The sequence below is a fragment of the Anabaena azotica SJ-1 genome, assembly GCF_047275885.1.
GTDB classification, from domain to species: domain Bacteria; phylum Cyanobacteriota; class Cyanobacteriia; order Cyanobacteriales; family Nostocaceae; genus Trichormus_B; species Trichormus_B azotica_A.
The window spans coordinates 1959661-2017331 of the sequence record NZ_CP178454.1 but is presented as its reverse complement, the minus strand read 5'-3'; the positions used below and the strand labels follow the sequence as shown (position 1 = coordinate 2017331).

The window sequence follows — 57671 nt, the reverse complement described above, 5'->3', positions numbered from 1 at the left end:
ACTATATATAGATATCAGCATTATCAGATTTATTTTTTAGAAAATATCTTGACAAGATTGGTAATTGTGCAACAATTTTTTCTGTAAGTGTAATATACTTGCCTATGCTGAGATAAAAAATAAAGGATTCTGTTCCTGTTAGCTCAGTATCAGTTAAAATAAAATCGATTCAACCACTTCAAACATTCATTTTCGACCTAAGTTGATGCCTAAACAGAAAAAAATTGACCCCCTTGTCGGTGAAGAACTGCTCAAAAAAGTCAAGGAGCTAGAGAACGAGAGCAAGGAAGACAAAGCTAAACAGTGTGGCTACTATACTGTTACCAAAAATGGTATAGAGCGCGTCAATATGATGAAATTCTTGAATGCCCTAATTGATGCTGAGGGCATTCAGTTGGATAGCACACCTAGTGCTAATGGTCGTGGTGGACGCAGTGCCAGCTATAGAATTAGTGTGCAGTCGAATAACAACTTATTGATAGGTTCAGCTTATACAAAACAGATGAATCTTAAACCTGGAGATGAATTTATTATCACTTTGGGTAAAAAGCACATTCGACTGCGGCAGGTAGACCCAGAAGACAGGGAAGAGGATGCTGAAGTAGAAGCTACAGCTTAATAATTTGTCATTTGTCATTTGTCAGTTGTTTATTTTTATCAATGACTAATGACCAATGACTAATGATTAATGACCAATCACTATATCTGTTATTGGTAAGACAGGTAGATATTGCTGTATAGCCTTGCGCGTGGCTGCTAAGTTACAAGTTAAAGCAATTTGCTCCTTTTCTAATAAACCTAAAATGCAATCGGGGTTGTCTCTTGCTACTACTGGTAATTGATGCAAACCACGCAACGCCATACGGTCTAAAGCTTCTGATAAGGGTTCATCCTTCCAAGCATAGAGAATATCAGTTGTACAAATGTCTATTACTGTTTGACTGGCAAAATTAGCCTGTATTTGAGTAGGAGAATTCTGGAAACTTTCCCAAAGGGAAAGGGTACGGTTGATATCGTCTAGAGAAAGAATACCTACTAATTTTTCTGCATTATCAATTACTAAAGCACTGCGTGTGCGATCGCGAATCATTTCCATAGCTGCTTCCAAAACTCCAAGGTTCGCAGGCATTTTTTTGGGGTAGGAGTGCATAGCATCTGCCACACAAATTTGCTGTACGATTTCCACCTGCTGATCTTTCAATTCCGCAAGCCCAATCTGTTGAAGATTGGAATTAGAGTTAACATTTGGCTTAATTCGTTCTACCAACCATACACTTAAACCCACTGCTGCCATCAAAGGTAAAACTATGCGATAGTCACGGGTTAATTCAAACAACATTAAAATAGCTGTTAATGGCGCTCTGACACTACCTGCTAAAACAGCAGCCATACCCACCATGGCATAAGCTGGAGGAGCAGCCATATATTGACCAATTATGGGCGCTATCAAAGCTAAAACTTTGGCATAAGCTGACCCAAAGGATGCACCTAAAAACATTGCCGGTGCAAACAGACCACCCACAAAACCACTAGCAGAACTAACCGCCGTCATTAGCAGTTTCAAGACTATAAGTTCAAGTAAAAGGTTTAAAGAAAATTCCTGATCTTGCAGCATTGCTTGCACAGTTCCATAACCAATACCTAAAATTTGTGGGTACTGTAAAGCCACAAGTCCAACCACTGCACCACCAATAATTGGTTGAATCGGCTGAGGAATCTTTGTGAAAACTTCAAACCCTTTCATCCGACCTTCAAAGAACGCTTTAGCCAAACGAATGGATTGAGTGTAGGTCAGTGCAACTAAACTTGCACCCAAACCCAAGCCCAGATAAAGCGGTAATTCCAATGGACTGCGGACTTGGTAAGCAGGTAAGGCAAAAGCAGGTTGGGATCCTAAACCAATTTGAGCTATCAATGCTGCTACTACTGCTGCTAGTAAAACAACACTCACAGCAGAAGTGGCAAAAGATGTAGTTCCCATCACCACTTCTAGAGCAAAAAATACTCCGGCAATGGGAGCATTAAATCCTGCTGCTAAACCAGCCGCAGCACCTGCACCCAAAAGTAACCGCTGTCTCTCTTGAGAAACTTGCAGTACATCTGACAACAACACCCCAAAATTAGTACCAATTTCAACACTTGGTCCTTCTGGCCCTAAAGATGCACCACTGCCTAAAGAGACGGCAGCCGCTATCATCTTAGTAACAGGTCGTAGTTGTTGCTTCACCTCTCTACCTTGAGAGACAGCGATTAGAGATGAAAGTCCAGGGCCAAAGTCTTGAGTACGCCAACGCATTAAACCTACAATCAAACCACCTAGTGTGGGAACACAAGCTAAAGTCCAAGCACCCCAGACTCCTATATGTCCCATGAAATTTTCCAGCAACAGGTCGTGAATCAGCTGGATTAAATAGTGAAAGGTAACTACACCCATACCAGTACCACCACCAATAAGCACGGCTAAAAACAGCACTACTGTTTCTGGAGATGGTTGAAAACGATTAATTAGATGAGTTAAACGGGCAGAAGCTGTAGGAAAGTCAGGTAGTGACCTTACCTTCCTCAGTTGAGTAGGAGGCAAGAGAGTCATGAAAAACCGGGGGAAATGTAGGAAAAAATTTAATGTTTTATTCGTTAATTCTCATTGTGAGCCATTATTTAGCAACTGGACAAGTATGCTTGATTGGCTTCAATTACAAAGCTTTGATAAACCCAAGTCAGCAGTTAGAATTTTTGTGAAAAGAAGCGTTTAAATAGGAGAGAATTAGTATTGACAGCAGGTGAGTAAATCAGTAAAAGGTTGTAGAGATTGGGGTGTAGGGAAAAATTAGCAATAGCTCTGTCCCTTATTGATTTTGGGACTGGGTGTAAACAAAAGCTATTCTCTCCTGTCCACACCCTGCATCATCAACCTTCTGGGTGGATGTAACTGCCGTAACTCTTGCGGTTGTCAAGGTTTGACTAGATCACTCAATTGTGATCAAAGTTCAATATAGCTATTTTTATAGAGTGAGTAAATGGACTAGGTGGACAAGCTAGATGAATATACACACCTTTGATAATAATTATGTTACTTGCCCAATTTGCCACAGAAATAACAGAACTAAACCTGTGAAGACCTATATTGGTTTATTTACTTGTCCATATTGTCAGGAAAGGCTTGTGGTTTGTAATAGTGGTCACTATGTCCGTGATCCGTTTATTTGGAAAAATATTGTCATTGCTTCGGCGTTACGTCGTCAAAGCCGTCCTTTAGCTAGGATGATTAGAGATTTAGTTCTTCTCCAGCACCCTTTTGTCGCTTTGGCTATGGGATGTGCGGTTTTATTAACTACAATTGCTGTAACCCAGGAAAATACAAGCTACAACAATCCATTGGTTCAAGAAAATGAGAAGATAATTCAACCAGGAAAGGGTTACATACCATAAATTACCACAAATAGGCTGTAAAATCTAGGTTTTGAAAAGAAGGTGCAGGGGAATGTATTTTCATCAGCCCCTGCACTCTGCCTGCTACCTTCTTTAATAGCGAGTGATCAATTGCCAACCTTGAGCTTGATCAACTACTTTAATCAATGGAAGTTTGAGATTTTCTAAAGCAGATGCATTCACAAGCAAATAAGGTGGTTGTACATCATACTGCCAATAATATTGCAAGTCGCCAAAAGAAGCAGGAATAATGGTGCGATCGCTATAAAAATTCAACGATGACCGCGGGTAGGGGAAAGATGTGTATATTTTCCTAACTGCTGGGTTGGCTCGTGCTATCATTGCCGCAACTGGTTTGACAGGATAAGCTTCTCCTGGTTCCCAGATCCAGTAATTAGATTTCATCAACAACAGTAGGGAAATATAGCTTCCCCAAACTAAAATCTTCAAAAATTGCCCATCGCCTCGTTCTGCTAAAATAGCGGCTAAAGTCATAGTCAAGGCCGCAGCGGCAAAAATCATCTGTAAGTCTGTTTTGCCTATACTCCCCCAACTAAAATAAATGCTACCCGCCGAAGCTACCACAGCTAAAATAGCAAAACTTGTCACCCAAGCGCGGGGATAGGAGGAGAATAAACGCAAATTCTCTATTTCTGTGAGTTGGAAACCAAAGGCCAAAGCCAAACCAGGATAAATGGGGAAGATATACCAAGGCTGTTTGACACTAACTAGAGAAATCAGCAGTAAGTAAACACCAGTCCAAACTATAATCAATCTTGCCCAGCTAAGATTACGATTTTCCCAGGTGAAGCGCAGAGTTTGCGGTAGAAATACTAACCACGGCCATGACCATTTGAGAATTTCTATGAGATAGAACCAAAATGGTTCAGGTTGACCATTTGCTACCAGATTAATTTGATGCAGGGGTTGATCGACTAAATCAATCTCAGTGAAGGGATAACCATAGTGCAGTAGTTGGGCAGCGTACCAACCCAGTACAGGTAAAATACCGATCAATATTCCTATCCACAGATAGTAACTAGTGAGTAATCTTGGTGTATCCCAAAAGAGAAAAACTACAGCCACAGCACCCAATAATATACCCAATACACCTTTAGTCAGGCAAATCAGCCCAAAACTAATCCCAATACCAAGGCAATAGCGTAAATCTCGGCGCGATCGCAACACACACAATATCATCACCATCAACAGAGTTACTACCACCCCATCCAACATTGCTAACCTGCCATGACGCACTACTGGTAGCATTGTTAAATAAATTAAGGCGCTATACACAGCCGCCCAACGCTGGCGAAATATCTCTCTACCAAGACAATACAGTAAAGGCACAGAAATAGCAGTCAACATTGCACCAGGTAGGCGAGTTGTCCATTCGTTTACACCACCTACAGAGTAAGACCAAGCAATTAGCCAATGCATCAAGGGTGGCTTGTGATAGTATGGTTCACCTCCCAAAGTAGGGTAAAGCCAGCGCATCGAACCTGCTGAATCCTGCCAAATTTCTTTAGCCACCTGTGCCACGGTGCCTTCATCCCAATCTCGTAGTGGTAGTCCCCCAAGATTGATACTGAACAGTAACACCGCCGCCAACAGTAACACTATTAACCATATCCAATCAATCCATTTGTCAACTGGGTGATGCTGTTTTTCTAGGTGAGTCCAAATATAGCTTCCTTCTTGCATATTTTATGCTAATCATTTTACTCGCTGGTTCAATTACGTAGAGCAGGTAATAGGGAAGAAGATGAGGAGATGGGGATAAGAATCTCACCCACTCAATGCCCAATGCTTCACTAAATTACAACTTCAAGGCTCAAAACCCAGAACAGTATTGCACCATTACCAATTATTTTCGCAAGCAATGGCTAGATCCAAAACTAGCTCAGTTTTCTCTCAATAATGATAATTTTTTGGAGAAAATTTTTCTTAGTCATTTTTTAAACAATTTAACAAGCATTTTCCAAGTTAAATGATATAAAGAATACAACCCTCAACTGGTCAATTGTCCTGAAGGAGTTTGTATAATGCGCCTACCTTTTATTTTAGATGTCGCCCTGGGTTTAATTTTTATTTACCTAATTTTGAGTTTATTAGCGTCAGAAATTCAAGAACTGATTGCTACAGTGCTGCAATGGCGGGCAGTACATCTAAGGAAATCAATTGAAATTCTCTTGGCTGGAGATTTGGAAAACTCAAAAGCCAAGGAGATCATCGAATTAACAAATAAAATTTATACTAATCCATTAATTAAAAGTACCAACCAAGAAGCAAAAGGATTTTTATCTACTTTTCCCAGAAAATTGACTTGGTTTATAGCTGCCAAAACTCGTTATATGGAAAAGTTAGTGTCTAAATCTTTACTAGGAACAACAACATTTGGTGATCAAAGCAGTGCGCCTTCCTATATTTCTGGAGATAATTTTGCCACAACTCTGATAGAGGAATTAAAAATACCTAAATTAATCTACAATTTAACAGTGCTGAGACTGGAAAAATTTAAAGAACAGCGTTTACAAGAAGTCAGAGATGTGCTGATAAGATTGCAAAAAAAAATAGAAAATAATCAATTATCAAGTCAAATTACTAAAGATATAGGAAATGATTTCAAAAATCTAACTAAAGAATATACAGACCTTGTTAATGATTTCAAAAACAACAAATATGATATAGATACCATTGTTGAGCGTATGAAAGATAGCTTGTATAAATATGTAGATAATTTTGAAGCCAACATTGATGATGAACATGAATTTTTAAAGGAAACATTAAAGAGGTTACAAGCTCTTCGTGACCACATATTTCAAAATGTCGATGAAGCCATAATTTTGGGAGGCTTGAAGCCAAATATTAATGAAATTGTTCAATTAATGAATAAAAGCAGTGCTATTTGTACAGAAATGGAAACAACTATACATGATGAAAATAGTGCCACATATCAAACCATTAGGGAATTGATTGATAGCTTACCACCTGTAATAGTAGAGAATATTAGCACCCTAGCCAAACGAGCGCAATACAGAGCTAAAAGCACAGAGGAAGGTATTAAAATTTTACGAGGAGAACTTGAAAGTTGTTTTGATAACTCTATGGAGCGAGCCGGTGGTGTTTACAAACGTAATGCTAAAGGAGTCGCAATTTTAATTGGTATTACTTTAGCTGTCGGTGCGAATGCAGATACATTTCACATAATTGATCGCTTATCAAAAGATACGGTACTGCGAGACACAATTGTTTATAAAGCTGTACAAACAATAGAAAAGTCTAATTCTACAAATTCTAATTCTGCAAAACCAGATATCAATACTCAAGAAATTTTAAATGAGATTAGTTTACCAATTGGTTGGACAAATGAAAACTTACAAACTCAACTAAACTTGCAAGCAATCAAGAACGGTGGTTGGCCTATTTTCGATATATTAAGTATGATTATTGGTTGGCTAATCAGCGGTATTGCTATTGCGATGGGAGCGCCTTTTTGGTTTGATTTACTCAGTAAAGTTATGAATGTCAGGAATGCAGGTAAATCACCAAAACCAGCAAAAAATCAAGATGATAATTAATTTGTAATGCTTCAGGAGTCAGAAGAAGGAGGCAGAAGGCAGGAGGCAGAAGGCAGGAGAAAGAAGAAAGAAGGAATTAATCTTTCCCCCCTACCCCTCTGCTCCCTGCTCCCTGCTATAACAAATTAAAAAATGAAACTTATCTGTAAATCCCACTCTTTATCATTGCGAATGATATCTATTTGACGAATGAATTCTCGTAAATAAAATCTTCGTTCTACTTCTGATAAATCTAACCAAAATTGGGGAATGGAAACAGCTTCAGCAACAGAACGCAAGTTTACAGGTGGGAGAGTTGCTAACTTGGCTTGGAGTTGAGAAATTTCTGTGCGGAGTTTGTAAGCTCTGATTTTGGCTGTTTCTACATCAAGAACTCCAGTTTCTATGAATGTAGGTAATTGCTGGAGGATTTCTTGTTGTCGTGCGATCGCATCATTTAAACTATTTTTAATAGCGTCAAGTTGAGGAAAATTCATCCCTGCTACTGCTAAAGGTAAGTCTCTACACACAATTGCAATTGTCTTTTCTAAAACTTCTGGGTAAGAAATAGCACGACATTTAGGGACTTGGGGACATTTTGTATTGCGTAAATACAAATACTCCTGATTTTGATACCGCTGAGTAACACGAGTGACTGTCATTTGCGCCTGACATTGGCTACAAACAACCAAACCAGCTAAAGAACGGGGCGCACTAGCAGTACGAGATGGTAAACGACTATTGCGGCGTAAAAGTCGATCAACTTGTGCTGCTTCTTCCCTAGAAATAATCCCTAAATGGGTATCAGAAATAATTTCTCCATTTTGATAAGCTGTATCACCACGGTACACGGGATTTGTTAACCAACGCCTTCCGGTGGTGACAGATATTCTTTTACCGTATTTTTTGGCTAAATGGCGAACTGAACCACGGAGAGAACCATAAAGTAAAAAGTTGTCAAAAAAATCTTTAACTATAGGTGATGTACTGCGATCAACAGTATATTTTCCTTTACCTCTGCGGTAGCCGTAGGGGACTTTACCCGGCGGTGGTGAGGCTTCAAGACGATTTCTAGCGTGTCCTTGACGGATGCGGCGACTGCGTTGTTGGCGTTGAATTGCTTGAAGTAAGCTCAATAATTCAATGCGGATGTTAGCAGATTCAGATGTATATTTTTGTTCTGTAGCAATGACTATTATCCCCATTGATTCTAATTGGTTGAGGCGATCGCTCACTTGTGCTAATGTATCCCCCAATTCTTCTAAACGACGAATCAGCAAATAATTTGCAGGTTCTGTTTCACAGTCAACTAATAATTGTTGTAATTGCGATCGCATCACCTGTCCAGAGGACTGTTGCTCACCCAAATCTTGATAAATTCGATCTATCTCCCAACCCCAACTAGCATCATCGGGAGTAGTTTCTAATAGAGGATCAGTGTAACTGTAAGCAATGATTTTCATCACGAATTCTTAATACACCCTTTGTCCTCGATAATTTCCTGGGGGACTGTAGCGACAAACTAAAATATCCTTACCACCACCACGCGCAACACCACAACCAACAGCAGCAGTATTTCGCCAAATTATTTGAGTATAATGACCTACATCATACCAGTTGCCTGTAGAACTGACATTAGGAAAAATCCCATTCACGAAATATTGCTTTTCCTGACCCCAACTATCAACCATTTGTGTGTAACTAAAATATCCCGCAGTACCAGCCCACAAATTTTCACCTTCACCAGTATTCTGACTGTGTTGCAAATTTCCACCACGAGAAGCAAGATTATTTGCCCATTGTTGAGCATTATTCGCTAAGGTATTAGACCATTTGAGAGGAGGAACGTTTACTTCCTGACGGTACTTATTATGAGCATTAAGAAGTTCAGTAATTCCTGTCCTATTTTGGGCTACAACTTGCGAAGTTTGAGGTAAAGAGGCTGTTATAGCAAAAGCGACTGTCGTTAATCCAGTACAAGTAATTTTGGTGAATAAGTGTGTCATTTTTGCCTAGTTAAACATTATCTATATATTGACTATGTGAACTATGCTCAATAATCTCCCCTATCTTCAGAAAGAACTTATTGCTGATTTAATTCGATAATATTTCCATCTGGATCTTTAGTAAAAATAGCAGGACGACCAGAAGCACTGGCTTGAATAGGATAATTTTGACTCAGTAGTTCTGTTTTTGCTGTTTCTAGGTCAGCCACTGAGAAAGCAACGTGCGGGTTACGTCCCCATTTTTCGTTTTGATTGTCGGTAGGGACACTAGATGCAACTATGAGGTGAATTTGATAATTGCCAATTTGATACCATGCACCAGGGTATTTTAGCGTGCGGTCTATTTTTGCTAATCCTAATACTTGTCCATAAAACTGTTCTGAGCGTTCTAAGTCAGTGACAAGTATGGCTGTGTGGAAACTTTGAGTAATTTGCATTTTTGGGTAATATTGGGAGTTGACTAGTACACCAAGTCATAAGTTAACCACCAATTAAAAAATACTGGATAGCTTGTGCAATCTACTTTTTTAAGTTTTAAGTTTTAAGTTTTAAGTTTTAATTGCGTCTTGCGGTACTGGATCTCCCGACAAGTATTGTTTTGGTATGTTGGTCATCGTTCTTAGGATTAAGCCCAAGAACAATGATAGCCTATGGATTTACAGCGTTCTGCACACAAAAAAAGTACAAAGTCTATTTGAAAAGTCAACTGTCAAGCTAGTTTGATAACTGACAGCTGACTAATAACTGCTGATCTATCTTACATTTGACCGCTAAAGGCAGGCTTTACTTTACGGTCAATCCGTTCCCCCAGGTCTTCAGCAATAGTCAAATCATAAGGTTTACAACGCTTGACATTAACTATAATTCCTTGCGCTCCTTCAATTTCCAGGTCTTCTATGTAGCCCTTACTTGCCAGTGTTGCTTCCGCTGAACTAAAAAATGGTCCAAAGTAGTATGTGCAACGAGGATTTTGGGTGACAATCTCTACCCACCAAGCCAAGCCGAGGCTGTTAGATATACTAATCAGCTGTTCTTTGAGGTTATGCCAAATGGTTTTCATGGTTTTCACCAGCTTATAAACGTGCTACAGGGTGTTAAACAATATCTTGGATTTATTTTGTTTTACATTTCTTTATACTCTTTTAGGATTATTTTTTCAAAGAAAATGTGCGTAATTTATCAAGATATAGGGTATTTAATGAGCGTTGACGATAAATTTCGTAAAGCGCCATGCCTGCTGCCACGGATGCATTGAGGCTAGGAGTCTTACCCTGTAAGGGAATTGAGACTAAAACATCACAAGATCGTTGTGTCAACATACTCAGACCATCGCCTTCAGCCCCAATGACTAAAACAGTGGAGCCGCTGAACTTCACCGTATGTATAGGTTCACTACCTGTAGCAGCAGTTCCATAAATCCAATAACCAGCTTCTTTGAGTTGTTCTAAAGCACGACTGAGATTGATCACTCTAGCTACAGGAAAGTTTTCTAAAGCACCTGCGGCTACTTTAACAACCGTTGAAGTGATCCCGGAAGCCCTTCTTTGGGGAATAACTAATCCTTGTGCGCCTATTGCTTCTGCTGTCCGAATAATTGCCCCCAAGTTATGAGGATCAGTGATCCCATCAGCAACTACAATTACGGGATCAGTGACTGATTTGGCTTGTGCAATCAGATCGTCTAATTCCATGTAGGCATAAGGAGCAATTTGTGCAGCTATGCCTTGGTGATTTGCTCCGTCGGTGATTTGGTCTAAACGCTTGGGTTCAACTTCGTCTATAACTGTGCCATTGTCCTTAGCTTGGAGAATTAAATGATGAAATCGAGGATCGTAGCGCAAACGAGCAGTAATCCAGAGACGGTTGAGTCCACGCTGATTTTCCAGCGCACTCAATACTGGATGACGACCGTAAATGAGATCGCTTTCTTCTGGTGATTTGATTGCTGGGGAGGGCAGGGAAATTTGGTGCGATGGGCGTGGTTTACTGGAGAATGGTTTACTTTCTCCCTTGGTTTGATGACGAGTAGGATTAGCTATAACGCGCTTACCTTTGATTTTTATGGGTTGCACACGCTTTGTTTCGCCAGTAGTATTGATTTTTCGTGGTTGATTAGTCATGGGATTATGATATTTAGCGGATGGGTGGGCATCACAATTAACTCAATTTAATGAACCGTGACGATTGATTTTCCTATCGGGAGATTGAGGTATTAACTATTTCTCTAGATGGATTTTTTGCAACAGTTCCATTAAACGGGGGTAATCGGTGAGATATAAATAGCCAACTAAAGTTTCTAGACTAGTTGCCTGTTGATAAATTTCGGGATTAAGTCGCTTAGGTCGGCCTGTGGCAGCATTGCGACCTCGGCGGACAATTTCTAATTCGTTACTCCTTAAATGCGGAGTCAGCGATCGCAAATGTAGGGCTTGTGTTTCTGCTCTTACCTGCGCCACTACCAAACGATGGTAACTTTCTGGCCGTTGCTGTGGCAACAGAAAGAACATTCTAACATATAGTTCATAAATTGCGTCCCCCAAGTAAGCTAAGGCAGAAGGAGAAATTTGTTGCACTTGTGCCTGGGATATTGGTTGGGGTAATTGCGCCGTGTTTACCAACAATGAGGGAATTTCCGATGAATCTGACTTTGCAACTCCATCTCCTTCATTTTTAGCTTCTTCCTCCTTGGGTTTCACCGATTAATCATTCCTTGACCTACTAAAATATCTGGGAGATTATTTTTGCGAACATTAATTTTTTATGCAGCAAACTATCTTAGCATACCTAGCATATTCAACACTAAAAAAATTACTGAAGCTGTATTTATTTTTTTAAGCTAAAAAACTTTTTAGCTTGATCAAAAAGAAGCCTCTCGCCTACCCGAAACGGGAGGCGATGAGATGAATTTTTGGGCGATGACGAGTTGACCTCCGACCATTATCAACCGTTAGGTTGATTAGGGAGTGGGGTCGAAGAGGAATCGCCCTTCGGGTTCGGCAGTTTCGACTCGACGGAAACCGCCAAGACTCGAACTGCCTCACCAGTTTTTTGGCTTGGCAGCCTATCGATCCAGTCTTCAATAAGTTGAGTAACCGTCTTTTCCTTGCTTTGTGCATAAAGTCGTAGCTTATTCAATCTGTTCTCAGAAAGCCTTAAATTTAATCTTCCAGTTTTCATGTAAAGACGTACAATGTATGTCTTTATATGTTAATATATAAATGGTCATTGACCCACTCACACGGCTGTAAACAAAATGAAGTAGCGGTACGACGCTTGCGGAGGTAACTAGCGTGAGTAAGGGGGAAGAGAATTTGCCACTGGAACGCATAGGCACACTCCACGTAGATTCTCGGATTAACAATTAAACTACCTGCGGAAGGCGGGTGGCTGCCTGGGTTCTGGCTTGTCCAGATAAAGGGGGAAACCCCAGAGATGCTACATCAGACTCGGAGCGTTTTTGGTAACGCACATTGTTCATCAATGTTCCTAACAGAGCAGTGGTAAATGAGACAGGAAGCCTACACTGTATACGAAGTATCAGTGTAGGTACTTCACATTTCTAGGTTTTGATTCTGGGTTTTTGAGCCTATTTTCTTATAAAAATTAAGCTATCCAATAAAAGCGTCTGGATAGCTTAATTTATTGTTTTTTGGTCAAGCAATCAAGACGACTTGATATTCTCTAGTGCCGCATCAACAGTTGTTTGCAGGGCTAGGAATTTTTCCAAGCGAACAAGCTTGACCGTTTGAGTTACACGAGCATTAGTAACAATTTGCAAAGTACCTGTGCTATTAGCTTGCTTGGCTAGTTGTACCAGCGCACCCAAGCCTGAGCTATCAACAAAGTCGATTTGTGAGAGATCCAGAATTATGTGCTTTGGACCTTCATCAATCTTACTGGACAGGATTTTGCGAAATGTCGGCTCAGAAAAAGCGTCTAACAAACCTGTGAGGCGGAATAGCTGACAGTTATCCCGGACTTCGCGAGTGCCTCTCAGGCTAACGGTTAGATTTAGTGGTTCAGCTATAATTCCCTCCTCGTCCTCTTAACTGAAAGTAAACGCTCAAGTATAGATAATTTTTGAGCAAGTTGTCTAGATTGGGTATTAGGGATTGGTTACTGGATACTGGGGATTGGTAAAGACTCTTACCCATTAACCATTAACTATTACCAATTACCCATCTTGCCATGTTTCTATTTTTAGCCTAAGCGATTGCGCTGGGCGCAGTGCTGGAAGCGATCGCTGCTTGACGTGCTGTTTGCATTTTTAGCACAAACTGCTCAAACAAGTAATCTGCATCGTGGGGACCGGGACTAGCCTCTGGGTGATACTGTACAGAAAATACAGGTAGAGACTTGTGACGTACCCCTGCAACGGTGCGATCGTTTAGGTTGAGGTGACTAACCTCTACAACTGCTGATGGTAATGAATCCGGATCAATAGCAAAACTGTGGTTTTGGCTGGTGATTTCTATTCGCTGTTGTAGACCTGCCGGCTGGTTTAAGCCACGATGCCCAAATTTAAGTTTAAAGGTTTCTGCCCCCAGTGCGTGACCCAATATTTGGTGTCCCATACAAATACCAAATATGGGTTTTTGGCTTTCCAGTAATGCTTTAGCAGTGCTAATGCCTTCTGTGACTGCGGCTGGATCACCTGGGCCGTTGGAGAGAAATATCCCATCTGGATTGTATTTGAGGATTTCTTCTGGTGGTGTATCGGCAGGAACAACTATCACCCGACAACCATAACTGGCTAAACGGCGTAAGATATTACGTTTTACACCAAAGTCAAGGGCAACAACGGTGAAAGTTTCGCCAATTTTAGCAACTCCCTCTGGGTTAAATTCCCAAGCAGCAGTGGTGGCTTGGGACCATTCATAAGCTGCTGGGGTGGTGACTTCCCTGACCAAATTTAATCCTGTCATGTTAGGAGCTGCTTGCACCAATTCTAATAATTCTGCTTCATCTGTGATGGAGGTAGAAATACCACCGTTCATGGCACCATACATCCGAATTTTGCGGGTAAGGGCGCGGGTGTCGATGCCGAAGATACCGGGGATTTGGTGTTGTTTGAGGTAGTCGGGTAGAGATTGTGTAGAGCGCCAGTTACTGGGTTTGTGACAGATGTTGCGAGCGATCGCACCTCTGACATGAGGTTTGTCTGATTCCTCGTCTTCGGGATTAACACCAGTATTCCCCAATTCAGGATAGGTAAAAATGACAATTTGACCGCTATAACTAGGATCAGTTAAAACTTCTTGATATCCAGTCATACCAGTGTTAAACACAACTTCCCCGATGGCGGTTCCCACAGCACCGAAAGACCAACCGTGATAAGTTGTTCCATCTGCTAAGACAAGTAAAGCTGGTATTGGTTCAGATAAAGACATAAATAATTAGGGAATAGGAGTTCAGGAGTTCAGGAGTCAGGAGTCAGGAGTCAGGAGTCAGGAGTCAGGAGTCAGGAGTCAGGAGGCAGGAGTCAGAAGGCAGAAGGATAAGAAGACAGAAGGCAGGAGGCAGAAGACAGAAGGATAAGAAGACAGAAGGATAAGAAGAAAATATTTCCCCCTGCTCCCCTGCTCCCCTGCTCCCCTGCTCCCCTGCTCCCCTGCTCCCCTGCTCCCCTGCTCCCCTGCTCCCCTGCTCCCCTGCTCCCCTGCTCCCCTGCCTCCTGCGACTGTTTATTATCCCATGAGTTCAGTGTTTTAGGCTTGGGCGGCAGTTAATTAAAAATTAAATAATCAACATTAAGCCTGGAGCATCTTTAATTCATTGGGGACGCTACACTTGGAAAGAGCAGCCAGGGCGGTTAAAACATTCACTATGCTTCAATCTTTTTTATCCCGTGCAGCCCTAATTTTTCTCTCTGGTAGTCTAGCAGTTTTGAGTGTTGCCTGTGGTGACAACAAACAGACTGCTGGTAATCATGAATCTGTGTCTGTTGGCAATTTGGCAGCGATACGGCCGCCGAATCAGAAGCTAGGGACACCATCTGCAAGCCTAAAACCGCAGCCACAAAAGGAGTCGGCTACTGAACCAAGTGCTTTGGAATTGGCGCTTGATAAAGCTCTTGGTGGTTCGAGTATCAGTCAATCTGCTCAATCTCCAGATGATTGGAATTTGGTGGTGAATAAGTTTCAGGATGCGATCGCTCTCATGCAACAGGTACAACCAGACAGCCCCAATTTTCCCTTTGCTCAAAGAAAAATTGCTGAATACCAGGATCAAATTAAATTAGCACGACAGAAAGCTGAACCCGGTAATTTGGCATCTCCAGTTACTAAACAGCCCCAGGTGGTTGTTGCTGTTCCCCAACCAAAACCGCCCAAATTACAACGTTATTCCACTCCCTACCCTAGTAGACAAACACAACCACTACCGCCACCAAAACCTGTTTTCCCTTCTTCGGAAGCTGTCGCTGATAATAATGTGGTCTTTATTGCCCCGATTAAGCGGCGAGTTGGTGGTACACCAATTGTGGAAGTTACTTTTAATGGTCGGCAACGATTTGAGATGATTGTGGATACGGGGGCTAGTGGGACGGTGATTACTCAAGAAATAGCCAGTGCTTTGGGTGTGGTGCCGGTGGGAAAAGCCAAAGCCAATACTGTTAGTTCCAAAGCTGTGGAATTCCCTGTGGGCTATCTGGAGTCGATGGAAGTTGGTGGAGTAATGGCGAATAAAGTTCCTGTGGCGATCGCAGGTGCAGAATTAGAAACAGGATTGTTAGGACATGACTTTTTTGGCAACTACGACGTTACCATCAAGCGCAATGTCGTAGAATTTCGTCCCCAACACCACTCAGAAACTAATCCCGCAGGAATTCAACTAACTGTTCCAACTTTCTCCAAGAGCTACCGCTTTGTAAAATTTCCCTAGCTAAACTCACGCCTTGAGCATGGTTAAATAAGGGAACTACACCCGCTACTTGCAACGCCAAAGCAGCATTTAGCGCCACTGCATCCTGTTGTGCCTGAGTTCCCTTACCTTGCAGCACGTTCTTGAGAATTTCGGCATTCTCCTGAACATCTCCACCCTTCAACGCTGTGATAGACGCTGGTGTTACACCTGCCTCTTGGGGATTAATGGTGGTTAACTGCACTTCACCATCAGCTAATACAGCCAAGTCTGTAATATCACCTAACCCCGCTTCATCTAATTTTTCTCTGCCATGTAAAACGATCGCCTTCTGTGTTCCCAATTGATTTAATGCTTGGGCAATTGTTTCTATCAAATTGGGATCAAACACTCCAATTACCTGGCCAGTGGGACGCAAAGGATTTACCAATGGACCAAGTAAATTAAATACTGTTCTTACCTTCAAATTTCTCCGTAATGGTGCAACTGCTTTCAGGGCTGGATGCCAGCCAGGAGCAAATAAAAACGTAATTCCCACTTCTTGAACTGCTGCTTGTACCTTGTCACTAGCAGCATTTAAGTTAACACCTAAAGCTTCTAAAACATCCGCACTTCCCGTTAAACTAGAGGCAGAACGACTACCATGTTTAGCTACGAGTACACCAGCAGCCGCAGTCACAAAAGCCACCGCTGTAGAAATATTAAACGTTGAAGCCCCATCTCCACCAGTACCACAGGTATCAACTAGGGGAATTTGGGATTGGGCTTGAGTTGTTTGTATGGAAAGAGATTTTAAAACTTCCGCCATACCTGTCAACTCTTGTGCAGAAACGCCTTTGAAGTTCAAGGCCATTAAAATTGCCCCTGATAATTCTGGGGGGACGGCTTCATTGATCCATCCTTGCATCAATTCTGCTGCTTGGGTTCGAGATAACGATTGACGGTCTAATAATTGTTGTAGCAGAATAGACCAATTAACAGTAGCTGGGGAAGTAGTCATAGCTTATACAATCTTGAATTTTAGATTTTGGATTTTGGCCGTTTGGCGAAGCCTCTGTCAAACAACTTTGGATTGTGAAACACTTACTGCATTAGCCATCCTACCGAAAAAGGGGAAACAATTTTCAGCAAAACTAACCACGAAGGCACTTTCGCGAAGAATTTCTTACAGATAGGATAGGAAGAAAAGAGGGTTTGAGAGAGTTTAGGTTTAAGTTCTGAATTACATAAGGAAATATTTATTTTTAAGGGGTAAAAGTGCGGAAAAATTCTGTTATAAAGTTAATATTATCAGCACGACAAATAAATTTATATAAAGCGTTTCAAGAACATTTTCAAAATTTGCCTGATGTCGAAATATTTAATGGCTATTTTCAAGATTTATCAGAATTTGATTGTATGGTTAGTGCTGCCAACTCTTTTGGTTTGATGGATGGTGGTGTTGATCTGGGAATTATTAACTTTTTTGGACAAGAGTTAATGCACAGAGTTCAACAACGCATTCTGAGTGAATATTTAGGAGAACAACCAGTTGGTACATCAATGATTGTAGAAACTAATCATCCTCAACACCCATTTATAGCCCATACACCAACAATGCGAATACCTATGAAAATAGCATCTACAGATAACGTTTATTTAGCTATGTGGGCAATGCTTTTGGCTGTGAGAAAGCATAATCAAAATAGTGAAAAACTTATCAAAATTGTAGTATGTCCTGGCTTGGGAACAGGAACAGGTAAAGTTCCCTATTTTGAAGCAGCAAGACAAATGTCTTTAGCGTATAAAAATTTTCTCAATCCTCCTCACCATATTACTTGGGATTGGGCTGGAGCTAGACAAGGAGAGATAATTTATGGTGGAGATATGGGATTTAAATTAAACTATGAAACAAATTCATAGGCAAAAGGTAAGAATTCAGATAGAGCAATAAGATCCCCGATTTCTGACATCAATTGATAATTTGTGGACACAATAAACAAAAGAAGTCGGGATCTGGGTATGAACGAGTTCTACAGATGAATACTTGCTGCACAAGTAATAAGTAATTGTTCTCTCCATCTCCCCATTTTTAATTATGATGCTAGATTTAGAACGATTTTATCAGGCTTGTAATCCGAGCAAACCGCTAATGCTAGAAAATGCTGCGGATCGTCTGTATTATATTGATTTTGCCTCGGTGCGTGGTGGTAAAATTATTGAGGCTTTGCTGCGAACTATTACCAAAATTTCACCGAATATTCCCACCTGTCAGTTATTTACAGGACACCTGGGTTGTGGTAAGTCTACGGAGTTGTTACGTCTGAAAGCAGAATTGGAGGAGCAACAATTTCAGGTAGTATATTTTGAGTCTACTCGTGTCTTAGAAATGGCTGATGTGGATGTGACTGATATTCTTTTGGCTATTGCTGGTCAAGTGAGTGAAAGTCTGGAAGCTATGAAAATCAGCCTCAAACCCCGCTATTTTGCGAAATTGTTTACTGAGGTGGTGGATTTTCTCCAAACACCGATAGATGTGGGGGTAGAAGCAGAATTATCGGTTGGTATTGCGAAAATTACGGCAAAAACCAAAGAAAGTCCTCAGTTACGACGACGGTTAAGGGACTATTTAGAACCACGGACAGAAAATATTTTACTTTCCATCAATCAAGAACTTTTAGAACGTGCTAATACTGAACTCAAGGCTAAGGGTAAAAAGGGATTAGTCGTTATTGTTGATAATTTAGATCGAGTGTCATCTTTTAGACCTATACCTTCGGGTAAGTCTCTGCCAGAATACTTGTTTATTGAACGAGGTGAGCAGTTACGGAAACTAAATTGTCATCTTGTTTACACTATTCCCTTGTCTTTAACTTTTTCTAATGATAGCGCCGAACTGCAACATCGTTTGGGTGGTGGAGTTGCACCAAAAGTATTACCCATGATACCTGTGTTACTGCGTTCTGGGGAAATTTACACAGAAGGATTGGAATTAATGCGGCAAATGGTCTTAGCTAGGGCTTTTCCTGACATTTTGCCGAGCGATCGCTTAAACTTAATTACAGAACTATTTGATCACCAAGAAACCTTAGACCGCTTATGTTTAATCAGTGGTGGTCACGTTCGTGATTTATTAGGATTACTATTTGATTGTTTGCGAGAACAAGATCCTCCCTTTGATAGAGAATGTTTAGAATTGGTAATTCAAAGACAAAGAGACTATCGTGCTAATGCTATTGAACCCCATGAATGGGAATTAATCTTTCAAGTAATGCGCGAACAAAGAGTAAAAGGAGATATTGAATACTATACATTATTACGCAGTTTGTTTATCTTTGAATATCGCGATCGCCTGGGAGCTTGGTTTGGTATTAACCCGGTCTTAGCAGAAACTCAAAACTTTAAATCATGGTTCAAAGAAACACACCAATAGATATTGATATTGCTAATGATCGTGCCTTACGCAGTTTAGTTAGGGCAATCTCTCTTTCTCATGGGGAATTTTCTGTGGTTTTGGTGTGTTGTAATTATGGAAGTTTGCGGGATTCAATCCTGCAAAAACTCATGGAAATTCTGGATGAATCTGACAAAATTCAAAAAGTATTATTGAAATCCAATTCTAATAGTCTTTATACAAGTATTCATGTACAAAAACAAATTCAGCAACCGACAGCATTAATGATTGTGGGTTTGGAATCGGTCGAAAGACTCGATGAACTGCTAATTTCTATTAATCAAATCCGTGATGAATTTCGCAAACGTCACCCATTTCCAATGGTAATCTGGGTAAATGAGGAAGTATTGCAAAAGGTAGTAAAATTAGCACCAGATTTTGCTAGTTGGGCAGCAACACCAATAAAATTTGCAATGAATTCTAGTGCATTGTTAAATTTTTTGCGTCAGGAAACAGACTCTTTATTTGCACTAGCTTTACATAACGAAAATCCTCAAAATCACCAAATTAAAACTGAATACTTTACCATAGAACAAGTATGGTTACGTAGTCATGAACTGCACTTCGCTATTAAAGATTTAGAAAATCGGGGTATTAATTTAGAACCGGAATTAAATGCTAGTTTACAATTTGTTTTTGGTCTAGATGATTATATTAGTGACCGCATTAATTTAGCTTTAAATCATTTTCGCCAAAGTTTACTATTTTGGTATCAGCATCAAGAAGGAAGAGAAGAAACACAAATTACTGGGGAATGGGATCGAGGCAGAATTTTAGAATGGGATAATCTGACTCCATCACCTCATATTCCCTCACTACTAACTCCTAACCTCCTCAAAAAAGGAGTTTTATTACTTTATATTGGTCTATGTTATTGTCGTCTCACTGAACAAAATCAAACAGCAAGTTATTTACATTGGCAGTCTGCTAACAATTATTTTCAACAATGTTTATATACTTTTCACATAGCTGGAAGAACAGATTTAGTTGCTGAATTTATTGGACAACTAGCAGATGTTTTGCAAAGTTTGGAAGCATGGTCAGAATTACAAATTGTTGCAGAAAAAGCTTTGGAATTGCATCAAAGTTATGGTAGTCAAATTCAACTAGCTTGTGATTATGGTTTTTTGGCACAGGTAGCTGTACAACAATCCAGATGGATACAAGCAAGCATTTTGGCACATATCGCATTACTAAAATTAGGGGAAGCACAAAAACAAAGTGATCCTTATAAATGTTTATTTCCTTTATTATTAGGGCAAATTTATTATTTAACTTTAGCTAAAGCCCAAAAACAATTAAGTGAAAAAAAAGTATCCCAGGAATATTTAGAAAAAGCCAAAACAGAACTACTAGCATCTTTAGAAAACAGTGAACATCAATATGATGCCCATCGTTATATTCGCTTATTAAGAACTTTGCGATCGCTCTATTTTGAAGCGGGGTGTTATCTGGAAGCTTATCTAATTAAACAAAAACGTTGTTCTGTGGAACAGCAGTATGGTTTCCGTGCTTTTATCGGTGCTGGACGCTTACAACCCCAGAGAAAAGTTACCAATCCTGCTGTCATGTCTGCATCGGGAAATAGTAGTATTGCTTTAGAAATTGCCGCTTCCGGTCGGGAAGGTGATATTAATAATTTAATTGACAGAATTAGCCGTGCTAACTATAAATTGATCGTCATTCATGGGCCATCTGGTGTGGGTAAAAGTTCTACCGTCACCGCTGGCTTAATACCAGCATTACAAAACCGCACCATAGGTGATCAAATTGCTTTACCTGTAATCTTACAAGTTTATACTGATTGGGTGCGGGAATTAGGAAAATCTTTAACAGAAGCCATATTCCAACATCAAGCTGCTGCTGTGACACCAGAAACTCTTCCTTGTCTAGAGATACCAATTACTATTGAGGACATTCTGCAAAAATTACGCGAAAATGCAAACCATCACTTGATTACCGTTTTAATTTTTGATCAATTTGAAGAATTTTTCTTTGGACACACAGACCGTAATCAGAAACAAGCCTTTGATAGCTTTATTAGTGATTGTCTGAATATATCCTTTGTGAAAATTATTTTATCTCTGCGTGAAGATTATTTACATCGTTTACTAGATTTCAAACATCTTTCTTCACTAGAAGCAATTAATCATAATATCCTTGATAAAAATATTCGCTATCAATTAAATAATTTTTCTCCTGAATATACAAAAGCCATTATCCACAAATTAACCGAACGTTCCCAACTGCACTTAGAACCAGCTTTGATTGATGCTTTAGTCCAAGATTTATCAGCAGAGTTGGGAGAAGTGCGTCCCATAGAATTACAAGTAGTTGGCGCACAATTGCAAGATGAACGTATTACAAGTTTATCCCAATATCAACCCCATAGACCTAATAAACTAATTGAAAGATATATCAAAGAATTAATTAAGGAATGTGGTAAAGAAAATGAACGTGCTGCTTTAATTATTTTGTATTTATTGACAGATGAAAGTAATCAAAGACCCTTTAAGACCAAAGCAGAATTATCAGCGGAATTAGCAGAATTAGAAGATTCTAATCAATTAGAATTAATTTTAAATATTTTAGTCAGTTCTGGTTTAGTTGTATTATTCCCAGATGTTCCCGAACGCTATCAACTTATTCATGATTATTTAGTCAACCTAATTCGTTATCTACAACAACAAGAATCCAGTTTACAAGCCCAACTAGATCAATTACGTGATAAAGTCGAAAATAGTCAACAAGAAATTGAACGTCTGCAAAGTGAATTGAGGCAAAAAAAACAGCAAGCTACATTAGTCGATACTCAACGTCAGCAGGGAGTAGACTTACTCACCGAATTACGAGAATTACGCAAGCGAGAAGAACTGAGTCAATTAGAAATTGAACATTTACGTGGAGAACTCAAAGAAAAAGAATTAACTGCCCAACTAGCAGAAAGTCAAGAAAAACAACGGTTAAGTGAAGCGAGATTAAATCGCACTTTAAAGATTTCTCTGGCTGCTTCTGTCGTTGCTATTCTTGGTTTAACTATCTCTGTTATTACTTCTATAAATAGTGAAATTAAAACTCTCAGTGCCTCTAGTGAAACTCTCTTTGCTTCCCAAAAAGGTATTGATGCCCTCAAAGATAGTTTAAAAGCGGGGAAAAAATTAAAACAGACTATTTGGGTAGATGCTAATACTAGAGAACAGGTGTTAACAGCCCTATACCAAGCAGTTTATGGAGTCAAAGAACGTAATCGCTTGGAAGGACATTTATCTGGAGTCAATAGTGTTAATTTTAGTCCAGATAATTCTTTAATAGCCTCAGCTAGTGCTGATACAACTATTAAACTCTGGCATCTTGATGGTAGTTTGATGAAAAATTTGTCAGGACATACAGATGTAGTTAATAGTGTCAGTTTTAGCCCTGATAGTAAAATTATTATTTCTGCTAGTCAGGATAAAACTGTGAAACTTTGGAATCACAAAGGGGAAGTATTAAATACTTTTGTTGGTCATACATCTGTAGTCAATAGTGCTATTTTTAGCCCGGATAATCAAATTATTGCTTCTGCTAGTACCGACAAAACTATAAAATTATGGAGTCGGGATGGTAAATTACTTAAAACCTTGACAGGTCATAATGGTGCAGTTTTAGGTTTAGCTTGGTCTTCGGATAGTGAAATTTTGGCTTCAGCAAGTGCTGATCATACAGTTAAATTGTGGAGTCGGGACGGTAAACTTTTAAATACATTAGTTGGATGTGAAGATGCAGTTAAAAGTGTAGCTTGGTCAACCGATGGTAAAATTATTGCTGCGGCTAGTTTAGACAAAAATATTAAATTGTGGAGTCGGGACGGTAAGTTCTTGAAAACTTTATCAGGCCATACTTCTGGCCTGACCAGTGTGAGTTTTAGTCGAGATGGTCAAACTCTTGCTTCTGCAAGTACCGATGAAACAGTGAAGCTTTGGAGTTTGGATGGTGCTTTACTGGGAACTCTCAAAGGACATAATAGCTGGGTGAATAGTGTTAATTTTAGCCCTGATGGTCGTACTCTAGCTTCTGCTAGTCGGGATAAAACCATTAAAATTTGGCGTTGGGATGATGTTTTGTTGCGAAATTCTCAAGCTGATTTTGATTGGGTGACTAGTATCAGTTTTAGCCCTAATGGTCGTATTTTAGCGGCTGCCAATCGGAATAAAACTGTAAAATTATGGAGTCGAGATGGTAAATTACTTAAAACTTTGACAGGCCATAGGGATCAAGTTTGGGGTGTAGCTTGGTCAACTGATGGTAAAACTATTGCTTCTGCTAGTAAGGATAAAACAGTTAAACTTTGGAATCAGGAAGGGACGATAATTAATACTCTGTACGGTCATCAGGACACGGTTTTAGCTGTGGCTTGGTCAACAGATGGTAAAATTATTGCCTCTGCTAGTAAGGATAAAACAGTTAAAATTTGGAGTCGAGAAGGTAAGTTACTCTCTACTTTAAATGGTCATACTGATGCTGTTAACTGGGTAGCGTTTAGCCCTGATGGTAAGTTATTAGCATCTGCTAGTGATGACAAGGTAGTTAAGGTTTGGAGTAAAAATGGTACATTGAAATATGATTTAAATGGACACACTCGGTCAGTGAATGGTGTGGCTTGGTCTCCTAATGGTCAGACGATCGCTACTGTTAGTATTGATAGTACGGTAAAACTTTGGAATCGTGATGGTAGTTTCCGTAAACAGCTATCTGGAAATGGTGATAGTTTTATCAGTGTGAGTTTTAGTCCTGATGGTAATATTTTAGCTGTTAATAGCGATGATAAAATTAGGCTTTGGAGTCAGGATGGAACTTTGTTGATGGTTTTAAAGGGTGAGAAGGATGAGTTAAGCAGTATTAGTTTTAGTCCTGATGGTAAAACTTTGGCTGCTGGTTCTGGTAATAGAACAGTAATTTTACGCAGCTTGTCTGAGATTAAGCTGGATTTTTTAATCAAACAAGGCTGCGGATTACTAAAAGATTATTTACAGAATAATCCTAAAACGGTGGCAAGCGATCGCTCTTTGTGCAGTCATGGATTGTAACTTTACTTGCTGGTTAGGTGGTTAGCGACCTCTTCCAACGTTTGAACCAAATTTTCCAAAGTGTCTATGTTCGATTTGTCTTCATTGGAATCACTCTTATCAGTAGAAGCTTGAGATTGGTTCTGAGTATCATTTTGGTCGATAAGCTGCATAAATTTTGACCCCTAGAGTGATTAACATGATTGAACTTGATGGGATCATCATAAATCACATACGGATGAAAATACTTACGTAAGATAGTTTTTTATGTAATTTTTAAGGTAAACCTCAGTAACTTCACTATTACTTTACAAATTATACTCAGAATAGGAGGCAGAAGGCAGAAGGCAAAAGGCAGAAGGCAGAAGGCAGAAGGATAAGAAGAAAAGATTTCCCCCCTGCCCCTCTGCTCCCCTGCTCCTCTGCTCCCCTGCTCCTCTGCTCCCCTGCTCCCCTGCTCCCCATCTCCCCTGCCTTGCCCCAACGACAATTTTTAACGTCAACCTACTTACTGTGTTGGTAATTTTGGTTGTTCTGCTGAGTATTTAGCCACTAAAGCGGAAATTGATGGGTTATACAAACGCAGATAGTTCCAGTAGTTACCTAATACTTGCCTGACGTAATTTCTAGTTTCACCAAAGGGAATTTCTTCTACAAACTCATCTGGGTCTTGTTTGGGTATGGTTTGCAGCCATTTGGCAACGTTACCTGGGCCTGCATTGTAACTAGCGATCGCTAACATGGAATTATTACCATATTGCTGATGAGTATGATCCAAATACCATGTACCCAGCATGATGTTATCATTGGGGTTTTCCAAATCAATGGTTTTCATATCCACATTGATTTGTGGGGCTATCCAAGCCGCTGTACTGGGCATTACCTGCATTAACCCAGTTGCACCCACTACAGATTTAATTTTGGGCTGAAACATCGACTCCTGCCGCATCAAAGCTGTCACTAGAAGAGGATTCATTCGACGTGCTGTAGACCATTTGGCAATCTCTTGGAAATAGGGGAAAGGATAGCGGGCTTGCCAATAAGTAATTTGTTTACTTAAAGCTGCATATTCCTCTTGTTCAGCGGGTGTTTCCCGATCTTCCAATTTAGATATCTTGGCAATACCAGAGAGATTTTCACCCTTGGCTAACCGCATCAATCCTTCCGTAAATTGTTCGGCTACAGTCGGTTGGCTTTTGTTCTTAAATGCTGTTTCCCACTCAAACCAAGCATCTCGGTCTTGTCCCAATAAATACAACTCTTTAAAAGCATCTGACCCCGCTGTTGGTACAGGACGTTGCGGTGGAATAATTTCCGGGTTCATCAACCGCAGATTATTAAAATCACCGACATCCAAACCTAAAATGCTGGCAGAACGCCATGCATAATAAGATTGGGGAAATTGGCTAAGTACGTATTTGTAAGCATTTTGGGCTTCCTGTTGTTTTCCCAACATATTTGCCCATTTACCTACCCAAAAACTTGCTCTGGGTGCCAAAATACTTTTAGGATTTTCTGTAGCAATTGGTTGCGCCCATTGCCATGCACCTACGTAATCTCTAGATTTAGCTCTATTGAGGGCTGTTTTCCAACGATATTCTGCTGCTTCTTCAGAGTTGCTGTACCTACCTAACAGTAATTTCCAAACTGTATTAGCTGATTGGTTATCTTTGAGAGTTTCCAATAATTGGGCTTTTTGTACCAGTGCGGTAGGTGCTTGTTTAGGAAACTTATTAATAATTTGGTCAAGGTAAGGTAATGCAGCTTTACCTGGAGCGATTTCTGCTAATCTTAATAGGGCTGTTCCTGTTTCTTCGGCAGTGGGAAATTGTTGTACCTGTTGTTTATAAAGAACTACTGCTTGATCGCGCTTTTTATCTAATTGCAATCCTCTGGCCGTGCGGTACAAATTTTTTGCTGTTTTTGGCGCTTTAGCATAAGCCGTAGCCGCTTTGGTAAATTGATTATTGTCCCAATATACTGAACCAATTAATTCCCAATCTGCTGGTGTGAGTTGAGGCTGTTTCACCAGCTGATCTAAAATTCCCACAATTCCCGGCTCATCAGCAGCGTATTTGGCTAAGATTAATTGTAACTTGGGTTGATTGGGATTATCTTGTAGGCGTTTGCGGATAATTTCCCAAGTGAGGGGATGGGAAGGAAATTGTGCGATCGCCTGATCATGTAGTTTTGGTTGTCCAATCAAATATATAGCCTTAACTACCGCAGCTTCTTGGGGATAATCTTTCACAACCTTTTGCCGCAGATCCGAAGCCTTACCCTTCTCACCCAGAATATCTTGCGCCTGGGCTTGTTTGAGCAAAATATAAGCTGCCAAAACAGGATACTCTTTCTCCAGCCCTTCCAGTAAACTTAGTGCTTTTTCCCCTTGGTCAGTTTCAATGTAATCACTTGCCAACAAATAACGGGCTCGTTCCTTATCAGGAGAACTGCCTTTCTCAGTAATTTCAATGAGTTTTGCTGTTCTTTCCGGTAAAGATTGAGATACTAAACCAAATACAATTGAATTGGTCTTATTCGATTCAGATAATTGCTCTGGCTTATTCTGACTCAAATTTAACCATTTACTTAGGGTTTTTCCAGCTTGTGGGGCTGATACCATACCCCCGACTAAAAAGGCACATAGTCCTGCACCAGCAATCAGATAAATTTGCTTGTTTTGTAGTTTCTTCAGCATGGATACTTGCTGTTAGCCTAGTGTCTCGAAGAGAAAGATTCCGATCAATTTCCTGTCACTCTAACACTACTAGCTGGAAATGTTATCACTTTTGAGTTGTAGATTCGGGATTTTTGGGTCAAAACACCAAATTTAGCAATCAGCAGTAATATCGTGTCCGGATTTGACCTTATTTAATTTGCCATCAACTTTTATAATTCATCTGCAATCTGCTTAATTTGAATGTTTTCCTTTGGTGGTGGGCTGGATAAAAAAGAATATCCTAGTTCAAAACTTTCAGATGACGAATTAACACCCCTATTGGATTGATCCCTTGAGTAATTAGCCGGAAAAGCATTGCCAATCCAAAATCTAATTTAGATAGGATTACTATTTTTGGGTAACAAAGTAAACGAATCACAAAATCCCATAATACTCTTGGTTAAATATTTTTGCTTTTTTTTAGTAGTTTCAGCACTGACTTGATATAACCTTTTTTCTACTAAAAATATTCTGTGTTTAATAATTTTATCACCAGGTTTTGTATAATTAATTTCTTTACCTAAATAATCACCTAAACTAATTTTAGTTTCACTGATTAACGTACCATTCGCATTTTGTAAAGCTGTCTTTTTTCCAGCATCTATAGCTTGCTCTACAAGATTATTACGTTTCAATATCTCAATGTAATCTTCTGGATAATCAATATAAGAAACTGTATATTTCACTTCATCTTGTGGACGTTCAACTGTAAATATATTTACCTCAACCGCACCATTTTTAGTATTAACTTTTTGTTGGGATTGTATCGGTGTACCAGGCATTAAAATACTGAATCCACCTGCTGGGGAATAAAATCTCTTCCAAATAGATTGAGCGATTTTTAGCGCCTGATTAGCTGATGTTGGTGGAATGATTGTGATGTATCCACTTAATAAAATAACCACTGCAAGAGAGCAAGGTAAAAATCTGGCTTTCATTATGGTTTAAGGATTTATGTTATGAGATGCCAAAAATGAATAAATCGTGGGTAAGTGAGTAATAAGTCATTAGTAATTGGAAAAAACTTTTGACTCTTGCCTTCCCTGTTACCTATTACCTATCTTGAGATATTGGATTTACCGTCAAAATTCATTTGACAGGCGACAAGAACAGCATGGCGTAAATAGAGTAACCATTTACAATAAACGAAAAGCTTACTCCATAAGATTTTTGACTTTTGGCTTCTGCCTTGCGGTACTGGTAAAATAGGTTAACTAATCAACTTCCATCTTTGCAGAAGTTTAGTATTTTCCGGTGTCAACAACTTTTGAAGATTTTCAATTTCATTCAGAATTTGAATTTCGCGGGCGCATTCTTCTTGTAACACCATCAGATAACGTGCGCTATCTTCCTCTGATTGCGCTTGCTTAAGCATATAAATTGCCATGTTGATATTAGAAAGAGGATTGCGTAAATCTTCTGTGATTTTGGACAGTAATTCAGCTTGTAATGATGATATTTTTGCAGTTTCGTCCAGTTTTTGTTGAGTTGTGTGAACTTCTTTTTCGAGAGTTTTTTTGTGTTTGCCTTGCTCTATATATTGTTGATTGAAGGTTTCCCTCCGTTCTAAGCGGGTAGCGATCGCTCGCAAGAGTTCATTTGTCTCAAAGGGTTTTGTTAAATAATCATCGGCTCCAAGTTCCATTCCATACCGTTGATCAAGTCGATCAGCTTTAGCAGTAAGGAAAATAATCGGGATCATGGCAGTGATTTTATCTTCACGTAAACTGGACAATACACCATAACCATCTAATCCAGGAAGCATGACATCACACAAAATTAAATCTGGAAGTTGATTTTTGGCTGTCTCTGCTCCAATTTGACCATCAGCAGCAGTAATGGTTTCATAGCCACTCTGCTCTAATATGAGCTGAAGGTTATTGCGAATTTGGGTCTCGTCTTCAATTATTAAAATCTTTTTCATCGAAATAGCAATATTTTCAAGTATGTATATATTTGTGATCAACAATATTTTATTATCTATTGAACCCATCTTTCCTGGTTTTGAACATTAATATACATTTTTTCTTTGATCTAGCACCGCAGGGCGGAAATCAAAAGTCAAAAGTCAAAAGTCAAAAGTCAAAAAACTTATTCTATAGGCCTTTCATTGACTTGGAATAGTTGGGTTATTTACGCCGCGCTGTACTAGTACCTTACTCCATAAATAGAGCAATTCCTTAGCATAGACACAAAGCTTACAAGTTAAGCTTTGTATCTTCTCTTTTTCACAAATACAATTTACGCTTTAACGGGGATATGGCTTGTAAAGTTTAGCTTCTGCCTGAAGGTGCAGATTAGAAAACTCTGTTAAGAGTTCCTTGTTTAAATTTTAAATTTTAATTTTTAAATTTTAATTTCGCTTTGCGTTACCACCCTAGCATTTGTGCTGATCTCGACGCTAAATATTGCACCAGTCGGGTAATTATTTTCCACAGTTATTTGCCCACCATGAGCTTCAACCACCATTTTACAAAATGCCAGACCCAAACCAGTTTGGTTAATACCCTGAACAACATTTCCTATTTCATACTTCTGGAAAATCATATCTCGTAGTTCTTCACTCACTCCTGTGCCTGTGTCAATCACCTGAATCTTAACTTCGTTAGGCAAGGGATAATTTGCTTTTAAGATGATTTGACTATTACTCGGTGAAAACTTAATAGCATTGGATATAAGATTATCTAAAACTCTTCTAAAGAGTGCTGAATCTAAACTCACACTACCACCAGGCGCGGGCAAATCCCCTATCAGTTTGATGTTATTCTGCGCTGCTAACAACTCGAAATCTGTTAGCACAGAAGTACACATCTGATACAAATCAACTTCTTTTTGGTATAGCTGCATCCTGCCATATTCCAACTTGGCCATAAACAGCAAATCGTTAATCATAGATTGCAGTTGTCGTGAACCAATAATAATTTGGTCAAGTTTGGATAGCTGACTTTCTGATGATAATTTGGGGAATTTGAGAATTTCCGCACACAGTACAATATTGGTTAATGGATTACGCAGATCATGCACAATCATGTTTACCATATCTTCTCGCAAATGTATGAGTTCTTGAAGGTTGTCATACTGTCGCTTCAAGCGCAACATCGAGCGAATTCTTGCTTGCAATTCAGTTTTATTGACAGGTTTGCTGATAAAATCATCAGCACCAGCAGCTAGGCACATCCCTAAATCTTCTTTAGAATTGAGGGCTGTCACCATGATGATGGGAATATGCTGCCATTGGAGATGATTTTTAATTTTTTTGCAAACCTCAACGCCATCCATATCTGGCATCATTACATCTAATAAAATCAAATCTGGTTGCATGACACTCATGCGTTCTAGAGCTTTGATTCCACTGGAAGCATAGTTAATATGATATTGCTCATGGAGTAGTAAAGCTTCTATGACATCAAAGTTATCTGGTTCGTCATCAATAACAAGAATTGAAATTGGTTTATCCATCTTTATATTCCCTTTATATTCCCTGTATATTCCCTTTATAGTCTTGTGATTTATCCAAAAAACTTTGAATTGTATCGACTAATTGCTTGAGTCTGACAGGCTTAGATAAATATTCATTAATTCCAGCCTGAATACATTGTTCCCTATCTCCAGGCATAGCTAACGCAGTAAGGGCAATAATGGGAATATTTTCTAAAGATTTATTTGCACGAATTTGACGGCTGGCTTCTAAACCGTCCATTCCTGGCATCTGAATATCCATTAATATCAACTGAGGTGTTTGGGTTTGGGCTAGTGTAATAGCCTCTGTAACACTTCTAGCCACTAGCAAGCGATAGCCGCGACTAATGAGATAATCTGAAACTGTACTAATATTCGCTTCGTTATCTTCCACCAAAAGAATTAAGGCATTAGCGTTCACAGGTCTGGTATTAGATATTAGCCTTGAATAATGATGTTCATTCTCATCTCTTGTTGGACTCTGGTTATCAGTAGTTAAAAGCTGTTGAGGTGCAGGTTGATAAGGTAACTTGACGGTAAAACAGCTGCCTTGACCAAGTGTGCTTTCAACGCTGATGCTGCCACCATGTAATTCTGTAATTTGTTTAACCAAAGCTAAACCTAAACCTGTTCCACTGTATTGGCGATTTAGTTTTGTATCAATTTGGACAAAATATTGAAACAATTTGTGGATATTTTCTGGAGCAATACCAATGCCTGTATCCATAACGGAAAACTGAATAGCGGTGGTTTGATTGACTTGAGTCCAAGCTGGTTCTAGTTTTACTACTAAACTGATATTACCACCTTCAGGTGTAAATTTAATTGCATTGCTTAACAGGTTGGTCAAAACCTGACACATATATCTTTGATCAACATAAATGTCTGCCAACCCTTCTGGAACATTGACTCTGAGATCAAGACCTTTTTGAATTGCCTGTTGACGAACCAGGGTGATACTGGATTGACAAAGGTAAAAAACTGATACAGCTGCTGGATGTAACTGAAGTTTGCCAGAGGCGATTTTTGTGAGGTCAAGAATATCATTAATTAAAGCCAACAAGTGTTTACCACTGCGTTCGATGGTTTCTACTGCACGTCGTTGCTGAGGGTTAATTTCTCCAAATATGTGATCTTGTAGCGCCTCAGCCATCCCTAAAATTGCATTCAGGGGGGTACGTAGTTCATGACTCATGTTGGCGAGAAATTCGTCTTTTGATTTGGTGGCTATTTCTAGTTTTTCGTTAGCTATTGCCAGCTGATCATTACGCTGACGTAAGTCATCTTCCATGCGCTTGCGGTGGCTAATATCTGCACGAATTGCTAGGTATTGTAATGGATTACCTTGCCCATCTAAAAATGGTACAATTGTTGAATATACCCAGTAGTTAGTTCCTGATTTTGTCCGGTTACAAATTTCTCCACGCCACACTTGACCACTGGTAATGGTTGACCACAAATTGGTAAAAAACTGTGGTGGGTGGTAATTAGAATTGACCAAACGATGAGTATTACCAATTAATTCTGTTTGGGAATACTCGGAAATTCGACAGAAGTTTTCATTGGCATAGGTAATAATGCCTTTGGGGTCAGTAATAGCCACAATAGAAGCTTGATCCATAGCATATTTAAAATCAGATAGCTCTTTGAGCGTTTTTTGTAGAGCTTCGTCTGACTGCTTTTGGTGGGTAATATCTTTGGCAATGCCTACAAACCCAGTAATATTGTTTTGGGCATCTCGTAAAGCTGTTACAGATAGAAGCACGGGAAATCGAGAACCATCTTTGCGAATGTATGGCCATTCTTCTTCATTAACAACTCCTTCCCTGGCTTTGATTGTAAATACTTCAAAATCAGGAGCAATTGGTCTACCTAGTTCCTGAGAAAGAGTAATTGCTCGTTGCTGTAATTTTTCTGGGTCATGAATCAGTGCTGGTGTATGGATACCAATTACTTCTTCTGGTTTATACCCTAATTTAGTTTGGGCAGCCGCATTAAAAGTTTGAATAATGCCATCTACAGATGTGGAAATAATCGAATAGTCAACTCCATCTAAAATTGCTGTTTGTAATTGAGTGACACAGAGTAAATTCTTTTCTGTCTGTTTACGTTCAGTAATATCTTTTTGTATAAGTAATATATATTCTGGCTGGCTTTCTGTGTTATAAACTATAGAAGCAGAACAATTCAGAATGTGGATGCTGCCATTTTTGGAAATAAACTCCACTTCTTTTTCATCTGTTCCATTCGCCAATAAAATGGGGATTCTATCTATAATTAGTTGTTGGGATGGGAGCGAGTAAAAAGATAGATTTTGTTGTCCTATTAATTCGTTTTCACTATAGCCAGATTTTTCGAGTACTGCTCTATTTACCTCTAGAATAATGCCATTCATGTCCAGGAGGTAAATAAAATCAGGAGCAGCTGTAAACAGAGTGAGAAATCTCTGTTCGCTTTGCTGGAGTGCTAATGTGCGTTCCTTTACTCTAGTTGCTAGTTTTTGATTGAGTGCTTTTAAAGAGGCTTCTGCTATTTTCCGATCATTTATGTCTTGGAGGACGACAATAAAATGTTTTGGTTTACCAGTAGAACTTCTTAATAAGGTGACGGTTAAATTCCCCCAGACTACTGTTCCGTCTTTACGAATGTAGCGTGTTTCTCGATTAATGGTTTGAATTTCACCGGACAGTAGTTTTTTGATACCTTCTACATCTGCTGCTAAATCTTCAGGATGGGTGATGCTTTGATAATTCAGGGATAGTAGTTCAGCTTCTGAATAACCTAAAATTTGACAGTAGCTCTGATTGACTAGCAGAAATTGTCCATCTAATGCTGTATGGCTCATGCCTACGGCAGCTTGCTCAAAGGTAGTCCGAAATAGTTTTTCGCTTTCTCGTAAAGCTGATTCTGCTTTGAGACGTTCTTGTAATTCAGTTTGAGATTTTTCGTAGGCTTTGGCTTGCTGAATTGCGATCGCTATTTGTACTGCTAATCGCTCTAAAATTTCTAAGTTGGATTCTTCCCATGGAGAATATTTAGCACATTGATGGCCAATTAATAAACCCCATAACTGATGTTCTACCAGAATTGGCACTACTAAATTTGACTTGACCTGATACTGAGCTAACATTTGTTGATAACATTCTGAATAGCCCACTTCATGGACATTAGCCACAGCTAAGTACTGACCTTGGAGATAAAAGCGTGCGGAATTGGCTTGAAAACAGGGATCATCAATTTGATGATAGAGTGATGGAGTCCAACCTGTTGCCACTGATTCGGCTACTACTTTACCGCTATCATGGGTTAGAAACTGGTAAACTAAGACGCGATCGCACTCCAGCAACTTTCGCATTTCCATGACAGATACATCTAAGATTTCCTGTAAATTGAGGGATGAGCGTATCCTTCCAGCTACATCTGCTAATAATCGTTCTTGTTGAGCTTGATATTTCAATTCCTGGGTGCGCTGTTGAACAGCTGTTTCTAGTTCAGCATTACGCCTTTCCAGCAATTCTAGTTTTTCTCTTTCCAGGCGGTTAATTTTTGTTGTTAATAACTTCACCTGTTTGTAAATTTCTGTAGGATTGAGAAGTTGCAATAGGGTGCTTTGGGATAGTATTCCCTGTAATTCCCCTTGATTGCCAGTAACCAGAATATAGCGAATTTGCTTTTGCTCCATCAGCAACCGCGCCGACCACAGCGAATTTTGAGCAGTTAAGGCAAATATTCTTCTACTCATCACAGCTTGCGCTTGGACTTGCTCTAAATCCAGTTTTAAAGTGTGGAATTGTACTACATCTTTAGCAGTGATAATGCCTACAGGTATCAATAAGGGAGAATGGTTTAGAGATAAATTGTGAGATCCTGGATTTTGTTCCTGTTCAGTAACAATTACAACGCTGCTAACGCCATACTTTGCCATCAACTCAATGACACTCAAAAGACTAGCTGTAGTTGTTGCATGGATAACATTTTGCGTCATTACCTCCGCAATTAAACGTAATCTCAGCAACTCGACTGGGCGTAATAATTTACGTAAACTTTCATAAGTGATAAGTCCTATCACCTTGCCATGATCATCTAATAATGGCAAATAACGAATCTGATGTTGTTGTAGTAAATTTAAGGCGACAAATACACTATTAAATTGAGACTTATACAAGGTAATAACGGAACTGGCCATCACCTCACCTATCCTCACTCCTATGAGTGATTTCCTCTCTGCACTCAGCCTGATCAAGTTTTGCTCAGTAAAAAGTCCCACCAAAACGTGATTATCAACAACTAAAACGCAACAGTTGCTGTTTTCTTCAGGTAAAGACGAATCGCTAGGATCAGTATTTTCTGTTAAAGTGCAACTGATTTGCGTTGCACTCATTAATACCAAAACTTCTGTTAACAGTGTCTCGGAAGAAACAATCAATGGGTCGTAAGTAATTGCCTGTTCCAGGTTAAACTGGGTTTTGGCTAAATTAGGGGTCATCCGATTTTGGATTTTGGATTTTGGATTTTGGAAGTTTGTGAGCCTCAGAGGTTCGGAGATCGCAAAGATTTTGGATTCTGAATTATTGATCTAAGTATAACAGTTAAACTAATTATATATTTTATTACAAAATAGAAATCCCTAGCACCGCAGGGCGGAAGTCAAAAGTCAAAAGTCAAAAAACTTATTCTATAGGCCTTTCATTGACTTAGAATGGTTGGTTTATTTACGCCGTGCTGTACTAGTACAAGAGTAACTCCTGACAAGTGTTAAAAGCTATGAAAATTTAGCTGCTGTTAAAAGCTCTTTAATAATGTTTGCTAGGTGCTTGAGGGTGATAGGTTTTGTGAGATAGTCATTGGCTCCAGCTTCCAAACATTTTTCCCGATCACCGGGCATAGCTAAGGCGGTGAGAGCAATAATGGGCAGGTCTGTTTGTGAATAAGAAGATTGGCTGCGAATCTGTTTGATTGCTTCTAAACCATCTACTCCTGGCATTTGAATATCCATCAAAATTAAATTGGGGACTTGAGTTTTGGTAAGGGCGATCGCTTCCTGACCATTTTTTGCCAAGATAATGCGGTATCCTATCGCTTCTAGATAGTTAGAGATAGTAAAAATATTGCCTTCGTTATCTTCTGCCAGCAAAATTAGAGGTGAATACTCAGCCGCTTCTATGGGACAGGAATTGAAATCGGCTGAAGCCTGATTCCCTGACTCTAGGGAACAACTAGAGAGGTTCCCACAGGGTAAATCAACAGTAAAGCAGCTGCCAACACCGAGTTCACTGCTTACTCCTACCTTGCCACCATGTGTTTCCACCAGTCGCTTCACCAGAGACAGACCCAAACCAGTACCAGCATATTGACGGTTTAAGGCGCTATCAATTTGGATGAAGGGTTGAAACAGTTTCTTAATATTTTCAGGAGCAATACCGATACCAGTATCAATTACAGCAATGCGAATGCAATCTCGAAAGGATGTCATCTCTGCCTCAGAAGCAATTCGTTGGCAAGTAACATCTAAGGTGATCTGCCCGCCTTCTGGTGTAAATTTTACGGCATTATTGAGCAAATTGATTAAAACTTGGCGGATGCGTCGTTCATCCAGCATTAAATCTGGTAGATGAGGTTGAATCCTGACCTCAAGCTGGATACGTTTTTGGAAGGCTTGCTGTTTAATAAACGCCAAACTGGATTGACAAAGTGGTTTGATGGCTGTGGAAGTGTAGTGTAATTCCATCTGACCTGCTTCAATTTTGGATAAATCCAGGATGTCGTTAATTAATTCCAACAGGTGTTGTCCGCTGCGCTCGATGGTTTGTAGACCCCGACGTTGTTTCTCATTGATGGTGCCAAATATTTGGTCTTGCATCCCTTCTGACATACCCAAAATGGCGTTGAGGGGGGTGCGTAGTTCATGGCTCATGGTGGCGAGGAACTCATCTTTAAGACGGGTAGCGCGAGCGAGTTCTTCGTTGAAAGCGGCAAGTTGTTTATTGGTCTGCTGCAATTGAGTTTCTGCCAGTTTGCGTTGGCTAATATCTGTCACCCGAACCAGGTTCATTTTTTGACCTGCGACAGTAATTTGCTTGGCGGCCAAGTTGCCCCAAAATGATTTACCTTGAAAGGTTTTGTATTCAATTTCCCGACTCCAAAAGCCGTGCTGCTCCATGTCTTCCGTAATTGCTTGCATCTGTTCGGGGCTAAATTGCTCCTTTTGTAACTCATGTCCTTCAATACCAATGAGGTTGGATTTATTGGTAGCTGCAAACATCTCTACTGCGCGTTGGTTACAATCTATAGTTTTGAGGGTTTCTGCATCGACTAGGAATAGGGCATCAGCGGATTCATTAAAAATTGCCTCTCGCAAATCCCGACTGTGGAGAATTTCAGCTTCTGCTTGTTTGCGATCGCTAATATCGTAGTTAATGCCAATCATCCTGTGGGGTTGCCCTTGGGAATTGCGTTGCAAGAGTCCAAAAGCTTTAATAATGCGAATTGTGCCATTAGGCAATATAGTTCTGAACTCGGTATCTAGTTCTTTATCTTCAGCAATGGCTTGTTGGAAAGTTTCACGGACTGGAACTCTATCATCAGGATGGAGAAGGTTTTCAAATTTTTCTATAGCTCCATAACTGGGGTCAAAACTCGCGCGCGAGACACCGAAGAGTTCATACATCCGCTCATCCCAAAATAGGGAGTCGTTGATCAAATCCAAGTCCCAAATCCCAATTTTTGCCGACTTTACTGCCAACTTCAGACGATCTGAGAGATTGCGGAGTTGTATTTCTGCTTCCTGTAACTTGGCTTCTGATTGTTTGCGCTCAGTAATATCAAAATTAATGCCTATCATCCGTAGAGCTTTTCCCTGTTCGTCACGCTGTAAAAGGGCGTGGGCTTTGATAAACTTGATTGTGCCATCAGGCCAGACAATCCTGAATTCAGGCTTGAAGTCTTTGTCTCCGGCAATGGCTTGTTGGATAGCAGCATGGGTTGAGAGATGATCCTCAGGATGCAAGCTAGTTTCCCAGGCTTGATAAGCACCTTTAAAGTCCCAAGAGTTGATTCCATAGAGTGCATACATTTGGTCATCCCAAACTAGGTAATCGTTGACTATATCCCAGTCCCAGATGCCAATTTGAGCAGACTTGATTGCCAGATCCAATCGGTCTGACAGGTTGCGGAGTGCAACTTCGATTTGTTTTCGTTCACGAAGTGCAATTTGCTGTTCGCTAATATCTAGAATTAATCCATCCCATAAAATATCGCCGTTGGCTTGCTGTTCCGGTTGGGAAACACCCTCAATCCATTTCTGCCGACCGGATGGAGTTATCAATCTTCCTTCCCATGACCATTGCTGTAAGGAATTTGCTGAACGGGTGATCGACTCGTGTAATGAGGGCAAATCTTCTGGGTGAATCAGGTCAAATATGACATTTGCATTTTGTTGAATGGTTGCTGGTTCTATTTCAAATAGTTCTCGACTGCGATCGCTAATATATACAAATTCATAGGAATCATCAGGATGAAGAATATATTGATACATTACTCCAGGAACATTAGTCGCAATCCTCTGAAACCGAGCTTCACTTTGGCGTAATGCGGCTTCTGAGAGTTGACGGACTGTAATATCCCGATCCATGCCACGATAGCCGCGAAATTGTTTATCTGTATCAAAAATAGGTACGGCGCTGGTTTCTAAGGTAATCAATCGCCCATCTTTATGGCAGTTAATATTTTCTAAACATTGAAAGGGAGCTTGAACTGAGACGAATTTCATAAACTCGCTCCTTACTCTTTCCGCTTCTTCTGGTGGCATTAAATCAAAGGGAGTTTTGCCTACAATTTCTTCTGGTGAATATCCCAAAAGGTTAATAATTTGCGGACTACAATATGTGTAAAATCCAAATTCATTCACTTCCCACACCCAATCACTAGAGGTTTCCACAAGATTACGGAAGCGTTCTTTGCTTTGTTGCAGTTCTGCGGTGCGTTGTGCAACTTGTGCCTCTAAAGTCTGATTTTGTTCTTCTAAAATTAGCAGTAAGCGATCGCGTTCCTGTTCTGTTTGTTTTCGCTCAGTAATGTCCTGGGTCATGAGGATGCCTCCAATCACATTACCTTGGTCATCCCGGACAGGGATATTATGGCTCATGTAGAGGTGTTCTTCATAGGCTATTTCCGCAATCACAGATTTTCCCGCTAGTGATTGTTGCAACAAAGGTGCGATTACTTTACTGACTTCTGCTGGAAAAATTTCCCAAATTGTTTTTCCTTCCATTTCTGCCTGGCTCAAACCTACAGAAGATAGTCCCAAGCCTCCAACCAGTAGGTAACGCAGGTTATGGTCAAATAGCACAACCGCGCCATTAGGAAAGTTATCTACTAAAGTGCGATAAAGCTGTTGACTTCGACGTAGAGCTTCTTCAGTTTGTTTGCGACCAGTAATATTAGTAATTGTACCAACATAACCTGTCACTGTTCCTTCTGAGTCTATTTCTGGAACTGCTTGACCAAATACCCAAGTTTCCACCCTATCCGGTCCCTGAAACCGATATTCTAAACTAAATGTTTTACCTGTTTGGACTAGGTGATCCCATTCTGCGGCAATTAGCTCTTGGTCTTCCGAGTGCAAGGCTCTTTGCCATCCGCACCCTGCTGCTGCTTGGGGTGTTAACCCGGCAATTTGACACCAATAATCATTTACATACAAGCAGTTTCCTTGAGCATCGGTGCGATAAATGCCAACGGGGGCTGATGTTGCTAGAGTTGCATAGCGTCGTTCGCTTTCTTGTAATGCCTGTTCAATTTCCTTCCGTTCTGTAATGTCTTCATAGCTGGAGAGAACGCCAATAATTTCACCATCTGAGTTTTGCAGTGGTATTTTGTTGGTGCGTAACCACCTCTGAATGTTACCACTTTTGGTAAATGGTTCTTCAATATTGAATTTGGGTTGACCCGACTCCATAACGATGCAATCATCTGCTCGATAAAGAGGTGCTTGTTCTTTCCAGGGCATATCAAAGTCTGTTTTGCCAAGGATTTCCACCGCAGATGACTTTCCTGCATCTAAGACTAGTTGACGGTTGCAGCCTAAGTAACGATAGTTGCGGTCTTTCCAAAAGATGGCCATGGGTAGACTATCCATGACCACCTGCAACAGAATTTGGTTTTCTTCAAACGCCTTTTCTGCTTGTTGACGAATGATGGCGTTGCGTTTTGCGGCAGTGATGTCTCGTGCAGCCCAAATTACGGATGCTTGTGAAATTGGTGATACTTTGGCGCTAAACCAAACTTTTTGATTGCCTATCTGTAAGCTGTATTCAAGCTCTGAAGCTTGTTGTGTATCTAGAGTTTGCCCAATAACTCTGACAAACTGATCTGCCAGGTGAGCGGGTAAAACTTCATGGGCAGTTTTACCGAGCAATTCTTCAGCTGGTTGATAAAGCTTATCTGCTTTGGTGGGAGCAATTTTGAGATAACGTCCCTCTCTATCTGTCACCAGAATGACATCGACCATAGCATTGAACAGTCCTCGCAGTTCAGCTTCTGAGGCTTGTAGAGCTTTGAGTACCTCTTGGTGTTGACGTTCAATGCGCTTTTTATCACTAATATTTCGCCCTTCTGGAATGAGCATGATTACTTGTCCTAGTTCATCTTTGAGGGGACGAATAGAAAAGTCTATGGTGGCGATTTGATTTCCTGCTCCTAATATATCTACTTCGTAACGAATAAATTCTCCTTGGGCTGCACGTGCGATCGCTTGTCTTAAGTTATCCTGGGTTGACTGGGAAATTTTCCACCAAGAGGTTTCCCAGAATGGTTTATTTACTACTTCCTCCAGTTGCAGTCCAGCAAAAGTTAAAGCTGTCTGGTTGGCCTCCAGTACAATTCCTGCGGTTGTTAGCAGTCCGGTAAATTGAAAAGAGTTATCGAATATGGCTCGGAATCTCCGTTCACTAGCTTGTAGTTCATTTGTTCGTTTTTGAACTTTCTGCTCTAGAGATGTATTGAGAGTTTGCAAATTTTCATAAAGTTCTGCCTGTTGGATGGCTAAAGCCAGCTGCACAGACAGTTGCTGGAGTAAATCTAATTCATTTATCTCCCATTCACGAGTGGTGCTGCACTGGTGAGCAATCAGCAACCCCCAAACTTCTTTTTCCAAGTTAGGATCTTTTGCCTCTGGCTGGCTGTATTTTGTTACCTGCCCTCTTGCTTCTTGGTTTAACAAAATTGGGACAACAAGATGAGCTTTAACTTGAAATTGCTCTAATAGGTGAATATGGCTGGCTGTTAATTCGGCATTATAAATATCAGAAATTGCTCTAATTTTACTGTAATGATGTGTTATTTCTTGTTTTTCTGGAAAAAAAATATCTTTAATTTCCAAGTTTGAGCAAATTGTCCATTGCGATAGTATAGATTCGGCAACAATTTTGCCATTCATGTTGGAATCCATCTGATAAATTATCACCCGATCAGCCTGCAAAAACTCCTGAACTTCTTGAACTGCGGTTGTGAGAATTTCATCTAAACGCCAAAATTGACGAATATGGAGCAAGATTCCAGCCAATAAATGTTTTTGTTGTTCTTGCATCCGAATTCGACGTATGAGACGGTTTTTTTCCAGAACAGTATGAATAGCGCGGTGAAATCCAGTACAGGTCAGTTTGCTTTTTACTATATAGTCTTGGACACCATTTTTCATTGCTTCAACGGCGATCGCTTCGTCCGTCTTTTCGCCTAACATAATCACTGGAATTTGATAACCACTAGATAGCAACTGCAACTGGTACAGAAATTCCAATGTGTCCATATCTGGCAGTTGATAATCTAGAACTATTAAGTCTGGACTATTTGAAGCCAGATAGGTTAAAGCTTCTGATGCTGATTTAGCTTCAAAAATCTCATAGGTAGCAAATCTATCCTCACTGAAGTAGCGACAGTATTGTGACCGTTCTTCTGGCGAATCTTCTATAAGAATAACTGAGTAATGGTAGATTGCCATAGAACCTCTTCAGTAATTATGCGGATCTAATTTTATATCACCGTGGCTGCACTTCATAAGTTATCACAAAAAGCGCGGGAGAGTGTTGAGTTAAATGGGGGTTTAGTTATGATTTAAAACACACTTTAGTTATGATTTAAGACACACTTTAGTTATGATTTAAGACACACTTTAGTTATGATTTAAGATGCATTTTGCCCCTTTATTCCCGATTATTTACCGCATTCTTCAACCGAGTTTTCCCAACTGTCTTTGGCATGGGGATCTTAATAGCAAAGCGATCGCTCTCACCTTTGATGATGGACCTCATCCCCAATACACACTCCCAGTATTGGCAATTTTAGACAGTTACAATATTAAAGCCAGTTTTTTTTGGTTGGGTGTTTGTGTCAACCGTTCACCCCACATTGCCCAAGAGGTTAAAAATAGAGGACACTGGATAGGTTTACATGGTTACGAACATCTCTCTTTTCCCACCCTTTCCCCTACAGACCTGAAGCTGAGTTTAGAAACCACCCAAGCAGCTATCTACAATGCTTGTGACTTGCAACCAGAACAAGTGCGAGATGTCCGTCCCCCTAATGGTTTTTTTACACCTGGGACTTTAAAATTATTTCATCAGTGGAACTACAGATCAGTAATGTGGAGTATCGTACCAGAAGATTGGGTACGCCCTGGTGTGTCTGTGGTTGTCCAAAGAGTGCTTTCTCAGGTAACAGGTGGATCACAAATTGTTTTACATGATGGTGTTTGTGGTGGACAAGATGTGGCCGAAATCATCAAAATTCTCATTCCCCAATTGTTGCAACAAGGCTATGAATTTGTAACAGTTGATAAGTTATGGAAAATGAAGGAGGGTGCAAATAGAAAGAATTAAAAACCAATTATTTGTATCGAGCTTTTCGTGAAATGGTCTAAGGGGAAAAGCCCATACCCAATACCCTTTTACACAGGAGAAATTGCACAAACTTGTAATCCTACAGGGGTCTGAATAATCACCGATTCTACACCAAAAACTTGAGCAATATTATTTGGTGTCAACACAGTTTCGGGTGTACCTACTTCCCAAAGATGACCTGCTTTTAATAAAGCAATCCGGGAACTATAGCGGGCTGCTAAATTTAACTCATGTAAAACTGTGACGATGGTTAATTGTTGTTGTTGATTGAGATTCTTAAGTAGTTCTAATAGTTGTAATTGATAATTGATATCTAAATAAGTAGTAGGTTCATCTAATAATAATACCTTCGGTTCTTGTGCTAAAGCTAAAGCTAAAAAAGCTCTTTGTCGTTCACCACCGGAAAGTTCTTCAACTAAGCGATCGCCAAAATTTTCTAGTTGTGTTTTTTGTATTGCTGCTTCAATTTTCTGCCTATCATTACCAGTTAATTCCCATTGCCACCAAGGTTGATGTGGTGTCCTGCCTAAACTTACTAATTGACGCACAGTTAAACCAGCAGGAATTGGTTGCTGTTGTGGTAAAAGTGCTAATTTTTGAGCCACCAAATTAGGAGGTTGTGAGTGAATTGCTTTCCCATCGAGTAAAATTACTCCTTGTTGAGGAGAGAGAATGCGACTAATTAATTTCAGTAAAGTAGATTTACCAGAACCATTAGCACCAACTAAACTCAACCATTCTCCAGTTTGCAAAGAAAGATTCACATCTTGGATAATTGGCGAAACAGTATAACCACCTGTGAGATTTTGTAATTCTAGAGGCATTTTAGCAGTTCAAAAAAGCAATTGCTCTGTTTTTTATTTTTACCAGACCACACAATTTTTGGCAATACAATGATTTGCTGTCCCTATAAATGAACCACCAATATCTAAGCGGGCATTTGCACCAAAAATAATCCCAGATGGGTTGAGTAAGAATAAATTAGCACTACCATTGGCTTGAATCCAGCCATCAATATGGGAAATATTGCCACCAGTCACGCGGCTAAAAATGTTTTGGATATCGTTTGCATTGTTGAAGAATACAGACCCTTGGTAGGAATGGAGAATTGACTAAAGCTATGGAATAAGTTATTGCCGATACGGCTACCATTAGTGATGGTGTAATTATTACTGCCAGTCACAGTGGTTTTGAGTGTGCTGTCGGGAATCACTTGTGCGTGAACGCTACTGTGATAAGTGATGGATGTTAATACTATGCTAATTAAACTAAAGATAGAAAAAGTTACTTTTATTTGCCCATTTCTATAAAGGGTGGGGATGTAAGGTGGGTAAAAATTCAACGCCTCTATATTTTTACTTTTACTAGACTAGAATTTTTTGCAATACAATTATATTTCATAACTTTACATAAACATGACTAAAGTCATAAATGAAGTAGTGACTTTTTACCTATATGGCTATGCAACTATAATTTTATGCTTTAAGTAGGTTGAATAAAACAACCATCAAATTAATTTCACTGTCAAGAATACTTGTTATGAATTTGCACAAATCTCTTATCTTACTTGGTACACTTGGTTTAGTTGCAATAGGTAGTCTAGGAATATCTCCCGCATTAGCTGAACATCCGAACAATTATAGAAATCAGCACCAAGACAATAATCACAGACAAGACAATAACCACAGACAAGACAATAATCACAGACAAGACAATAATCACAGACAAGACAATAATCACAGGCAAGACAATAACCACAGACAAGACAATAACCACAGACAAGACAATAACCACAGACGAGACAATAATTACCGACGAGACAATAACCACAGATATGAAAATAACCACAGATATGAAAATCATCGACAAAGAGAATATCGTCACAGACAAGATTTCCGTCTATATTAAGGTGAACTAAGGTTCTGAATATTTTTGCTAATTGTTGTAGCTACCATGTCATATCGAATTTATTGAATGAGATAGAGATGGTAGTTTTTTTTTAGTTGTTAACAATAGCTATATTTTTTTTGACTTATCGCTAAAATAACTGATATATAAATAGTATGTCTCGGTGAATTTGAGATGTATTTATGGAGTATCAATTCATGAACTATAAACGGAAATTGAGTATTTATGCTATCCCTGCGATGGGTTTAGCTATCTCTATTCTGACTGCGGGATGTCAATTAGATTCTCCCAATCGGACTTCTTTTCCCAACAATTCTAGGGAAAATGGAAGAAGTTATCAAACATCGGATAATGACAGCAATTACCAAACATCGGACAATGACAGCAATTATCAAACATCAGACAATGACAGCAATTCTCGCTCGTCTAACAATGGCAGAAATTATCCATCATCTAACAATGGCAGAAATTCTCCATCATACCAAAGAGATTTAAATCAAGTTTCAGAGAAAATGTCAGAACTTAATTTAACTGACACTCAAAAAGCACAAGTTAAACGGATTAGAGAGGAAAGTGAAGCACAAATATTTGCACTTTTATCTCCCGAACAGCAACAGCAAGTACAATCTGCTAATAATGGTCGCTATAAGTTGTCAATGAAGAAATTGCGATCGCTTAATTTGTCCACGGAACAAAGACAGGAAATACGTGAAATTACACAACAGCAAAGACAACAAATTCAGCGAATTTTGACTCCTGAACAACGCGAAATAATGAATCAATGGCGTAGAAATCGCAGAGACAGTTCATCCTACTAAGAGTTACACAAGATTGATTGTGTAATTATGGCGGTTGTCACTAGGATGAAAACATACAGCTATAAAATATGGCTGACGCTACATTTCATTCCAGACAGTACCAAACATTCAACTCTATCACCTGATATTCTGCTGAATTGCTAATCAAAAAATCTCTGCGTCCGTCCTGCTCATCAATGTTAAAATCTAGATATTTTGTTTCTAAATTTTATAAATTTCTCAAATATTTTGACTCCTGAATTCCTGAATTTTTACTGACAAGGTAAACTGGTGGAATTGACTGATAAAGATTAGTGTCCTATGCCTGCGTTTTTATTAGAAGTTGGTACAGAAGAACTACCTGCAAGCTTTTTGAGTAGTGCCGTTGTACAATGGCGATCGCGCATTCCTCAAACTCTGGAAGCTAACAGCCTCAAAGCTGAAACTGTAGAAGTTTATGGAACTCCCCGACGGTTAGCAGTTCTGATTACAGGTTTACCATTCCAGCAACCAGACAAGGAAGAAGAAATCAAGGGTCCACCCGCACAAGCAGCTTTTAAAGATGGTAATCCCACACCCGCAGCAATTGGGTTTGCTAAAAAACAAGGTGTGGAACTGGACGCTTTGGAAATTCGACCGACAGAAAAAGGTGATTTTGTCTTCATTCAGAAAAAAACTCCCGGACGACCTGTTGCGGAAATTCTGACAGAACTTGTACCCCAGTGGGTTTGGGGTTTGGAAGGAAAGCGGTTGATGCGTTGGGGAAGTGGTGATGGTAGGTTTTCCCGTCCGATTCGCTCTTTGGTGGCTTTGTTGGATGGGGATGTTTTGCCCTTAGAATTAAAGAATGGCGAGAAAACGGTTAAGAGCGATCGCATTTCTCCAGCACATCGTGTTTTACATCCCGAACCTGTCAGCATTTCCCACGCAACTGAATATGTAGATACCTTGCGTTCTGGTTATGTGATAGTTAAACCGGAAGAACGGGAAAATATCATTGTTGAACAAGTCAAAACCGCAGTACAGAAATTAGGCGGTTTCACAGAAATATATCCTGATTTATTAGAAGAAACCACAAATTTAGTAGAATATCCTACCGCAGTAGTGGGTAAATTTGAAGATGAATTTCTCACATTACCTACCGAAGTTTCCACTACTGTCATGGTGACGCATCAGCGTTATTTCCCGGTTTTCAAAACTTCAGAAAATAAGGAATTATTACCGAATTTTGTTACTGTTTCTAACGGCGATCCTGCAAAAGCAGATATCATTGCTGTTGGTAATGAAAAAGTAATTCGGGCGCGGTTAGCTGATGGGAGGTTTTTCTATGAAGCTGATTTAGCAAAACCTTTAGAAAGCTTTTTACCTCAATTAGAAACGGTTACTTTCCAAGAAGATTTAGGTTCAGTTCGTGCCAAAGTCGAGAGAGTGGTGAATATTGCTGGTCAAATCTCTCAACAGTTGCAGTTAGGAGAAAATGAAAGTCAGAAAATTCAAAAAGCTGCTTTATTGTGTAAAGCCGATTTAGTTACCCAAATGGTGTATGAGTTCCCAGAATTACAAGGAATTATGGGAGAAAAATACGCCTTAGCTAGTGGTGAAGATACAGAAGTCGCAACAGCAATTGTGGAACATTATTTACCCAAAAATGCCGATGATATTTTACCTCAAACTCTCACAGGTCAAGTTGTAGGTTTAGCAGATAGATTAGATACTTTAGTCAGTATCTTTGGATTAGGTTTAATTCCTTCTGGTTCTTCCGACCCATTTGCATTACGTCGCGCTGCTAATGCTATCGTTAATATTACTTGGTTTGCAAATTTGCAGATTAATTTAGAATGGTTATTAGAGCAAATAACAACAAATTTTGCAAGCAAATTTAACAAAGATGCAAAATCTCTAATTACCTCTTTACGGGAATTTTTCCTACAAAGGATTCGCACTTTATTACAAGAAGAAAAACAGATAGATTATGACTTGGTAAATGCAGTTTTGGGAGAAAATGATCCAGAATACACAGAACGCGCATTACAGGATTTATTGGATGTGCGCGATCGCGCCCTTTATCTACAACAAATCCGCAACGATGGTACATTAGATAAAATCTATGAAACCGTCAACCGTTCTACCCGACTCGCTGCACAAGGTGATTTAGACTTCCAACAGTTAGAACCGACAGCGGTAGTTAACCCCGAATTATTCCAAAAATCTTCTGAATCAGCATTCTACACCGCCTTAGTAGAACTAGTTCCCCAAACCCAAACCGCGCAACAAACCCGCAACTATCAACTATTAATAGCTGCACTGGAAAAAATTGCTCCCACCGTGAGTAAATTCTTTGATGGTGAAGATAGCGTTTTAGTCATGGACTCAAATCCAGATATTAAGCGAAATCGCTTAAATTTACTGGGATTATTGCGAAATCATGCCCGTGTTTTAGCTGACTTTGGGGCGATCGTCAAAAATCTGTAGCAAAAGACAACAAAAACAGGTGTAATTTTTGCCGATTAACGCTACTATAGGGGAGCTTAACCAGGGATGCTAAACAGTCTATGCCAGAAGCTGTTGTGATTGGATTGGGAAAGTCCGGTATTGCTGCGGCAAGATTGTTGAAACAGGAAGGCTGGGAGGTGGAATTAAGCGATCGCAGCACCTCTCCAAATCTCCTGGAACAACAACAAGAACTTGCTAACGAACAAATTCCCGTTAAATTAGGACACACACCAGACCTAGAGAGAGAAATTTTACCGAAATTAATAGTTGTTAGTCCCGGTGTACCTTGGGATATTCCTGTCTTAGTCAAAGCGCGAGAGTTAGGAATTGAAACCATTGGGGAAATGGAACTAGCTTGGCGACATTTGCAAAATATTCCTTGGGTAGCCATCACCGGTACAAATGGGAAAACTACCACAACTGCACTAACTGCTGCCATTTTTCAAGCCGCAGGATTTAACGCTCCCGCCTGTGGTAACATCGGTCTGGCAGCTTGTGAAGTAGCATTAAAGGGAACAGAATCTCAAACCAAAAATCGTTTAGATTGGATCGTTGGTGAATTAAGTAGTTATCAAATAGAATCTTCCGTTACCCTTTCTCCTCGCATTGGTATTTGGACAACCTTCACGCCGGATCATTTAGCCCGTCACAAAACATTAGAAAATTATTACAACATCAAAGCCAAAGTTTTAAATAACTCTCAGTTGCAGATATTCAACGGTGACGATGTTTATTTAAACAAAGTAGGATTAAGTCATTGGCCTGATGCGTATTGGACAAGTGTCAAAGGTGCAGATTTTTTAATTGGTGAAAAAGGCTTTTATATAGAAAATGGCTGGGTAATAGAAAAATTATCTCCAACTTCCACACCTCAACAAATTGTAGAAGTTTCTGCTTTGCGAATGGTAGGAGAACACAACCAACAAAATCTCCTCATGTCAGTAGCAGCAGCAAGATTAGCAGGAATTGACATAGAAGCAATTTCCCATGCAGTCCGTGAATTTCCCGGTGTTCCCCATCGCTTAGAACATATTTGTACATGGGAAGGAATTGACTTTATTAATGATAGCAAAGCCACCAATTATGATGCAGCGGAAGTAGGTTTAGCATCTGTCAACAGTCCTGCAATTTTAATTGCTGGTGGTGAAGCAAAAGCTGGAGATGATACAGGTTGGTTAAATAAAATTCAAGCTAAAGCTGCGGCTGTTTTATTAATTGGTAATGCTGCACCTGCATTTGCTCAACGTCTAGAAGAAGTAGGATATACTAACTTTGAAATTGTTGAAACAATGGCAAAAGCTGTACCCAAGTCCGCAGAATTAGCCAAGCAACATCAAGCATCAGTTGTGTTATTATCTCCAGCTTGCGCGAGTTTTGATCAATATCCTAATTTTGAAGCAAGGGGTGAAGATTTCCGGCAATTATGTTTAAATTGGGTGGCTAAGACTAGTTGATAGTTAAACGCAGATAGACGCAGATGAAGCAATAGGAATCAAGAAACAATGATTGTTAAGATTTATAAGTTGCAGGTCTGGTTATGATAGGTCAATTCTTAAATTTAAGGTAATTATGATTGATGATATATATGAACTGGCCAGATATTATCGTCATGATGATCTAGATTGGGAAAAAGAAGCAGACGATACGATTATTTTATGGATCAGAGCGCCAGAAACTTCAATTGCAGTGCAAGAAATACATGAACTATGTAACCGTTTACAACTGCAACCAGGTGAGCAAAAGAATACCTGGATTTTACCACCTGGTTCACGTCATTATTGGGATCTGCGTTTGTTTGTCGATGCGGGTATATAGGGTTAAATGAGTGAATAGGTAAAATCCCGTTTCTTTTTATTTCTCCTTGACCATGCTTTGACTATTTTTGCAAGATTGCGTTGGGTCTAATCTGTGGGATCTCCTGACGGAGATTGCCCCTTTGCGTGAGAATAGAGATTGTAGTTCACCCAGAGTCGCAAAAAATAAGTGTTTTGAGTATTTTACTTAGCTAGTCCATGTTCTAGGGCGAAACGCACTAACTCAGTACGGCTATTTGTACCAGTTTTGCTAAATAAACGGCTGACATATTTTTCGACGTTGCGAACACTGGTTTCTAAACGACGTGCAATTTCTTTGTTCATCAAACCTTCCGCTACTAGATTTAAAACACTTTGTTCTCTGGGAGTTAAATCTATTTTGAACGGAGGAGGAGTTTGAGTAATTGCATTTCTGGGACTTAATAAATCTTTAATTTTGGAAATTTCATGGGCTAATTTAGCAATATCCATGGTTTCCGTATCTTCACCACTGGCTACCTGTGTTTTCGCAGTGTGACGCACTAGTAAGTTTTCGACTATGGCCACCAGTTCATCAGGATCAAAAGGTTTAGGTAAATAAGCATCAACACCAGCTTGATAGCCTTGAATGCGATCGCCTGTCATGCCTTTAGCTGTTAAAAATACCACAGGTAAAGCTTGAAACCGTGGATCATCTCGCATTTGCTTCAAGAACTGATAACCATCCACTTGAGGCATCATGATATCAGAAATTACCAAATCTGGGATACTATGCTGCATCATATCCCAACCTTCACGGGCATTACTGGCAGTTTGAACGCTGAAACCGCTTTCTTGTAAATATTCTTTGACGGCCTCCCTCAATCCCGGTTCGTCATCTACCAGTAACAATTGTGCTGACATCGAAAATTCCTATAAATTTACCTTTATATAACTTTAGCGAAATTTGGTCTGGATTGGGTATTGGGGATGGGCATATCTGATGTAAATTCTGTTAATAACTTTTATTGATACCATCTACACCTAGAATGTGCTTAAATTAAAGATAAATAAAAAGTTACAGATTAAATATTTGTAAACTATTATACAAATTAGCCTGGTTTACTTAAATATCCAATCACATTCATATAAGAGGTTAATTGAAAACTTTGTAGTGTGGCATCTAACACTAATTTTTAATTCACGACCCTACTAGTTCGAGTGCAGAAGTTTTCAGAGAAGATTGTCAAAAATAGTCTGCGAAATTTACAAAAAATCAACTCATCTGGACTTAAATATGACTCATTCAGAACTGTTTAGAAAACTAGCACACACAATCAAGATTGTTCGGTATTGTCAACAAAATAACATTTCCACTAGCGAAGGTATTGAACGCATTCTTGCTATCAAAGAATTAGCATCAAATCGCAGAAGCAAACGACGAGAATTTTTAGCAGACATAGGAAAACTTACCCTGATCGGAGGAACTTTAGGAGTTGGTTCTGGCTATTTTGACCACGCTTTAGCAGCACCATCTGCTGTAAATGCCAAAATCGCAATTATTGGTGCTGGTTTAGCAGGATTAACTTGTGGTTATGAACTGCAAAAAAGAGGAATTAAAGCTACTATTTATGAAGCAAGTGAAAGAGCCGGTGGACGTTGTTATTCTCTTGAAAATCTCTTCCCTGGACAAGTTGCAGAAAGAGGTGCAGAGTTAATCGACAACCTGCATAAAACCATATTAGGTTACGCCCAAGAATTTAAGTTACCACTAGAAGATTTATCAAAACAACCAGGAGAAATATTTTATTATTTTGATAATCAACGTTATTCAGAATCAGCAGTAGTTGAAGAATTTCGGAATTTAACAACAGCGATGAAAGATGATCTTCGCACTATTGGTAGCCCAACTGCTGATAGCTATACGCAAGCTGAACGAGAACTTGATTTTACTACTCTTGACAAATATCTTGATACTCGTGGTGCAGGATATTTACTCAAAAATGTCATTAAAGCAGCTTATGTTGGTGAATATGGTTTGGAAATAAATGAACAAAGCTGTCTAAATTTTCTGTTGTTTATTCATGCCGATAAGCGTTCTAAATTTAAACCTTTTGGAGTATTTAGTGATGAAAGATATCATATTATTGGGGGTAATCAGCAGATTGTTGAAGGGATGAAGAATCGGCTGCCAGGACAAATTAATTATGGTAGAAAATTAATTGCTGTGCGGAAAGATAGTGCAGGTAAAATTGAATTAACTTTTAATGGTGGATTAAGTGAAAAATTTGATGCTGTTGTCTTAGCAATTCCTTTTTCAACCTTGCGCGAAGTAGATTTACAACAACTACAATTACCTGCATCTAAACTCAATGCCATTAACAATTTCAGTTATGGCACAAATTCTAAACTCATAGTGGGTTTTAATAGTCGTCCTTGGGTAAATTTGGGTAGTAGTGGTTTTGCTTACACCAATCTTTCTAACATTCAAGGTACTTGGGAAACAAATCCTAGTCAAGCGAATAATCAACGTGCTGTGTTGACAAATTACGCCGGAGGTAAATATGGTGCAGGACTTAATCCCCAAAAAATACAGCAGGAAACTAGTAATTTTGTTAATCAATTAAAAAATGTTTTTCCTGGTGCTGATACTGCGGCTGTCAAAATTAATGGAAATCAGTTTTTAGCACATTTAGAAAATTGGTTGTTAAACCCTTTAAATCAAGGCAGTTATACCTGTAACAGGCCTGGATACTTTACAACTATTGCTGGAAATGAAAGTAAACCTGTAGATAACCTTTACTTTGCAGGTGAACATACTAATTCATTTTACGAATGGCAGGGTTTTATGGAAGGTGCGGCTATTTCTGGGGTAACTGTTGCTAAACAGATTTTGCAAAAATTTAAGTAATATCATGTCTAGTTAGTTGAATATTGATAATGTCTGATAAAAGGTAAAAAGCAGGGTTATCTGGTTGGTATTTTAGATTTTTTATCTCACGTAAAGACACAAAGGAGGAAATTTTTTGATTGGATACAAGTTTGAAGTATTACAGGGGAGAGTCATTCAATAGCTGCTGTGTTGACTGAACCAGCCTATCATGAGATTGACGCTGTTCTTTTATTGTTTTAAAACTCTGAATAATGGGAGTTAAACAACGTTTTGCATCTTCATAACCACGCTTTTTGAGTTCGGTAATACGTTCAAAACTAAAATCTAACCAACTATCAATTAAGCCGATAATTGGCATCTCTGATTTATTAATTAGTTGTTCTGGTCTAATTTCAATGATGGTTTGTTCTGCAAAATCATGACGATTCCAAGTTACTCCATTTTGCAGATGAATAATAATTGCATGAGTACAACCACGCGCAACTAAAGCTCTTAAAGGGACGTTATCAGCTAAACCACCATCAACATAAGATTTTCCATTTACTTCTCGACTAGGAAATGCTAAAGGAAGTGCAGCACTAGCTAAAAGTAAATTGTATAAGGTTTCATCATCTCTAAAATCTTGTACACAAAGCCAGTGAGCATCTGTTCCTGTGCGGGCGCGGACAAAATCAATTAACCAATCGTAACCTAAACCGGGAATTTTTAAAGATGGAAATACTGTCACCCATAATTCAATTCCATTTTTAAGGTTGTGGGGATTGATAGTTGTCCTTAATAGTTGCTCAATAGGTGCAGGGTCAAAAATGGCGGTAGAATCTTGTAATAATCCTTGTTCTATTAAAAAATGAAGCATCCATTCCCGAAATGTGGGAATAAACGTTTGAGCAGTGTAACTCAATGTGCGGAGAATTGTACCTGTATTGGGGCGTAAAATCTTTGCGTCGGCTAATTCTTCCCAAAATTGATTTAGGTGCTGTACTGCTTCAGGAAAGGGGCGATAGGATGACAAAACAGCACCGTTAAGAGCGCCTATGCTAGTTCCGGCAATGATGTGGGGAACTAAACCAAGTTCAGCAATATATTTTAATGCACCGGCTTGATATGCTCCTTTTGCACCTCCACCAGTGAGTACAAGTCCAAATGTAGGGTTAGCGGTTTTCATACTTTATTAATTAGAAAAATTACTAATTATTGCTAAACAATCATTCGCTGTTTCTTCAACAATAGTGGTGATAAATTCCCGTGCGTCGGTGGTGCGGGAAATACTATCAATTTGATGACGACAGAGATGAATAGCACTTTGAGCAGGTTTATTTGGTCTAACTTCTTCGGGAAGTATTGCTAGTTCTAAGGTTGTACCAATCACAAATAAATGGGGTATATTTGTTAATCTTTGTTGGGGAATGGAACGAATTTCTAATAAGCCCGCAGTTAATTCTCTGTCATCATTTGTCATTGTCGCCCAAGATTGATCTAATAAATCACCAAGTCCGAAAAAACTACTCGGTAATTGTTTATGATGAGCGAGAATTTTATTTACTAATAATTGCCGAAAACGGTCTTTATCTCCTGTTTCTAATTCATACATAATTACAGAACTGCTGAATACTTCCCTCGCTAATAATGTAATTTGTATAGCCCAAGGTAGTTTTGTATAAGTTTGTCCAGCAGCCCAAGCGGTGACTATATGATCTAAGTCTTCATTAGCTGCAACTCGTACTTCTAATTTACGTACTCGTGACTCAAGATTATTCAGTCTTGTACCCACTTGTTGAGCTAATTGATTGAATTGTTCACTGAGTTGAATGATTGCGTTTTCTTGGGTTTGCAATCTTTGTTTTTGATTGCGAATAGCATCACGAGCTTCTAATAAGGAGTTTTGAGTAATTTCTAGGGCAACTTGACTAATTTTTAAGGAGTCTGTAAGTTCTAAAACCCAGTTTGATAGTGCTTCTTGTCCAGCAATTAAGTTACCATCTAACAGAATTTGGCGTTTATGATCACTTCCATCTAGTTGAGAAATGAGGTTGCCAAACCAGCCTCTATTTTTGCGATAGCGGACGATATCTTTATTAATTTGGATACCGTTTATTAGGTCAATTATGGCTTTATCTCCCACACCAGGAACTCGCTTTTGGAGTTGTTCTAGTGTTTGAGTTGATGAACTAAAAAAGGTGTTTTTTGATTCGTAAGTATCAGGTATTTTCATCATTTATCTAGCATTAGTTTATAAGTAAATTCTTGTTTTTTTTCTACTGCTTTCAAAAGTTTATCGGTGTCATTAACAAACGAAATTAGTATTTGTTTAACTTCTTCTTGGTCTGCCAAGGATAAACTTTGATCTTGTAATGCTTGTGATAAACTGTTTCTGTAGTTTTGCAAATACCCTTCAAGTTCTTTAAAAAATTCTGATATGCGAACTTGAAAGTCATCATCAAGATACTGATTAATTTGTTTCTCTGTATCTATAATCTTAATTTCTACTGACTGATTAAACTGAAAGACTGTTTTTTCAAGTGATACAATATATTTGTTTTCCTTTTTTTCTGCATAATTATTGTTGAATAGTTTTTTGAAAAAATTTACAACTGTTTTAACAACGCTAAAAGGTTGTTCTTCTTTCATAGTATAGTCAGTAACATTACCAAAATTTGCTTCCATATCTTCTAATAATAAAGGTGGTAGTTCAAATTCAATAGCAAATGCTTGATTTAATCTTTTACAAGCGTTTTCAACCACTCCTTTTGTTCTTTGTTTCAACAAGATAATTAAATTATCTTGAACAGTTGTAATTTCATCTTGAATTTCCTGAATGGTTTTGTATAGTAATGCTTCTACTATTTGTTTAGCTTCAGCTACTAATTGCGCTGCAAATTCTTCGGCTTCCTGTTGAGTTTCAAATACAAACTCATTTCGTCCTTTTAGTCCAACTTCGTATTTCAAAAAACGAGATATTGATTCAGGAAAAATGGTTGCCATATTGTTAGGTAATGGTATTGGACTTAGTAACGCTTTTCTAACAGCTATATCTATCTGTTCAAGTTTATTTTTCAACTCATTGGAGTTACTTACTTGCTTTAATCGTTGCGCTATACCATCAAGAAAATAGTCCTGAATAGATTTATCTGCATTTTGTTTTAACTTTTTAAGTGTTGAGTCTAGTTTCTCACTTAAAGACTTTTTTATTTCATCTACCTGCTCTTCTAAATCTAGCAAAGACCATTCCAATTTAGATAAATCATTGCTTAAAGAATCAACTTCATTTTGGATTTTCTTAGCATCTTGATTAACTGCACTATTTCTAAGTTGTACAGCTTTATTGAGTTCCATTAATCTACTACGAGTAATTTTCAGTGCAGATAAAATACAACGGGGTGCTGCTTCTGCCATTAAATTATTAATAGCACCATTTAAAAAAGGATCAAATCCTGATTTTTTCCACAATCTTTCAGCTTTCTTTTTTAACTCTTCTACTGTTGCTTCTTCTAATTCTTCTTCCCAATCAATACCAAATACTTCTTGAGCGAGAGAACGCGCTGTTTTCAATTTACTAATTTCTAAATCTGGATTTTGTTGTAATTCCATCAAAAAATTAGCAGAAGTAAAGGCACGTCTAGCTGATATTTCAAATACTCGATTTATATTACCAACTTCACCAATACCAAATTCAGCAGTAACAAACTGTTGTACCTGTTCTGGTTTCATGTCACCATCTCGACGCTGATCAACTTTATTAATTAAAACATATAAACTTTCTTTACCTCGTAATTCTATGACTCTTTCAACATCTTTTTTCACTTTCTCTGCGGCTTCATTTTTCAATTGTGTGAAATCCAAAACTATCAACACCATTGAACTTTTACGAAGTTGTTCAGCAACTACAGCTTGAAGTCGCAGATTTTCCCCTGCTTCATTTGGTCCAGGAGTATCTACAATTACTAATTTACCTAAAGTTTCTGATTGCTGATTGGTTTGAGAAAGCCAAAAAGGAGTACGAATCCTGGGAACTTCTGTTAAAGATTGGAGTGGATCTATACTAGGATAAAGAATACTGCACAACCGGACAATATCATTTAAACTTGTTAAGGTAAGAGCAATATTTTTGCGCCCTTCCGATTTGTGAGGAACTGATTCTACTAAAGCTTTTTGAATCAATTTTGGCATTACTTGTAAATGAGGATATTGAGCCAGCTTTTCTTGTGCTTTTTCAATTCCCATCTCATTAATTTGCTTTCGCAAAGCCAATAAAGTCTCTTGAAAAACTGTGACTATTTCGGGACTTAAAGTTAAAATTGGTTCTTGCAACCCAGCATCAAAAATAATTTCTGTGGGCAGCGTCGTCATGGCAGAATTACGACTTGGTAAAATATCCTGTCCGATAATGGCATTTGTAATAGTTGACTTACCCGCTTTCATCGGTGCTACAATTGCCATTCTTAACTCAAGATTCTTGACTTTTTCAACTTCCTGCTTTACTTGCCGCTCAAATTCTGCGTATTTATGACTAGAGACATCAGAACTCAATGCTGTACTAGCACGGTTCATCAGCAAACTAATTTGCTCTAGCAGTTCAATAACATCACTTTGTAAATCTTGGATATTTGGTTTCAGCGTTTGAGAATCCATCGGCTTGTACTCCGCACCTGATTAAATCCACTACAGTAGATTTTCCCTTTACGCAAAGGATTATACAAACAGTAAAAATACGGAAACTACGCTTTTAACTATTTATAGGCTTTATAGGCTTACGTGGATTCAAAGCCTTTATCACTGTGGGGAAAAGGTTCAGAAAGGGGTGTTTTAAGTAGTCGTGCAAAATAAATTTTATATTGAGGAGAGGGAACAGGGAACTCTTAACAGGGAATATGTAAGGAATACAGGCATTTTGGTTTTCAATCAATATGTTAAATTAATTTTGTTTGGGTACTTGGTATATTTTGTGACCGCATAAATATCCTCTACAGCTTTATAATTCACTACGTTATTATTGAAGATATGTTATGATTTTACGCATTTATCACGGGCGATAAAATCAACATCACTAGTGTTAATTTTCAATCTTCAAAAATCTAAAATCCTAAAACCATTCAATCACTTTAGCATTTTCTGGTAACTGGGCTTTTTTTTGCCCTAAACTTCTTTCTCTAGAAGTAAATAAGCCCAAAGGAGTATTGAATAAATCTGCAAAACTAGCTTGACCAATAATGTTTTGAATGCTGATTTTTGGTACTTCTTTTAATAACCAACGGAGTAAAATATAAATGTATTCTTTGGTTTTGATTTCTCTGGTTAGTTCAATCCCATGTAATTCATGTAAATAGCGATTTGAACGTCCATAGCGTCGCCATTGACTGGATAATTCTTTGATAGTAACGCGGTGACGGTGCTGAACAATGGCA

37 protein-coding genes and 1 pseudogene (1 of these 38 running past the window's edge) are annotated in these 57671 nt (G+C 39.1%); 14 read left to right on the top strand and 24 right to left on the bottom strand.

What is annotated here, in order from left to right; genetic code table 11:
• The first annotated feature begins 205 nt into the window (after nucleotides 1–205).
• Complete coding sequence (locus ACLLO5_RS08840; protein WP_413175088.1) at nucleotides 206–619, top strand: AbrB family transcriptional regulator; 414 nt, start codon at nucleotides 206–208, stop codon at nucleotides 617–619.
• A 66-nt stretch (nucleotides 620–685) separates the two neighbouring features.
• Here ACLLO5_RS08840 and ACLLO5_RS08835 read toward each other — a convergent pair whose 3' ends face one another.
• Nucleotides 686–2590 carry a chloride channel protein gene (locus tag ACLLO5_RS08835; RefSeq protein ID WP_413175087.1) on the bottom strand — a complete coding sequence of 635 codons (1905 nt, stop codon included), beginning with the start codon at nucleotides 2588–2590 and terminating at the stop codon, nucleotides 686–688.
• A gap of 449 nt (nucleotides 2591–3039) precedes the next feature.
• On the opposite strand from ACLLO5_RS08835, the gene ACLLO5_RS08830 reads away from it, so the two are divergent.
• Nucleotides 3040–3429, top strand: coding sequence for a hypothetical protein (locus ACLLO5_RS08830; protein WP_413175086.1), 390 nt, complete (start codon nucleotides 3040–3042; stop codon nucleotides 3427–3429).
• A 93-nt stretch (nucleotides 3430–3522) separates the two neighbouring features.
• Here the strand turns inward: ACLLO5_RS08830 and ACLLO5_RS08825 are convergent, their stop codons facing one another.
• Nucleotides 3523–5133: an ArnT family glycosyltransferase gene (locus ACLLO5_RS08825; protein ID WP_413175085.1), complete on the bottom strand. Its 1611-nt coding sequence runs from the start codon at nucleotides 5131–5133 to the stop codon at nucleotides 3523–3525.
• Nucleotides 5134–5474: 341 nt separating this feature from the next.
• On the opposite strand from ACLLO5_RS08825, the gene ACLLO5_RS08820 reads away from it, so the two are divergent.
• Nucleotides 5475–7010, top strand: coding sequence for a hypothetical protein (locus tag ACLLO5_RS08820; RefSeq protein WP_413175084.1), 1536 nt, complete (start codon nucleotides 5475–5477; stop codon nucleotides 7008–7010).
• A 125-nt stretch (nucleotides 7011–7135) separates the two neighbouring features.
• Here ACLLO5_RS08820 and ACLLO5_RS08815 read toward each other — a convergent pair whose 3' ends face one another.
• The 8 genes from ACLLO5_RS08815 to carA all read right to left on the bottom strand — a co-directional run bounded on the left by ACLLO5_RS08815 (nucleotide 7136) and on the right by carA (nucleotide 14385).
• The gene (locus ACLLO5_RS08815) at nucleotides 7136–8452 is read right to left on the bottom strand and encodes a recombinase family protein (RefSeq protein WP_413175083.1); all 1317 of its coding nucleotides are present in this window, start codon (nucleotides 8450–8452) and stop codon (nucleotides 7136–7138) included.
• A gap of 9 nt (nucleotides 8453–8461) precedes the next feature.
• A complete protein-coding gene (locus ACLLO5_RS08810; RefSeq protein WP_413175082.1) occupies nucleotides 8462–8995 on the bottom strand; it encodes a CAP family protein in 534 nt (177 codons plus the stop codon).
• Nucleotides 8996–9072: 77 nt separating this feature from the next.
• Entirely contained in the window at nucleotides 9073–9432 is a 360-nt protein-coding gene (locus tag ACLLO5_RS08805) for a VOC family protein (protein ID WP_413175081.1), read from the bottom strand.
• Nucleotides 9433–9752: 320 nt separating this feature from the next.
• A complete protein-coding gene (locus ACLLO5_RS08800) occupies nucleotides 9753–10055 on the bottom strand; it encodes a DUF1816 domain-containing protein (RefSeq protein WP_413175080.1) in 303 nt (100 codons plus the stop codon).
• Between the two features lie 88 nt (nucleotides 10056–10143).
• On the bottom strand, nucleotides 10144–11115 hold the full coding sequence (gene rlmB / locus ACLLO5_RS08795; protein WP_413175079.1) for a 23S rRNA (guanosine(2251)-2'-O)-methyltransferase RlmB: 972 nt from the start codon (nucleotides 11113–11115) through the stop codon (nucleotides 10144–10146).
• Nucleotides 11116–11211: 96 nt separating this feature from the next.
• Nucleotides 11212–11691, bottom strand: a complete 480-nt coding sequence (locus ACLLO5_RS08790; protein ID WP_413175078.1) for a Mini-ribonuclease 3 — start codon at nucleotides 11689–11691, stop codon at nucleotides 11212–11214.
• Nucleotides 11692–12656: 965 nt separating this feature from the next.
• Nucleotides 12657–13025: an STAS domain-containing protein gene (locus ACLLO5_RS08785; RefSeq protein WP_413176042.1), complete on the bottom strand. Its 369-nt coding sequence runs from the start codon at nucleotides 13023–13025 to the stop codon at nucleotides 12657–12659.
• 175 nt (nucleotides 13026–13200) lie between these two features.
• On the bottom strand, nucleotides 13201–14385 hold the full coding sequence (carA, locus tag ACLLO5_RS08780; RefSeq protein ID WP_413175077.1) for a glutamine-hydrolyzing carbamoyl-phosphate synthase small subunit: 1185 nt from the start codon (nucleotides 14383–14385) through the stop codon (nucleotides 13201–13203).
• Between the two features lie 436 nt (nucleotides 14386–14821).
• Here carA and ACLLO5_RS08775 point away from each other — a divergent pair, with 436 nt between their 5' ends.
• The gene (locus ACLLO5_RS08775) at nucleotides 14822–15877 is read left to right on the top strand and encodes a TIGR02281 family clan AA aspartic protease (protein ID WP_413175076.1); all 1056 of its coding nucleotides are present in this window, start codon (nucleotides 14822–14824) and stop codon (nucleotides 15875–15877) included.
• Here ACLLO5_RS08775 and trpD read toward each other — a convergent pair.
• Complete coding sequence (trpD, locus tag ACLLO5_RS08770) at nucleotides 15807–16856, bottom strand: anthranilate phosphoribosyltransferase (RefSeq protein ID WP_413175075.1); 1050 nt, start codon at nucleotides 16854–16856, stop codon at nucleotides 15807–15809. The two genes, ACLLO5_RS08775 and trpD, sit on opposite strands and share 71 nt — an antisense overlap.
• 257 nt (nucleotides 16857–17113) lie before the next feature.
• Between trpD and ACLLO5_RS08765 the strand changes: the two genes are divergently transcribed.
• The 3 genes from ACLLO5_RS08765 to ACLLO5_RS08755 all read left to right on the top strand — a co-directional run bounded on the left by ACLLO5_RS08765 (nucleotide 17114) and on the right by ACLLO5_RS08755 (nucleotide 24355).
• On the top strand, nucleotides 17114–17758 hold the full coding sequence (locus tag ACLLO5_RS08765) for a macro domain-containing protein (protein WP_413175074.1): 645 nt from the start codon (nucleotides 17114–17116) through the stop codon (nucleotides 17756–17758).
• 175 nt (nucleotides 17759–17933) lie between these two features.
• The gene (locus tag ACLLO5_RS08760) at nucleotides 17934–19268 is read left to right on the top strand and encodes a P-loop NTPase fold protein (RefSeq protein ID WP_413175073.1); all 1335 of its coding nucleotides are present in this window, start codon (nucleotides 17934–17936) and stop codon (nucleotides 19266–19268) included.
• Nucleotides 19244–24355, top strand: a complete 5112-nt coding sequence (locus ACLLO5_RS08755) for an eIF2A-related protein (RefSeq protein WP_413175072.1) — start codon at nucleotides 19244–19246, stop codon at nucleotides 24353–24355. Before ACLLO5_RS08760 ends, ACLLO5_RS08755 begins: the two co-directional genes overlap by 25 nt.
• A 487-nt stretch (nucleotides 24356–24842) precedes the next feature.
• Here ACLLO5_RS08755 and ACLLO5_RS08750 read toward each other — a convergent pair whose 3' ends face one another.
• The 6 genes from ACLLO5_RS08750 to ACLLO5_RS08725 form a co-directional block, all read right to left on the bottom strand.
• A complete protein-coding gene (locus ACLLO5_RS08750) occupies nucleotides 24843–27032 on the bottom strand; it encodes a transglycosylase SLT domain-containing protein (RefSeq protein ID WP_413175071.1) in 2190 nt (729 codons plus the stop codon).
• A gap of 356 nt (nucleotides 27033–27388) precedes the next feature.
• On the bottom strand, nucleotides 27389–27991 hold the full coding sequence (locus tag ACLLO5_RS08745) for a hypothetical protein (protein ID WP_413175070.1): 603 nt from the start codon (nucleotides 27989–27991) through the stop codon (nucleotides 27389–27391).
• 272 nt (nucleotides 27992–28263) lie between these two features.
• Nucleotides 28264–28977 (bottom strand): response regulator, encoded by a 714-nt coding sequence (locus ACLLO5_RS08740; protein ID WP_413175069.1) that lies wholly within the window; start codon nucleotides 28975–28977, stop codon nucleotides 28264–28266.
• Between the two features lie 422 nt (nucleotides 28978–29399).
• Nucleotides 29400–30512 carry a response regulator gene (locus ACLLO5_RS08735; RefSeq protein ID WP_413175068.1) on the bottom strand — a complete coding sequence of 371 codons (1113 nt, stop codon included), beginning with the start codon at nucleotides 30510–30512 and terminating at the stop codon, nucleotides 29400–29402.
• Between the two features lie 13 nt (nucleotides 30513–30525).
• The gene (locus ACLLO5_RS08730; RefSeq protein WP_413175067.1) at nucleotides 30526–34998 is read right to left on the bottom strand and encodes a PAS domain S-box protein; all 4473 of its coding nucleotides are present in this window, start codon (nucleotides 34996–34998) and stop codon (nucleotides 30526–30528) included.
• A 276-nt stretch (nucleotides 34999–35274) separates the two neighbouring features.
• The gene (locus ACLLO5_RS08725) at nucleotides 35275–41508 is read right to left on the bottom strand and encodes a PAS domain S-box protein (protein WP_413175066.1); all 6234 of its coding nucleotides are present in this window, start codon (nucleotides 41506–41508) and stop codon (nucleotides 35275–35277) included.
• A gap of 187 nt (nucleotides 41509–41695) precedes the next feature.
• Here ACLLO5_RS08725 and ACLLO5_RS08720 point away from each other — a divergent pair, with 187 nt between their 5' ends.
• The gene (locus ACLLO5_RS08720; protein ID WP_413175065.1) at nucleotides 41696–42385 is read left to right on the top strand and encodes a polysaccharide deacetylase family protein; all 690 of its coding nucleotides are present in this window, start codon (nucleotides 41696–41698) and stop codon (nucleotides 42383–42385) included.
• Between the two features lie 68 nt (nucleotides 42386–42453).
• Here ACLLO5_RS08720 and ACLLO5_RS08715 read toward each other — a convergent pair whose 3' ends face one another.
• Nucleotides 42454–43230, bottom strand: a complete 777-nt coding sequence (locus tag ACLLO5_RS08715; protein ID WP_413175064.1) for an ABC transporter ATP-binding protein — start codon at nucleotides 43228–43230, stop codon at nucleotides 42454–42456.
• A gap of 63 nt (nucleotides 43231–43293) precedes the next feature.
• Nucleotides 43294–43700, bottom strand: a pseudogene (locus ACLLO5_RS08710) (filamentous hemagglutinin N-terminal domain-containing protein); the annotation flags it as partial.
• 245 nt (nucleotides 43701–43945) lie between these two features.
• Between ACLLO5_RS08710 and ACLLO5_RS08705 the strand changes: the two are divergent.
• The 5 genes from ACLLO5_RS08705 to ACLLO5_RS08685 all read left to right on the top strand — a co-directional run bounded on the left by ACLLO5_RS08705 (nucleotide 43946) and on the right by ACLLO5_RS08685 (nucleotide 49419).
• Nucleotides 43946–44314 (top strand): hypothetical protein, encoded by a 369-nt coding sequence (locus ACLLO5_RS08705; RefSeq protein WP_413175063.1) that lies wholly within the window; start codon nucleotides 43946–43948, stop codon nucleotides 44312–44314.
• A 197-nt stretch (nucleotides 44315–44511) separates the two neighbouring features.
• Nucleotides 44512–45132, top strand: a complete 621-nt coding sequence (locus tag ACLLO5_RS08700; RefSeq protein ID WP_413175062.1) for a Spy/CpxP family protein refolding chaperone — start codon at nucleotides 44512–44514, stop codon at nucleotides 45130–45132.
• Nucleotides 45133–45432: 300 nt separating this feature from the next.
• Complete coding sequence (gene glyS, locus ACLLO5_RS08695; RefSeq protein ID WP_413175061.1) at nucleotides 45433–47583, top strand: glycine--tRNA ligase subunit beta; 2151 nt, start codon at nucleotides 45433–45435, stop codon at nucleotides 47581–47583.
• An 80-nt stretch (nucleotides 47584–47663) separates the two neighbouring features.
• Nucleotides 47664–49058 (top strand): UDP-N-acetylmuramoyl-L-alanine--D-glutamate ligase, encoded by a 1395-nt coding sequence (gene murD / locus ACLLO5_RS08690; protein WP_413175060.1) that lies wholly within the window; start codon nucleotides 47664–47666, stop codon nucleotides 49056–49058.
• Nucleotides 49059–49173: 115 nt separating this feature from the next.
• Nucleotides 49174–49419, top strand: a complete 246-nt coding sequence (locus ACLLO5_RS08685) for a hypothetical protein (RefSeq protein ID WP_413175059.1) — start codon at nucleotides 49174–49176, stop codon at nucleotides 49417–49419.
• A gap of 182 nt (nucleotides 49420–49601) precedes the next feature.
• Here the strand turns inward: ACLLO5_RS08685 and ACLLO5_RS08680 are convergent, their stop codons facing one another.
• Nucleotides 49602–50300, bottom strand: coding sequence for a response regulator (locus tag ACLLO5_RS08680; RefSeq protein WP_413175058.1), 699 nt, complete (start codon nucleotides 50298–50300; stop codon nucleotides 49602–49604).
• A gap of 373 nt (nucleotides 50301–50673) precedes the next feature.
• Between ACLLO5_RS08680 and ACLLO5_RS08675 the strand changes: the two genes are divergently transcribed.
• Nucleotides 50674–52287 carry a flavin monoamine oxidase family protein gene (locus ACLLO5_RS08675; protein ID WP_413175057.1) on the top strand — a complete coding sequence of 538 codons (1614 nt, stop codon included), beginning with the start codon at nucleotides 50674–50676 and terminating at the stop codon, nucleotides 52285–52287.
• Between the two features lie 139 nt (nucleotides 52288–52426).
• Here ACLLO5_RS08675 and ACLLO5_RS08670 read toward each other — a convergent pair whose 3' ends face one another.
• The 4 genes from ACLLO5_RS08670 to ACLLO5_RS08655 all read right to left on the bottom strand — a co-directional run.
• Complete coding sequence (locus ACLLO5_RS08670; protein WP_413175056.1) at nucleotides 52427–53434, bottom strand: patatin-like phospholipase family protein; 1008 nt, start codon at nucleotides 53432–53434, stop codon at nucleotides 52427–52429.
• Nucleotides 53435–53440: 6 nt separating this feature from the next.
• The gene (locus ACLLO5_RS08665) at nucleotides 53441–54484 is read right to left on the bottom strand and encodes a diguanylate cyclase regulator RdcB family protein (RefSeq protein WP_413175055.1); all 1044 of its coding nucleotides are present in this window, start codon (nucleotides 54482–54484) and stop codon (nucleotides 53441–53443) included.
• Nucleotides 54481–56898 (bottom strand): dynamin family protein, encoded by a 2418-nt coding sequence (locus ACLLO5_RS08660; RefSeq protein WP_413175054.1) that lies wholly within the window; start codon nucleotides 56896–56898, stop codon nucleotides 54481–54483. Before ACLLO5_RS08660 ends, ACLLO5_RS08665 begins: the two co-directional genes overlap by 4 nt.
• 451 nt (nucleotides 56899–57349) lie before the next feature.
• Nucleotides 57350–57671: the 3' end of a glycosyltransferase gene (locus ACLLO5_RS08655; protein WP_413175053.1), read on the bottom strand. 647 nt of this gene lie beyond the right edge of the window; only the last 322 of its 969 coding nucleotides appear in the window; its start codon lies beyond the right edge, outside the window — the gene reads right to left on this strand; its stop codon occupies nucleotides 57350–57352.

Coding starts and splice junctions, on each gene's coding strand:
- rlmB (WP_413175079.1), bottom strand. CDS start 11,115: ATGACTAATCAACCACGAAAAATCAATACTACTGGCGAAACAAAGCGT.
- ACLLO5_RS08665 (WP_413175055.1), bottom strand. CDS start 54,484: ATGATGAAAATACCTGATACTTACGAATCAAAAAACACCTTTTTTAGT.
- ACLLO5_RS08750 (WP_413175071.1), bottom strand. CDS start 27,032: ATGCTGAAGAAACTACAAAACAAGCAAATTTATCTGATTGCTGGTGCA.
- ACLLO5_RS08685 (WP_413175059.1), top strand. CDS start 49,174: ATGATTGATGATATATATGAACTGGCCAGATATTATCGTCATGATGAT.
- trpD (WP_413175075.1), bottom strand. CDS start 16,856: ATGACTACTTCCCCAGCTACTGTTAATTGGTCTATTCTGCTACAACAA.
- ACLLO5_RS08740 (WP_413175069.1), bottom strand. CDS start 28,977: ATGAAAAAGATTTTAATAATTGAAGACGAGACCCAAATTCGCAATAAC.
- ACLLO5_RS08660 (WP_413175054.1), bottom strand. CDS start 56,898: ATGGATTCTCAAACGCTGAAACCAAATATCCAAGATTTACAAAGTGAT.
- ACLLO5_RS08675 (WP_413175057.1), top strand. CDS start 50,674: ATGACTCATTCAGAACTGTTTAGAAAACTAGCACACACAATCAAGATT.
- ACLLO5_RS08670 (WP_413175056.1), bottom strand. CDS start 53,434: ATGAAAACCGCTAACCCTACATTTGGACTTGTACTCACTGGTGGAGGT.
- ACLLO5_RS08820 (WP_413175084.1), top strand. CDS start 5,475: ATGCGCCTACCTTTTATTTTAGATGTCGCCCTGGGTTTAATTTTTATT.
- ACLLO5_RS08815 (WP_413175083.1), bottom strand. CDS start 8,452: ATGAAAATCATTGCTTACAGTTACACTGATCCTCTATTAGAAACTACT.
- ACLLO5_RS08825 (WP_413175085.1), bottom strand. CDS start 5,133: ATGCAAGAAGGAAGCTATATTTGGACTCACCTAGAAAAACAGCATCAC.
- ACLLO5_RS08840 (WP_413175088.1), top strand. CDS start 206: ATGCCTAAACAGAAAAAAATTGACCCCCTTGTCGGTGAAGAACTGCTC.
- ACLLO5_RS08835 (WP_413175087.1), bottom strand. CDS start 2,590: ATGACTCTCTTGCCTCCTACTCAACTGAGGAAGGTAAGGTCACTACCT.
- ACLLO5_RS08830 (WP_413175086.1), top strand. CDS start 3,040: ATGAATATACACACCTTTGATAATAATTATGTTACTTGCCCAATTTGC.
- ACLLO5_RS08775 (WP_413175076.1), top strand. CDS start 14,822: ATGCTTCAATCTTTTTTATCCCGTGCAGCCCTAATTTTTCTCTCTGGT.
- ACLLO5_RS08720 (WP_413175065.1), top strand. CDS start 41,696: ATGCATTTTGCCCCTTTATTCCCGATTATTTACCGCATTCTTCAACCG.
- glyS (WP_413175061.1), top strand. CDS start 45,433: ATGCCTGCGTTTTTATTAGAAGTTGGTACAGAAGAACTACCTGCAAGC.
- ACLLO5_RS08730 (WP_413175067.1), bottom strand. CDS start 34,998: ATGACCCCTAATTTAGCCAAAACCCAGTTTAACCTGGAACAGGCAATT.
- ACLLO5_RS08755 (WP_413175072.1), top strand. CDS start 19,244: ATGGTTCAAAGAAACACACCAATAGATATTGATATTGCTAATGATCGT.
- ACLLO5_RS08725 (WP_413175066.1), bottom strand. CDS start 41,508: ATGGCAATCTACCATTACTCAGTTATTCTTATAGAAGATTCGCCAGAA.
- ACLLO5_RS08715 (WP_413175064.1), bottom strand. CDS start 43,230: ATGCCTCTAGAATTACAAAATCTCACAGGTGGTTATACTGTTTCGCCA.
- ACLLO5_RS08700 (WP_413175062.1), top strand. CDS start 44,512: ATGAACTATAAACGGAAATTGAGTATTTATGCTATCCCTGCGATGGGT.
- ACLLO5_RS08735 (WP_413175068.1), bottom strand. CDS start 30,512: ATGGATAAACCAATTTCAATTCTTGTTATTGATGACGAACCAGATAAC.
- ACLLO5_RS08745 (WP_413175070.1), bottom strand. CDS start 27,991: ATGAAAGCCAGATTTTTACCTTGCTCTCTTGCAGTGGTTATTTTATTA.
- ACLLO5_RS08800 (WP_413175080.1), bottom strand. CDS start 10,055: ATGAAAACCATTTGGCATAACCTCAAAGAACAGCTGATTAGTATATCT.
- ACLLO5_RS08810 (WP_413175082.1), bottom strand. CDS start 8,995: ATGACACACTTATTCACCAAAATTACTTGTACTGGATTAACGACAGTC.
- ACLLO5_RS08760 (WP_413175073.1), top strand. CDS start 17,934: ATGATGCTAGATTTAGAACGATTTTATCAGGCTTGTAATCCGAGCAAA.
- ACLLO5_RS08705 (WP_413175063.1), top strand. CDS start 43,946: ATGAATTTGCACAAATCTCTTATCTTACTTGGTACACTTGGTTTAGTT.
- ACLLO5_RS08805 (WP_413175081.1), bottom strand. CDS start 9,432: ATGCAAATTACTCAAAGTTTCCACACAGCCATACTTGTCACTGACTTA.
- carA (WP_413175077.1), bottom strand. CDS start 14,385: ATGTCTTTATCTGAACCAATACCAGCTTTACTTGTCTTAGCAGATGGA.
- ACLLO5_RS08680 (WP_413175058.1), bottom strand. CDS start 50,300: ATGTCAGCACAATTGTTACTGGTAGATGACGAACCGGGATTGAGGGAG.
- murD (WP_413175060.1), top strand. CDS start 47,664: ATGCCAGAAGCTGTTGTGATTGGATTGGGAAAGTCCGGTATTGCTGCG.